The 44,461-nt window shown below is 54.6% G+C and carries 45 protein-coding genes, 1 other RNA gene, 1 pseudogene and 1 riboswitch; of the genes and pseudogenes, 31 read left to right on the forward strand and 16 right to left on the reverse strand.

Annotated elements, in window-relative coordinates; translation table 11 throughout:
* Both PEL01S_RS28925 and PEL01S_RS28930 read right to left on the reverse strand, forming a co-directional pair.
* Positions 1-773 (reverse strand): annotated as a pseudogene (locus PEL01S_RS28925) (DEAD/DEAH box helicase); the annotation flags it as partial.
* A complete protein-coding gene (locus tag PEL01S_RS28930; protein WP_127462703.1) occupies positions 770-2,371 on the reverse strand; it encodes an SWIM zinc finger family protein in 1,602 nt (533 codons plus the stop codon). The pseudogene PEL01S_RS28925 and the gene PEL01S_RS28930, both read right to left, overlap by 4 nt.
* 289 nt (positions 2,372-2,660) lie before the next feature.
* Between PEL01S_RS28930 and PEL01S_RS28935 the strand changes: the two genes are divergently transcribed.
* Positions 2,661-2,954, forward strand: coding sequence for a hypothetical protein (locus tag PEL01S_RS28935; protein WP_063181186.1), 294 nt, complete (start codon positions 2,661-2,663; stop codon positions 2,952-2,954).
* 14 nt (positions 2,955-2,968) lie between these two features.
* Positions 2,969-3,292, forward strand: coding sequence for a 4a-hydroxytetrahydrobiopterin dehydratase (locus PEL01S_RS28940; protein ID WP_127462704.1), 324 nt, complete (start codon positions 2,969-2,971; stop codon positions 3,290-3,292).
* On the opposite strand, the gene PEL01S_RS28945 is transcribed toward PEL01S_RS28940, so the two are convergent.
* From PEL01S_RS28945 to PEL01S_RS28955, 3 genes are read right to left on the reverse strand one after another with little or no spacing between them, the layout of a single operon-like run.
* Positions 3,289-3,846, reverse strand: coding sequence for a nucleotidyltransferase family protein (locus PEL01S_RS28945; protein ID WP_127462705.1), 558 nt, complete (start codon positions 3,844-3,846; stop codon positions 3,289-3,291). The genes PEL01S_RS28940 and PEL01S_RS28945 overlap by 4 nt on opposite strands.
* A gap of 16 nt (positions 3,847-3,862) precedes the next feature.
* A complete protein-coding gene (locus tag PEL01S_RS28950) occupies positions 3,863-4,348 on the reverse strand; it encodes a DinB family protein (RefSeq protein WP_163768707.1) in 486 nt (161 codons plus the stop codon).
* A 4-nt stretch (positions 4,349-4,352) separates the two neighbouring features.
* Positions 4,353-4,856 (reverse strand): GNAT family N-acetyltransferase, encoded by a 504-nt coding sequence (locus tag PEL01S_RS28955; protein WP_127462707.1) that lies wholly within the window; start codon positions 4,854-4,856, stop codon positions 4,353-4,355.
* A 105-nt stretch (positions 4,857-4,961) separates the two neighbouring features.
* Here PEL01S_RS28955 and PEL01S_RS28960 point away from each other — a divergent pair, with 105 nt between their 5' ends.
* The 4 genes from PEL01S_RS28960 (at position 4,962) to PEL01S_RS28975 (ending at position 9,608) form a co-directional block, all read left to right on the forward strand.
* Positions 4,962-5,798 carry a sulfurtransferase gene (locus PEL01S_RS28960; RefSeq protein WP_127462708.1) on the forward strand — a complete coding sequence of 279 codons (837 nt, stop codon included), beginning with the start codon at positions 4,962-4,964 and terminating at the stop codon, positions 5,796-5,798.
* Positions 5,799-6,125: 327 nt separating this feature from the next.
* Positions 6,126-6,698: a helix-turn-helix transcriptional regulator gene (locus PEL01S_RS28965; protein ID WP_127462709.1), complete on the forward strand. Its 573-nt coding sequence runs from the start codon at positions 6,126-6,128 to the stop codon at positions 6,696-6,698.
* Positions 6,682-7,668, forward strand: a complete 987-nt coding sequence (locus tag PEL01S_RS28970) for a BtrH N-terminal domain-containing protein (protein ID WP_127462710.1) — start codon at positions 6,682-6,684, stop codon at positions 7,666-7,668. Before PEL01S_RS28965 ends, PEL01S_RS28970 begins: the two co-directional genes overlap by 17 nt.
* Positions 7,669-8,102: 434 nt before the next feature.
* Positions 8,103-9,608: an alpha/beta hydrolase family protein gene (locus PEL01S_RS28975; RefSeq protein ID WP_127462711.1), complete on the forward strand. Its 1,506-nt coding sequence runs from the start codon at positions 8,103-8,105 to the stop codon at positions 9,606-9,608.
* A gap of 185 nt (positions 9,609-9,793) precedes the next feature.
* Here the strand turns inward: PEL01S_RS28975 and PEL01S_RS28980 are convergent, their stop codons facing one another.
* Entirely contained in the window at positions 9,794-10,279 is a 486-nt protein-coding gene (locus PEL01S_RS28980; protein WP_127462712.1) for a MarR family transcriptional regulator, read from the reverse strand.
* Between the two features lie 156 nt (positions 10,280-10,435).
* Between PEL01S_RS28980 and PEL01S_RS28985 the strand changes: the two genes are divergently transcribed.
* The 3 genes from PEL01S_RS28985 (at position 10,436) to PEL01S_RS28995 (ending at position 13,216) form a co-directional block, all read left to right on the forward strand.
* Positions 10,436-10,864 (forward strand): SgcJ/EcaC family oxidoreductase, encoded by a 429-nt coding sequence (locus PEL01S_RS28985; protein WP_127462713.1) that lies wholly within the window; start codon positions 10,436-10,438, stop codon positions 10,862-10,864.
* A 189-nt stretch (positions 10,865-11,053) separates the two neighbouring features.
* A complete protein-coding gene (locus PEL01S_RS28990) occupies positions 11,054-12,637 on the forward strand; it encodes a sigma-70 family RNA polymerase sigma factor (RefSeq protein WP_127462714.1) in 1,584 nt (527 codons plus the stop codon).
* A 132-nt stretch (positions 12,638-12,769) separates the two neighbouring features.
* On the forward strand, positions 12,770-13,216 hold the full coding sequence (locus tag PEL01S_RS28995; RefSeq protein WP_108533155.1) for an OsmC family protein: 447 nt from the start codon (positions 12,770-12,772) through the stop codon (positions 13,214-13,216).
* Between the two features lie 116 nt (positions 13,217-13,332).
* Here PEL01S_RS28995 and PEL01S_RS29000 read toward each other — a convergent pair whose 3' ends face one another.
* From PEL01S_RS29000 to PEL01S_RS29015, 4 genes are all read right to left on the reverse strand, one after another.
* Positions 13,333-14,214 carry an alpha/beta hydrolase gene (locus PEL01S_RS29000; RefSeq protein ID WP_371860733.1) on the reverse strand — a complete coding sequence of 294 codons (882 nt, stop codon included), beginning with the start codon at positions 14,212-14,214 and terminating at the stop codon, positions 13,333-13,335.
* A gap of 191 nt (positions 14,215-14,405) precedes the next feature.
* Positions 14,406-15,047, reverse strand: coding sequence for a GNAT family N-acetyltransferase (locus PEL01S_RS29005; protein ID WP_127462715.1), 642 nt, complete (start codon positions 15,045-15,047; stop codon positions 14,406-14,408).
* A gap of 3 nt (positions 15,048-15,050) precedes the next feature.
* Positions 15,051-15,605: a hypothetical protein gene (locus tag PEL01S_RS29010; protein WP_127462716.1), complete on the reverse strand. Its 555-nt coding sequence runs from the start codon at positions 15,603-15,605 to the stop codon at positions 15,051-15,053.
* 68 nt (positions 15,606-15,673) lie between these two features.
* Entirely contained in the window at positions 15,674-16,288 is a 615-nt protein-coding gene (locus PEL01S_RS29015; protein WP_127462717.1) for a TetR/AcrR family transcriptional regulator, read from the reverse strand.
* Between the two features lie 264 nt (positions 16,289-16,552).
* Here PEL01S_RS29015 and PEL01S_RS29020 point away from each other — a divergent pair, with 264 nt between their 5' ends.
* Entirely contained in the window at positions 16,553-17,179 is a 627-nt protein-coding gene (locus PEL01S_RS29020) for a DUF975 family protein (protein WP_127462718.1), read from the forward strand.
* A 247-nt stretch (positions 17,180-17,426) separates the two neighbouring features.
* Here PEL01S_RS29020 and PEL01S_RS29025 read toward each other — a convergent pair whose 3' ends face one another.
* The 3 genes from PEL01S_RS29025 to PEL01S_RS29035 form a co-directional block, all read right to left on the reverse strand.
* The gene (locus tag PEL01S_RS29025) at positions 17,427-17,894 is read right to left on the reverse strand and encodes a C40 family peptidase (protein WP_127462719.1); all 468 of its coding nucleotides are present in this window, start codon (positions 17,892-17,894) and stop codon (positions 17,427-17,429) included.
* Positions 17,895-17,897: 3 nt separating this feature from the next.
* A riboswitch (cyclic di-AMP (ydaO/yuaA leader) is annotated at positions 17,898-18,034 on the reverse strand.
* 191 nt (positions 18,035-18,225) lie between these two features.
* A complete protein-coding gene (locus PEL01S_RS29030; protein WP_174807027.1) occupies positions 18,226-19,038 on the reverse strand; it encodes a hypothetical protein in 813 nt (270 codons plus the stop codon).
* Positions 19,039-19,048: 10 nt separating this feature from the next.
* Entirely contained in the window at positions 19,049-21,064 is a 2,016-nt protein-coding gene (locus PEL01S_RS29035) for a M1 family metallopeptidase (protein WP_371860734.1), read from the reverse strand.
* A gap of 423 nt (positions 21,065-21,487) precedes the next feature.
* On the opposite strand from PEL01S_RS29035, the gene PEL01S_RS29040 reads away from it, so the two are divergent.
* Positions 21,488-22,015 (forward strand): YwhD family protein, encoded by a 528-nt coding sequence (locus PEL01S_RS29040; protein WP_063187801.1) that lies wholly within the window; start codon positions 21,488-21,490, stop codon positions 22,013-22,015.
* A 177-nt stretch (positions 22,016-22,192) separates the two neighbouring features.
* Here PEL01S_RS29040 and PEL01S_RS29045 read toward each other — a convergent pair whose 3' ends face one another.
* A complete protein-coding gene (locus PEL01S_RS29045) occupies positions 22,193-24,250 on the reverse strand; it encodes a transglycosylase domain-containing protein (protein WP_127462730.1) in 2,058 nt (685 codons plus the stop codon).
* 292 nt (positions 24,251-24,542) lie between these two features.
* Here PEL01S_RS29045 and speE point away from each other — a divergent pair, with 292 nt between their 5' ends.
* The 3 genes from speE to PEL01S_RS29060 all read left to right on the forward strand — a co-directional run bounded on the left by speE (position 24,543) and on the right by PEL01S_RS29060 (position 27,055).
* Complete coding sequence (gene speE / locus PEL01S_RS29050) at positions 24,543-25,370, forward strand: polyamine aminopropyltransferase (protein WP_010500307.1); 828 nt, start codon at positions 24,543-24,545, stop codon at positions 25,368-25,370.
* Positions 25,371-25,390: 20 nt separating this feature from the next.
* Positions 25,391-26,260, forward strand: a complete 870-nt coding sequence (gene speB, locus PEL01S_RS29055) for an agmatinase (RefSeq protein ID WP_063187799.1) — start codon at positions 25,391-25,393, stop codon at positions 26,258-26,260.
* A gap of 162 nt (positions 26,261-26,422) precedes the next feature.
* Complete coding sequence (locus tag PEL01S_RS29060; protein ID WP_127462722.1) at positions 26,423-27,055, forward strand: DUF2238 domain-containing protein; 633 nt, start codon at positions 26,423-26,425, stop codon at positions 27,053-27,055.
* Here the strand turns inward: PEL01S_RS29060 and PEL01S_RS29065 are convergent.
* Positions 27,036-27,914 (reverse strand): metallophosphoesterase, encoded by an 879-nt coding sequence (locus tag PEL01S_RS29065; RefSeq protein WP_127462723.1) that lies wholly within the window; start codon positions 27,912-27,914, stop codon positions 27,036-27,038. The genes PEL01S_RS29060 and PEL01S_RS29065 overlap by 20 nt on opposite strands.
* Positions 27,915-28,166: 252 nt before the next feature.
* On the opposite strand from PEL01S_RS29065, the gene PEL01S_RS29070 reads away from it, so the two are divergent.
* Positions 28,167-28,613: a YwiB family protein gene (locus PEL01S_RS29070; RefSeq protein ID WP_127462724.1), complete on the forward strand. Its 447-nt coding sequence runs from the start codon at positions 28,167-28,169 to the stop codon at positions 28,611-28,613.
* 4 nt (positions 28,614-28,617) lie between these two features.
* On the opposite strand, the gene PEL01S_RS29075 is transcribed toward PEL01S_RS29070, so the two are convergent.
* Positions 28,618-29,784, reverse strand: coding sequence for a S8 family peptidase (locus tag PEL01S_RS29075; protein ID WP_127462725.1), 1,167 nt, complete (start codon positions 29,782-29,784; stop codon positions 28,618-28,620).
* Positions 29,785-30,189: 405 nt separating this feature from the next.
* Here PEL01S_RS29075 and rpoE point away from each other — a divergent pair, with 405 nt between their 5' ends.
* The 16 genes from rpoE (at position 30,190) to PEL01S_RS29155 (ending at position 44,298) form a co-directional block, all read left to right on the forward strand.
* Positions 30,190-30,777, forward strand: coding sequence for a DNA-directed RNA polymerase subunit delta (rpoE, locus tag PEL01S_RS29080; RefSeq protein WP_127462726.1), 588 nt, complete (start codon positions 30,190-30,192; stop codon positions 30,775-30,777).
* 266 nt (positions 30,778-31,043) lie between these two features.
* Positions 31,044-32,645 (forward strand): CTP synthase, encoded by a 1,602-nt coding sequence (gene pyrG / locus PEL01S_RS29085; RefSeq protein WP_063187789.1) that lies wholly within the window; start codon positions 31,044-31,046, stop codon positions 32,643-32,645.
* A gap of 236 nt (positions 32,646-32,881) precedes the next feature.
* Complete coding sequence (locus PEL01S_RS29090; protein WP_010500317.1) at positions 32,882-33,274, forward strand: response regulator; 393 nt, start codon at positions 32,882-32,884, stop codon at positions 33,272-33,274.
* 170 nt (positions 33,275-33,444) lie between these two features.
* A complete protein-coding gene (gene fba, locus PEL01S_RS29095) occupies positions 33,445-34,299 on the forward strand; it encodes a class II fructose-1,6-bisphosphate aldolase (RefSeq protein WP_063187788.1) in 855 nt (284 codons plus the stop codon).
* Between the two features lie 140 nt (positions 34,300-34,439).
* Positions 34,440-35,693, forward strand: a complete 1,254-nt coding sequence (murA, locus tag PEL01S_RS29100; RefSeq protein WP_063187786.1) for a UDP-N-acetylglucosamine 1-carboxyvinyltransferase — start codon at positions 34,440-34,442, stop codon at positions 35,691-35,693.
* Positions 35,694-35,781: 88 nt separating this feature from the next.
* On the forward strand, positions 35,782-37,089 hold the full coding sequence (gene rho / locus PEL01S_RS29105) for a transcription termination factor Rho (protein ID WP_063187784.1): 1,308 nt from the start codon (positions 35,782-35,784) through the stop codon (positions 37,087-37,089).
* Between the two features lie 12 nt (positions 37,090-37,101).
* Positions 37,102-38,379, forward strand: coding sequence for a radical SAM family protein (locus PEL01S_RS29110; RefSeq protein ID WP_063187782.1), 1,278 nt, complete (start codon positions 37,102-37,104; stop codon positions 38,377-38,379).
* Between the two features lie 83 nt (positions 38,380-38,462).
* Positions 38,463-38,660, forward strand: a complete 198-nt coding sequence (rpmE, locus tag PEL01S_RS29115) for a 50S ribosomal protein L31 (RefSeq protein ID WP_010500323.1) — start codon at positions 38,463-38,465, stop codon at positions 38,658-38,660.
* Between the two features lie 88 nt (positions 38,661-38,748).
* Positions 38,749-39,138: a hypothetical protein gene (locus PEL01S_RS29120; RefSeq protein ID WP_063187781.1), complete on the forward strand. Its 390-nt coding sequence runs from the start codon at positions 38,749-38,751 to the stop codon at positions 39,136-39,138.
* A gap of 47 nt (positions 39,139-39,185) precedes the next feature.
* Positions 39,186-39,449, forward strand: an RNA gene (ffs, locus tag PEL01S_RS29125) — signal recognition particle sRNA large type.
* A 196-nt stretch (positions 39,450-39,645) separates the two neighbouring features.
* Entirely contained in the window at positions 39,646-40,707 is a 1,062-nt protein-coding gene (locus PEL01S_RS29130; protein WP_010500325.1) for an ATP-binding protein, read from the forward strand.
* A 71-nt stretch (positions 40,708-40,778) separates the two neighbouring features.
* Positions 40,779-42,527 (forward strand): DNA polymerase III subunit gamma/tau, encoded by a 1,749-nt coding sequence (gene dnaX / locus PEL01S_RS29135; protein WP_108533172.1) that lies wholly within the window; start codon positions 40,779-40,781, stop codon positions 42,525-42,527.
* Between the two features lie 20 nt (positions 42,528-42,547).
* Entirely contained in the window at positions 42,548-42,859 is a 312-nt protein-coding gene (locus tag PEL01S_RS29140; protein WP_025851926.1) for a YbaB/EbfC family nucleoid-associated protein, read from the forward strand.
* 69 nt (positions 42,860-42,928) lie between these two features.
* Positions 42,929-43,525: a recombination mediator RecR gene (gene recR / locus PEL01S_RS29145; RefSeq protein WP_010500328.1), complete on the forward strand. Its 597-nt coding sequence runs from the start codon at positions 42,929-42,931 to the stop codon at positions 43,523-43,525.
* 216 nt (positions 43,526-43,741) lie between these two features.
* Positions 43,742-44,029, forward strand: a complete 288-nt coding sequence (locus PEL01S_RS29150; RefSeq protein ID WP_127462727.1) for a DUF2508 family protein — start codon at positions 43,742-43,744, stop codon at positions 44,027-44,029.
* Positions 44,026-44,298: a pro-sigmaK processing inhibitor BofA family protein gene (locus tag PEL01S_RS29155; RefSeq protein ID WP_127462728.1), complete on the forward strand. Its 273-nt coding sequence runs from the start codon at positions 44,026-44,028 to the stop codon at positions 44,296-44,298. Before PEL01S_RS29150 ends, PEL01S_RS29155 begins: the two co-directional genes overlap by 4 nt.
* Positions 44,299-44,461: the final 163 nt, after the last annotated feature.

The following is a 44,461-nucleotide window of genomic DNA, read 5'->3' on the forward strand; positions in this document are numbered from 1 at the left end:
GCGGCCGTCCCGCCAGCCTCCGGCTCCGCCGCGGCCCAACCGGCGACGGCGGACGGGGCCACCTCGCGCTGCACATCCTTGTCGCTGCGGTCCTGCAGCACGACGCGCAGCGGCCATGCGCCGCCGGATTCCGCCGGCTCTTCGAGCTTGAGGCACGTGCGGAACGGCGTGCCGTCGGACTGCCAGCCGATGGAGATGAGCCAGTCCTCCTCGTCCATCCACAGTTCGGCCGCCTGCTCGCCCCCGCGTCCCAGCAGCGGAAACGAGCGCTCCAACTGCTCCAGGCTCTGGCGCATGACGCCGTCTTCCTGAATCCACGCCGGGATGAGCAGATCCAGCCAATGCTGAGCAACCGGCGAGGCGGACCAGGCCGCTGCCGCTTCGGGCAGCTGCAGCTTCCAGCCGAGCTCTCCGGCCTTCCACTTGGCGAAATCCGGCATGAAGCGGCCATGCGTCAGCGCTTCTTTGACATGGGGCGCAAGCTGCGTCAGCTCCTTCAGTTCGCGAGCGAAAGCGAGCCGTTGATGCCGGACGACGCCCGGCGCGGCAAAATAGTCAAGCGCTTCCAGCACAGGCAGCAGCAATCCTTCGACGTTCTGCGACTCGACGACTTCGATGAACGTTCCGTAGAAGGAAGGCTCGTGCCAAGCAAACAGCCAGTCCCGCAAATCATAAGCGTCGCAGACGCCGCCGTTATAGCGGGCGCCCCACAGGAAGAAGCCGCCCTGCGGCGCCCAGCGCACATGGACGTGGGTGAGGCCCGTATCGGTCATGGAATCCATTTTCCTTTCCTCAGCTCTTCCTGCAGCGCGCGCAGGCGCGAATATTTCATCGCCAGCCGGTAAATGAAATCTTCCCAGTCGTTCGACCGGTTCAGCTTTTTGTACAGGGTGTGCAGCTTTTTCAGCAAGCGCACGGCGTTTTTGTAGGCCGTCCGGTTTTTCTCCGCGATGCAACGCTCTACCGCCTGATGAAACAGAGGCAGCATCAGCGACGGGTCGTGCTTTTCGACCGTTTGCAAATCCAGGGAGTACAAGTCCAGCGGCGAGACGCGGTTCGAGAGCTGCAAGTCGATCCAAGCCTTGTAGCGCTCCGCCTTCATCAAATAAGCCGTATAGAAATGGTACGTCCGCGGCAGAAGCGCAATCATGACCGACACCCATTCGCCGTCGTCGGTCTGCCGCTGCACCGCCTCCATCCAATATTGGCAAAACTGCCGCAGCTCCTCCTGCTGGGCCCGCTGCACGACCGGCAGCAGCCAGCGTAACCACGCCAGCATCCGGCCCCACGCTTCTTCCTCGTAGCAGCGGTGCAAGTAGAGGAAGTAGTCCCGCGCTTCCCGCTTGGACAGCGCTTCGAGCTTCTGCCGCGCCGCGTCGTCGTCGCCTTCGATCACGTCAAAATGCGCCTCCGCCAGCAGCAGCGCATCCCGCCGTCTCGGCATCAGATCGGGCGATTCCAGCATGAGCCGCAGCCGGGCGCGTTCCTCCGCCATCCATGCGGGATAGCTTGTCATCCGCCACCAGACGCTGCGGTATACGGTAGACCATGACAAAGGCGATTCCTTCCCTGACAGTGCCGCTTCCGCCAGCAAACCGAGCGTCTCCTTCCAGGGAGCCGAAGCTTTTTCCGCTAGCAGGGCAACATCGAGCCGGGGCACAAGCCGCAGCAGCTCCTCCAGACATTGACGGGCGACCGTCCGGCAGCCCGTTTCGATATAATAAGAAAGGTAGGACGTTTTCGTCTCCTGATAAAATTGTTCGATTTTCCGCATCACGAAGAACAGCACATGAAGCGAGTACAGCCCCCGCAGCGGCTGCTCCCAGCCTTCACCGTAGGGCAGCAGCTTTTCCTTGACCGCGCTGTAGAACAGCTCGATCGACTGCTGCTGGTTAAGGGAAAAGCCGTAAAACTGCTGGTCAAAAAACTTCTGCCACTGGGCCGGCATGTGATCCGGGGCCGGAGGTTCGAACCGGTCCTGCCGCTTCTCCGCGGCCTTGGAGACCGCCGTCTGCTTGGCCTGCTGCCGCGAACGCACGGCGATCGCCTGCTTGAGCTGCTGAAGCAGCAGCTCCGGCCGGCCGAACGGCGCGTACAGAGCGAAAGCGACTGCCGCCATATGCTTGCAGTTGTCCCCGTCCGGGCAGCTGCACTCGCTTTTGCCAAGGTGGTCCAGATCGAGAATCACTTCGTAGCGCTTCGTACCACGCACCAAAGCATGCACTTCCACGCCTTGCTTCAGCTCCAGCTCCGCCACTTGTCCCTTGTGGTAATAAGCCCATCCGCGCTCAAGCCTGGCCGGGTCGAAAGTGTCGCGCAGATGCCCGATCAGTTCATTTATTCGATTTTTCGGAATCTGCAGCTTCAGCATGTTTCGCCCACCGCCCTTTTTGTCTATCCTTATAGTGTACCAGATTTTGCATCGAAATGCGTGCCGGATCAAGGCCGAAATACGACTTTTTTTCCTCGTATACGGCTGTATTGCTGCGGTTGCGGGCAGTCCGGTTTCCGAGTACAATGGGTCACAAGGATTGCCAAACATGATTGCAGTTGCCGTCCGCCCGGCCGCGAGTCGCCGTCTCTTCGGAAAGCATGAATATACGGACAAGGGCGAATCAGATACGCGGAAACGTTGGTGGCAACGGGAAAGGCGGAGAACGATGGGCATTAAATTCGGCAGGGAATACCGCGACATTATCGACGATTTCACGAATGCGCTGCAGGAAATCGAAGGGTGCCATGAATTTTTGGAAATGTCAGTCGAGGACTGGGGAGAATTGAACGAAGGCGAGCGGAAGGAGTGCATCAAGACGCTGGCCGACGATTTGTTCTACGGGCTCGGGACGGAAGCGCAGATGAATGTCGGCGATTGTACCGTCACGCACGACCCGAAGCGGCATGTCATCCGCATCGATCAAGGGGAAGCGCTAACAAGGGTCATACACTTGGTATAAGGGGGGCGGCAGGCATGGGGAACAAGCTGACGGCGGAAGAAGTGAAGGCGCGGCTGTCCGGTCTTGAGGGCTGGACGGTGGAAGAGGGGAAGTGGCTGGTGAAAAAATACCGCTTCCCCGCCTTTGCAGGCAGTATCGCGTTTGTGAACCGGATCGCCGACATCGCGGAGGCCATGAACCATCACCCGATGATCGCCATTGATTATCGGATGGTGACGCTCCGCCTGACGTCGTGGAATGCGGGCGGATTGACGGAGCTCGACTTCGCGAGCGTCGCCCGGTATGACGAGGCTTATGCCGGAAACGCAGACCAGCACATGCCGCAGCGCTTGCTTTAGCCCCCCGCCTCTGTCATAGCTGCAAGCACACGTGCGCGTACTTCGGCTGGCAGCGGCTGCTGTAAGGCGGCCTCCAGCCGGTCCCGCCGAATGCCTTGCCGCTTCAGGTGGCCTTCGATGAGATCGGCTTTGCCGCCTCGTCCGGGCATGAGCAGGTACAGCACGAACCAATCTTCCAGCGGTGTCAGCGGGATGGAGACGCCCTCCAGCGGCTCGACCTGCGTGTTTGTGTCCGCGTGCCAGTCCAACCGGTATACGCTTTCCGCATGACGGATACTGAGCAAGCCCATGACATCGACTTCCGTACCGAGTATGGTGTAATGGGCGAAATATTTGGTGCAGAACGGTTCCTTCGGCTGCAGCGCCTCGTACGTTCCAAGCTGGCTTAACAGCTCGTGCGCCCGCAGCGCATCGTGCTCCGCCACGAGCAGATCGATGTCGTTGGGACGGTCGACGAGCCCGTGGAACCAGAGCATGGACGAACCTCCAAGCCCCCAGTCGACGGCATTGCTGTTCAAAATTTCCGCGATCCGGAGCAGCGCTTCTTTTTTCATTCGATGCTCTCCGATCTTAGCTTGATGGATTCAAAAATTCGCGAATTAGCTTCATATGATGCCGGTCATGCCAGACGAAATCCGGGATGTACTTCGAGATGACGAACGGCTTGCCGTCCAAGTCCGGAAACGAACGGCGGAATTCCGTCTCGGGCAACCCTTCCAGCGTATCTGTGATCCGACTGCGCCATAATACGAGCTCCTCCACAAGCTTCTCGCCGGATTGAGCCCGCCCATACTGCGCCGCCCTTGCATTAAATGCATCAAAATCCAGATGCTTCAGCATCAGTGGCTTGCCTTCCGCGATTTTGCCGACCGCCGCTTCGTAGAAATACTGGTCCCACAGCAGCAGATGCCCGACTACTTCCTTCAGCGTCCACTTGCCTGGTGCCATAGGCTTGTCCCACGTCCGCTCGTCCACGCTGCGGATTTCTTCCGCAAAAGCGAGCAGCCCGCGAAAATCGGCAAGCAGCTCGGCCTTCGATCGTACGTCATTTCCCATTGTCTTATCCTCCTTCGTTAATCGTGCCTGTCCATACCATGCAGTGAAACTCGCCGGACCCTTCCGGCGTCGGGCGTTCATACGTATCCGTGATGACAAAACCGGCCCGCTCGTAGGTCCGGATGGCCCGTTGATTCCAAGTCAGCACTTCCAGATCGATTTCGTTGCCCGGTGCGCTGCGCTTGGCCTCGCTGACGATGGCGCGAACAAACGCCGTGCCGCTGCCCTTGCCGCACAAGTCCGGCCGCAGTCCGAGTCCGAGGCGTGTGACGCCGACCATGGGGAAAAACTGCGCAAAGCCGCACAGCTCCCCGGATTCGTCAAGCACGGCACGGAACTGAGCCTCGCGGATGCGTGGATCGCCGAATTCTTCACCGCACGCTACCATCAGCTCCCACGGGTCCCAATGGTATAAATCGTAGGGAGGCGGGTACTTCCACGTACAGATGTCGCTTCCGTGCTCTTCCCGCATCGGAACGAGACGGAAGCTTTTCGTTTTAATTGGCATGGTTCCTCCTGCTTTTTGCGCCGGCGTTTGCGCTTTCGCCGGGCATTTTTCCGTTGTATACTGATAACTATACCGTATTTCATCCCATCTAAGGAAGTGATTGGTTTGAAGCATATTGTAAGTCAACCGTGGCTCTTCGAACATGGTACGGACGATCATATCGTCATCGCAGATTGCCGGTTCACGCTGGGGAAGTCGGAATCGGGGAAGCAAGGCTATGACATCGATCACATTCCCGGCGCGGTGTATTTTGACCTGGAGCAAGACTTGTCGGGCCCGATCACGGAGCATGGCGGCCGCCATCCGCTCCCTGACATGCAGGATCTTGCGGCGAAGCTGGGGCAAGCGGGCATTCATGCCGGTTCCACCGTCGTCGCTTACGACGACCAAGGCGGTGCGATGGCCTCGCGCTTGTGGTGGCTACTTACCTACCTTGGTCATGAGAAGGTATATCTTTTGGACGGAGGCTACAGCAAGTGGAAGGAAGCGGGCTATCCCGTCACCGACGAGCCGCCGCTGCTGCGCGAGGCCGTGTTTACGCCCCGCGTACGTGAAGACTTGGCTGTCAGCGTCGAGCAGGTCAAGGAACGGCTGGGCAAGCCCGGCGTGACGTTGATCGATTCCCGGGAAGCGAAGCGCTATCTCGGCATCGAGGAGCCAATCGACAAGGTAGCCGGACATATTCCCGGCGCGAAGTCGTATTTTTGGAAGGACGCCTTGGATGAGACCGGCGCTTGGAAGAGCGAAGCGGCGCTGGCCGAGCGTTTCGAAGGGCTTCGTCAGGCGGAGGAGATCATCGTCTACTGCGGCTCCGGCGTGACGGCCTGCCCGAATGTGATCGCGCTGAGCGAAGCGGGGCTGAACAATGTGAAGCTGTACCCCGGAAGCTGGAGCGATTGGATTTCGTATGAGGGGAATCCGATTGCGACTGGAGAAGAGTAAGGGCTGAAAGGCCGCGTCGGACGCGGGTTGGAGGGCTGCGACAGGTTGCCGTGAGGCGGACTGTTGCGGCCCTCTTTGGGCTTGTTTGCAAACAGCTTGCAAACAAGAAGCCGGAGAAAGCAGTTGCAGCAGGCCCAGAGCCAGCCACAGTTCAACAATTGAGACAGGTTACTGTCGAAAAGCTCGTCCAGTATATCCATCCACAAACGTGCGCGGTGACTTTGGCTTGGGAGCAAGAGTCCGACCGTCATGCTAGGGTAGCTCTTCTTGATTTTATATTTCACTAGTGTTATATTACACATATGGAATATAAAAAGGAGATAAACAATGAATCGTCTTTCCAACGTGGAATTTATGTTGCTGCAAATTATTGCGGAATCCAAACAAGCGTCGGGGTATCAAATCAATAAGTTGATAGAGCTTAGAGGCTACAGGGAATGGGCGAATATAGGTACGACTTCTATTTACGCCGGATTGCAGAAACTGAAAGACAAACGACTGATCCGATCCGAAGATTCCGTCCATAAGTCTGGCAAAGGACCTTTGCCGTCTACGTATGTCATGATGGAAGCCGGTATAGAAACATTAAGGAATGAAATCATCGTAAGCCTAACTTCTGCGCGGGAACGGGATAACCGTTTCGATCTCGGACTCGCGGCTCTCCCTTTTATAGGGGAAGATGAAGCCGTGGAAGCTTTGCGGAAACGGCAGAACTTTCTAGAGGAGACATTGAGGAACTTAGGTCAGAAATATGAATCGCAAGGCGGCTATCGATTGCCATTGCACGTTAGGGCTCTTTTCCTTCACCCGATGAGTCTCATCGAGACTGAAAAGACATTTGTCGCAAATCTGATCAGTGAACTAACAGGGGAACTGGAGGGACATGCCCATGTTGATTGAAGGTTTTGCTCTTTTTCAGGGAGAACACTGCGAGACGACAGCGATGGGCAATCTCCTTCAACATAAGGGTGTTCGATTATCGGAGCCGATGTTATTCGGTATTGGGCAAGGTTTGGGATTCATTTATTGGGATTCGAAGGGAATGGACTTTCCTTTTATCGGGGGTAGAGTAAAGCCTGATGAACTGTCTGCTTGCATAGCATCCCGGCTCAATTTGAATATCAGGGTGCAAGAAACCTCGTCTGTTACAAAAGCATGGCAGAACGTGCAAAGCTGCATAGACCGTGGAATTCCTGTGGGACTTAAATTAGATTCGTATTATTTAGATTACTTTACGAACAAAGTACACTTTGCAGCCCACTATGCGGTGATATATGGCATGGATGACGAATATGCCTATATGGCAGACACAAGCCAACAAGGCGGACTCGTGACAACGCGATTGTCGAATTTGACTATGGCAAGAAACGCAAAGGGGCCCATGAGCTCCAGGAATCGCTCCTTTACGATCGAGCAAACGGATACCCTTCCGCCGCTTGCACCCGCCATACGATCATCCCTTATCAACAATGCTCATGACTATTTGAATCCGCCTATCCGCAATATGGGCAATAAAGGAATCAAAAAAATGAGCGGTGAAATCCTGAATTGGCCTTCTAGAAGCAAGGATTTAGAGAAAGATCTGTGTTTGACCGCTTTATTGATGGAAAGAGCGGGGACCGGCGGCGCCTTATTTCGAAACCTGTATAGAGATTTTCTTAAAGAATGCGTGGATTTGTTCTGTGATTCTAAATTAGAGCAGGCATACTTTCTGTTTACGGAAATCGCGCCGATGTGGAACGGTGTCTCGGCATCGATTGATAAAGCGGGAAGAACCGGAAATCAACAGGAGCTAAGACTTGCATCCGAGCTTCTAGCCGACATTGCGGAGAAAGAACGATTAGCCATGGAGTTTGTATTGACAATTTAACTTTATAATTGGTTTCACAACTTAACTCATTTTGAATCGACATTAGGGTAGACGCAAACAACCGCCAACCGCGTCGGACGCGGGTCGGAGGGCTGTGACAGGTTATGAGTAAGTGACCTGTTGCAGCCCTCTTTGGCGTTCTCGTTCAACATACGCTCTTGAACGTTGCTTCCATCCTCCCACAAACAGGCTTGCCTCGCCTTTTATTTGGGGGCAAGAGTGACTCTGAGGCGGGAAGATGGCTCGGGTCAATTCCCGCGGAATCGTTCGATGACAATCGCTTTCGCCCCGTCGATTTTAAAGCATACGAGCTTCCCTTCGACGCAACCTTACAAGAGTGTAAGGCAATGTCATCTAGATCAATGGTATCAACCTAATTGCTCCTGTATACTAATCCTATCCATCGATGGGATTAGTTTTTAGGGGGAGTTGGCGTGAGGCTTTTTGAAATGCTGCTACTCTTTTCAAGTGCTTGTTTGTTGGCGCTCCTGTTCACTTTCAATCAACGTATCCGAAGATCAGCTTTGCTCCTGACAAGCGGAGCCGGCTCCATTTTTTTAGTGATACATTTTTTTGTCGAAGGATACAGGGTTCAGCTTTTGTTTTTATACGGATTTACGATCCTGATGCTTATGCTTTCGCTTATAGACGTTTTCATAACGCCGAAAACCGTTCGGACCGCCTCGCGAATCCGTAGGGTGCTGGGCCGCCTTTTTATCATGATTGGGTTAATCGTAACGGCGTGCTTCCTCTATGTGTTTCCCGTATTCGACCTACCGGCGCCAACCGGCGAGTTGAAGGTAGGCACGCAAGTCTTTCATTTCGTCGATCCAAACCGGGAGGAGACATTTGGAAAACCCGCGACAGGCAAGAGGGAATTGATGGTTCAGGTATGGTTTCCGGCTCAAGCTGGCACCGGCAAGTACGCTCCCTTTATCCCCGATACCCGGATTTTACGTTATATGGCGGCGAACTATGGCCTTCCCGGGTTTACTTTTCAACACCTGAAGTACGTATCCAGTCATGCTTATTCGGGGGCCGAAGTCTCTTCGGCACAGACTTCATACCCGCTGATCCTTGCGAATCCCGGCTTCGGTTCCTCCAGGTTCCTCCACACGTCGCAAGCCGAAAATCTCGCGAGTCACGGATATATCGTGGCAGTGATCGACCATACCTACAATACATTTGCAACCGAGTTTCCGGACGGTCAAATCACGACCAGCACAACCAACGACTTATTCTCGCCCGATCATGATTACCGGACGGAAAGCGGAAATCGTGACAAGTTGGGAAAAGTTTTAACCGGCGATGTGGCGTTTGCGCTGGACCAATTCGAGCTCATCCAATCGGGGCAGATTCCAAGCCATCTAAAAGGGAGGATTGATCTCGGTCATGTCGGGGTGTTCGGTCATTCCATCGGCGGAGCGACGGCCTATGACGCTTCTTACGATCCGCGAATCGCGGTTGGAATAGACTTAGATGGAGGGCTTTATCGATTGCGTGACAGAGAGGGTCTGCGAAAGCCGTTTTTGTTCATCAACTCGGAAAGCGAATTCGAAAGGTTAAAAATGGTGATGGATAACCGGGTCTATACGGATGCAGAGCTTAACCGTATGGGCAACACAAGAGAGTGGATGGATCAAGTAACGGAAGACAAAAAGTTAGAGCTTGAACGGATGCGCGAAACGGTTGCCGCAGGGGGACAATTCCTCTATATCGACAATACGGAGCATTTGAATTTTACCGATGTACAGTTCATTTCTCCGATTTTCAAAATGCTGGGCATTACAGGAAAGATTGCGCCCGAAAGAGCGAACTCCGTTATCAATGCCTATATGCTGGATTTCTTCGATATGTATCTGAAAAATCAAGGCGGAATCTTAATGAAAGGACCGGATAGCCGCTTTCCGGAGGTGAAGTTCGTAACCTCGCAATTATAATTACGGAACAGGCTACCGATACTGCGGTAGCCTGTTCTCTATGAGCTATCGTACCCGTTTCCTTAAGCGTGGCTGCCCAATATGCCAGCAACCTTCGTATGTTGAGCTCTCAACACATAGTTGGGGGCTGCGACAGACCAGCATGGGCTGACTGTTGCGGCCCTTTTCTTTTTTCCCCAAGCTAATCAGTCCTGCTTCAGCTTGTCCATCTCTTCCAAAGTCATCGCGTTGCACCGCTTGAAAAAATCAAGGATCACGCGCAGCTCCTGTTCGCTATAACCCATCAAAATGTTGTGCGTTGCCCGAAAGACCGAGTCGAATAGCGGGGGGATCGTTTCGGATTCCCGCCCGGTAGGCTTGACGACGACGCGTCTGCGGTCGTTCGGGTCCTTGTCCCGTGTTACATATCCCGCCTGTTCCAGCCGGTCGATCACGTTCGTGACCGCCCCGGTGGTTAAACCGGTTAACTCGGCCAATCGTCCGGCGGTTACCGGTCCGGCGCTGTTCAGGAAGTCGAGGCATTTGTGATCCGTGGCGTTCAGTCCGAGCTTTTCGGAAATGAGCTGGTGGAGCATGACGGCCCGCGCGCTGTTCTGACGCAGTTCGAGGAGCAGTTCCTGCTGCAAGGGAGTAAGCTGTGGGACAGCATGATTGCGTTGATCGCTTGACATAAAGAGACCTCCGGTATAAGATAAAAATATATCTTAATTAATTAAGATATATAATTTATTAAGAAGATTCATGCATTAAGTATTTATCTGGTCAACAGTATATCACAATCGGAAGGCGCAGCCAAAAATCCAATGATCGAGAGGACGGAATCGGAAATGGAATACCAGCAAAAAGATATTCAAGCGATGCAGGAATTATTTACGGCGTTAAGCGATGCCTGGAATCGGGGCGACGGAGCCGCTTTTGGCGAATGCTTCGCGGACGACGCGGATTACGTGACGTTTATGGGGCAGCATTTAAAAGGGAAGAAGCAGATTGCGGAGGTCCACCAGTGGCTATTTCACGGTCCGCTCAAAGGCTCGACCTTGGAATCCAGTGCCACCTCCGAGTTACGGCCGCGGTTCGTGACCCCGGAAGTAGCCGTTGTCCATAGGATTGGAGAGGCGAAATTGGCTGATCCGGCGCAGGGCCCTTCGGACCGGGGATCCATCAATACGAACGTGGTAATCAAACAAAACGGAGAGTGGAAAATTACAGCGTTCCACAATTGCCGTATTCAACAAATTCCGGGAGGCAGGGGCTAATTGTTACAAAGTAAGGTCGACACTTTATACGAACCGGCGGTGAGGGTGCAGCGGGCTGCTTTCGGGCAGCTTGGCGCAGCCTCTTTTTGGCTTCTTTTCGTTATTATAGAACTTGCGATGCTTTTGTAACCTTGGAGCCCTTCTTCGGCACCTTATACTGGAGCGGCAATGAAAGGGGGCGAAACTTATATGCTGCACTTGGTTGAACGAGCAAAACAGGGAGACCAGGAAGCTTTTGACCTTATCGTCCGGCGTTTCGAAGCGATGGCCTATGCGGTTGCGTTCGAAAGGCTGCATGACTCCCACTCGGCGGAGGATGCCGTGCAGGAGGCGTTTGCGGAAGCTTTTATCCATTTGCGCAGGCTGAAGGAAGCGGAAGCTTTTCCCGGATGGTTCAAAACGATCGTGATTCGTCAATGTCACCGTCTTGTGCGGAGGAAGCGTCATCCAACGGTACCGCTTGATCAACTGGCACAAACGAGCGGGGGACAGCCAAGCGTACCGGAGATTGTCGAAAAAAGAGAATTGCAGCAGCTGCTTCATCATTCCATATCGGCTTTATCGTCCAACTTGCGCATCGCGGTCCAACTGTTTTATTTTCAGGGCTACTCTCTGCAAGAGATTTCTGTGTATTTAGGAACGTCAGTTCCGGTGTTGAAAAAGCGGCTGTTCGACGCCCGTGCGAAGCTGAAAGGAACGCTCCCCGTAGCCGATTTCGTCTCCGTATTTCATCAATTGTACGAAGGAGGAAAGCGAATGCTTCACATTGTCAATGGCGATGTCGTTGCGGAAAAGCTGCGGCAGGGCGTCGTCCAAGGCGACATTCTTGTCTGGAGAGAGGTGTATCCCGAAGGACCCGTATTTACCGAGCCGGCCGAAGAGGCCAATCGATCGGTTCGGGCGGGCTATTTGGAGCGGACGCTGGGAATTCCGAGTGCGGAATTTATACGTATAAGCGAAGCGCAGGAGAAGGTGCGCGCAAACTTTCGCAACTACGAGGAAATCGTGCTGTGGTTCGAGCATGATTTGTTCGATCAGACGATGCTGTGCTGCTTGCTTCATTGGTTTGCGCAGCAGTCGTTAGGCACAACGAAGCTTAGCTTGCTGTCTATTGGGGCCTTCCCGGGAATCGAGCTTTTTCGGGGGTTGGGGCAGCTGTCCGTGAACCAAATGGCGACCTTGTCGGGCACTTGGCAAACGGTTGGCAAGGAACAGCTCGAACTTGGCGCCCTCGTCTGGGAGGCTTACTGCGCCTCGGACCCGGACAAGTTGGTTCAACTGCTTGAAGCGGGGGATATCTCCGCACTGCCCTATGTGAACGACGCCTTTCGGCTTCACTTATCACGGTTTCCCTCCATCCGGAACGGACTTGGCCTTGTCGAACAAATCACTTTGGAGATGGTCCGCGGCGGGATGACTTCTCCGCTGGACTTGTTCGGGCATATAGGACATAAGCTTCATGGGCTGGGCATGGGAGATCTTCAATATTGGCATCGCTTGGCTAAACTTGCGCAAGGTCCGTACCCATTGCTGAAGCTCGAAGGCTTCAATGCTTTTCCCGGCTATAAGGACCCGGCGCAGTCATTTCGTCATAGCACAGTTGCATTAACGGAAGCAGGCAGAAGGGTGCTCGACGGAGAGGCGGATTGGATTGTTTTAAACGGCATCGACGAATGGTACGGCGGCGTACATCTACAGGGCTGGTCGACCCCTTGGCGCTGGGATGCGTCTCACAACACACTCGTTCCATGGGAGGCCGCTGAAGGGGAGTAGGGTATATATACTCTAAATCTCCGATGGTATTGACGAAATACCACAATCAACCTATAATACCCAAAATACCCAATTTATAAATTTGGTTTGAAAAAAGTCGGAACGCACTCGACAATCAAAGGAGAGTATACTATGGCCGCGGTTAAAACCTTCAAAGCGACAGCACATTTGCAAGAGGGCGTGAAAGTGAAGGCTAGTTCCAGACAGTTCGAGCTGACTATCGACGAGCCAAAAAGCTTGGGCGGAACGGATACCGGGATGAATCCGGTGGAAGCGCTGCTGGCTTCGTTAGGTGCCTGCCAATCGATCGTAGCACGAGTCTACGCGCCCAAGTTTGGGGTCAAACTCGATGATTTCCAAGTAGATGTGGAGGGCGATCTGGATCTCGACGGATTTTTCAACCGGTCGGAGGTTCGTCCGGGCTACTCCGAAATCCGTTATACGTTTCGAATTAAAACCGATTCGCCGAAGGACAAGGTGGAGGAATTTATCCGGTTCATCGAGAGCAAATGCCCGGTAGGAGATACGATCGCCAACCCGGTCAGTCTCAAATTAAACAGCATCGTTATCGAGAGCTAAGCGGAACAGGAACGCGGATTGTTAGAGCTACAGCAGACTACCATCGGGCAGCTGCCGCAGCTCTTTTTGCGCTTTATTCCCGCATCTTTTCGGCCCCGGGGCGCTCAATCCGCAGATTACGAACTAACCTCCAACTGCGGACTGCCTTCCGAAGCGAACCGCAGGGCGCGGCTGATCAACACCGGAAGCACCGAGACATGCCCCTCGCCCTCGAACTCGTGGAACCTCACGCGCACACCAAGGCTTGCGAGGACGGACAACCGTTCCGCAAGCTCCTTCGCATTATCGTTCATATGGCTGTGATGATCTTTCTCGCGTTCCCCCACCGCAAGCAGCACGCCGACACTGCAATGCTCTTTCTCCAAGCGGGAGGCGAATTGCCGTTCTTCTTCCAGCAGAATTCTTTTGCCCCAATGAATGGAAGGACTTCCGGCGACATAAGTATGGAATGTCCCCGGCCTTGTAAAAAGCGCATGCAGCACGAAGAGGCCGCCAAGCGAGTGGCCGAAAATCGTTTGCCTGCCACGGTCGATGCTGAACTCGCGTTCGATCTCGGGCTTCAGGTCCTCTTCAATGAAATTCAGGAAAGCATCCGCTCCACCCAGCTCGGGCCACTCCGTTCCGCGCGGGCTTTGAGGCAGTTCCGCTGAGGGTACGGGCATCGTGAAATCGTAATAGCGGGCGTTCGAAAATGGCCCTTCCGTATCGTAACCGATGCCGACGATTACGGCCGGAACGACTCCGGTCTTCTCCGGCCGTCTCGACTGCAAGCGTATCGCCTCGGCCATCGTACCGAACACGGAATTCGCATCAAGCAAATAGATGACCGGATATCCCGAAGGAGGCGGCTCAACGTCCGGCTTGGCGACGAAAATGCGATACTCGCGATTTTCGGCCCGCGAATGCATGATGCGCTGTTCTGTTCGAGGAAGGGTCACTAAGCCCTCGGCAGCAGTCTGTCCCTCCGTTGTGGATGATTCCCTTGTTTGGTCGACCACCGTGTTCCTTCCTCCCTGACTTTTTCATTTTTGATCCAATCAAATTCCTGCAAAGGACGATCATGCCCCAAATTATAAAGCACGCCTCCTCTACAGAGCCATGGACGATATCCGGAAATCCCTTGGGCCTTTTTCGGAAAAAGCTGCTGCCGAACTCTCTCTCGGTTGATCGGCGCCTGCGCTTATGAGCTCTAGGGGCGCGGTCTGAACATACAGTAGATGGTAACGGTGCCCAATTTCCTCTTCTCTACGAGCCGATATCCGAACCGTTCATACAGGAGAACGTTATCCTCGTTTTCCGTGTCCAATCCGATGCCTGCAGATGTCGGGTCCGCATCTGCAAGCGCATGAATTTCGTTCAGCAGCAGCTTACCCAGCCCTGTCCCTTGATGCTCGGGGTCTACACCCACAAATACCAAATAATGATGAGGAACGGAGGGACGGACGGATGTCGTGAGCCGCATATACTCATTGATTAAAGCAAACGAGCGCGGCGGCACTTGACAGAGCAACCCGATTGCCCGGCAGAGGAATCGCGCTTTTGCAAGGAATCCCGCATCCTTATAGCTTATCGGAAGCTCCACGCATGCGGCGCCCCGCAGCGTACCTTGTTCTTGAACACCGATCAGCATTTCCTGCAGCAGCAGGCTCTTATGAAATAAAAAACTAAAAAAATGCCCGATATGAATGGATCGCTTTGCCCCCGGGAACAGATGGCGGAACATCGGATCATCGGAGAAGGCTTTCGGCAAAATGTCCCTAGCTTGAGCGGCGTGTGCAGTTCCCAAACGGATAATTTCCCGGCCGCAGGTTGAATGGTCCCGGTCCGTCATCTTCTAATGCTCCCTCCGTGCATAATGATCCACCGCGAAGCTGAACACGACTTTAAAGATATAGAAAAACAGCATGACGAGAAGAAGCTTGGGGATCGAGGCGAAGAACAGCAGCAGACCGGCAAACCCGGTGCATACGAAAACCGCCGCTATCGTTCGTTGAGCCGGATGACCGAGGAGGGCATTGACGATAAAAGACGATACGATCGTATAGCCCCAGACGAAGAGGCAGGGAATAAAATGTTCCCCCAAGACGGCAGCGAGCAGAATGGGTTGAACATGAATGGCGATAAACACCAGACGTGCCACCGGATGGGCCTGGTAGTGGTTGTTGGTCGATAACGTGAAGTTGGCAATGACGCCGCCATGGATGTCCAACGCCAAGAGCAGAATGGCAAGCAGCTGCCATAGGACAAGCCCGCTCCACTCGGAATACGTCAGAGCAAGGAGCGCCGCGCTCATGCCGACGCCAAAACCTAAGGTTAGCGCCAACTCCAAGACGGTCGATCTTTTGCCGAACACTTCATGAAAAAAGGCCGGGATGTTTACTGGTTTCATGACAAATCCTCCTCAAATTTAATATATGACCGTTCGAACGGTCAGTTTTATGCGAAACGATCTCCGGCTTACGCCAGGGAGTCGTCTTCGGCTAAGTGTCGGCAGAGCATGCTAACTTGCAGCCGCCAAGCTTGTTCGTACAGCTGACCGTTTCCATTCAGCAAATAATGCAGGCCCATGCCGTCCATGAGCGAAAAGAGAAGCGCAGTCACGGATTCCAGCGTTTTTTCGTCGAGGGGACGGAGAGCCAGCCGGTTGAGCTGATGTCCCAAGAGCTCGGTAATTTTATCGGTGCAGCTTAGGAGGGCTTCCCGAAAATCCGCATTGAACATGCCTTCATGATAGAAGGAGAAAAAGGCTTTGAACGCTTTAAGATAAGGTTCAGGCACTCGGAATATGGACTGCCCGAGCTGATGAAGAAACTGTTCCAAGTCCCGATACTCCTGCGCCATCGGCTCAAGGAGATCGTCGAACAAAATGTGGAGCGCGCCGTGAAGAATTTCGTCGATGGATTTGAAATGGTGAAATATATTGCTTTTGCTCACGCCTGTTAGCTGCGCGAGCTTGGCCGCCGATACCTCTTTGATGCCGTGCTCCGAAATGATGGCGATCGCAGCGTGTAAAATTCGTATTCGGGTTTGTTCGCCCTTTTCCATGCGCTTATCTTGTACTTTGGGATTCATGGCGAAGCTCCTTTCCGGATCATTATATAACTGACCAACCGGACAGTCAATATACTGATGATGTACAGATCGATGATTCAAAAGTGATATGGGCTGGCAGGAGAGTGAAAAAATAGGTCTAATTTACCAGAAATATTGACAAATTGTGTCGAAAATCACATTGAAATGCCCTGCTTTTACCAGATATCATATAGTACATGCCGAATGGACGGGTAACCGTTGAATGTGCGTAAAAATTTTTTTAGCGGGAGAGGAATTTTTGGTATGTTAACAAATTCAGAGCTTCGCCGGATGGCGAGGGAAAGCTTGCAAGGGAACTGGGTTAACGCGGTTCTTGGCGTTTTCATTTATGGGGTGATTCTTTCCGCATTGTCCTACATTCCGTTTATCGGATGGATTGGCACGATCGTGCTTACCGGACCTTTGACGTTCGGCCTGTACGGTTATTTTCTTGGCACGGTTCGCGGCGAGTTGACATCGGTCGGCAATTTGTTCGACGGATTCAATAACAACCGGTTCGGGAATGCCTTGGTTCTAAATCTCGTGTCGGGCATTTTCATTTTCTTGTGGTCGCTGCTTCTTGTTGTACCGGGGATTATTGCGGCTTTGAGCTATTCGCAAGCGTATTTCATTATGCGCGACAATCCGGAAATGCCGGCTCTCGATGCTTTGCGTCAAAGCAAGGAAATGATGAACGGACACAAGACCCGGCTGTTCATGCTGTTCTTGAGCTTCATCGGGTGGATTGTGCTCGGGATGATTCCGCTCGGCCTCGGCATGTTCTGGGTACAGCCGTACATTTATGCGGCAATGGCTGCGTTCTATGAAGAGTTGAAAAACCAGAATGTTGCTACGCCCTATGCGGAAGCGCCTCGCAGCTATACTCTCTAATTTGCCATGATTGTGGGGCTTCCGGTAAGCATATAACGAAAAGAGAGCTGTCTCCGTCGAATGACGGCAGGCAGCTCTGTTTTTTGCGCTTATTCAAAGCCATCGCACCAGGGGAGGAGAACTTCATCCGCTAAAGACGGAAAGCCCTGCAGGCTTGTCCGATCGGCTGTTCGTTGGAACGAACGCAGAGCAGACAAACGCTCAGGGCTTTCGAAGGTACGGGAAACTTCCGTTCAGGTCATTAAAGTTACTTGTCAGTCATCACTTGCTTGTACTGCTCGTCCGACAGGACGCGCCGTGCCGTGACGTAACGCTTGGCGTAATAGGATTCACTGAGTTTCGTAACGGTGACGCCTTGATCCGTAGCAGAGTGATAGAACTTGCCTTCGCCTACGTATACGCCGACATGGGAGATCCCTTTACCGTCGGTGTTGAAGAACACCAGGTCGCCGGGACGAAGCTGGTCTTTGGCCACCTCGGTACCAAGCTCGGCTTGGCCTTTGGACGTATGCGGCAGATCGACGCCGAATTTGTCAAATACCCACGAAGTGTAACCCGAGCAATCGAAGCCTTTGGTCGTAGTGCCCGCATACTTGTAGGGCGTACCCATAGCCTCGTTAACCGCTGAGCTTAGTGGGGTTTCTGCAAAAACGCTGCCAACCGAAATGCTGCAAAACAAGGTCAAAGAAAATGCAAAACCTACAAGCTTTTTCAAAGAAGTTTCCCCTTCCGGTGCCTACGAGGTTAGCTTGAGGGTTCGGTTGAAGGTTCCCTATGATCACTCTACTGCGAGATCAATTCACCCAAAAATGGATCCCCCGTTTTCTGCGAACAGAAATTCGGCAAAATTTTCTTTTTTTTATTCCGAGTACATATATTCGAGCCAACATGACGTTTTCCTCCCTTTGTCACATAATTGTCACAGAATCAATGGTTATTTATGAAACTTTTTGTTTATAAGCTAAAAAGAACGTCATCTCCCGGCACTCTCGGAAGACGACGTTCTCGTATTTTGGCATAATTTCACTTTACGAGGCAGGTTAGGGCTATGCCTTCTCCGCCCAAAGGGCATACTGCGTGCCGATCTCCCACACTTTGAAGAACATTTGCACCAGCCGGTACGCCTGCATGAGAACGAGCGCAGCGAAGCCTGCCCACCAGAAAGACGACACCATCACGGCGGCGGCCAGCACTAGCGACAGAGCGGCGACCGCCAGCGCGGCCAGCGCGATGACCGGCAGATGCCGGAAGGCGAACAGCAGCGTGTATAGCGAGGACCTTCCGTCCGTTTTGCCGATCTGCAGGAACAGGAACAGCAGCTGCAGCAGGAACAGGTAAGCGGCGTACAAGGCCAAGGCGGGCAGCAGCGCCTGCCCCAACGAGATGTAGGAGGCATGGACGGCAAATTGCTTCGCGGCGTAAGGCACAAGCCAGTACAGCGGTCCGATCGACAGGACGAGCTGGAGCGCATACAGCCCGAGGAACGGGAAGAATAGTTTGCGGATGCCGGCCACAAACCGGTAACCCGCGTTCAGTTCCCCGTGCCGAAGGGAGTAGAAGACTCCGGCGTTCAGTGCGGGATGCAGCAGCATCCGGAGCCCGATCAGGCCGAGCCCCGTCCATAGGTACGGTACGATCAGGTCGGTCTTCATCAGTTGAAACTGGCCCTCCACCCAGAACAGCCGTACCGACTCGCCGGGAAGCGCCCCGCCGGGATACCGGTGAAGGAGGGGGAGCACGACCGACTGAATGAGTTTATACAAGACGACGCCCCAAAGCAGGTTGTAGAAGAAGAGCGCGAAGACGGCGAACGGCTGATGCCAGGCGATGACCCAGCCTTTTTTGATCCGATTCCACATGTTCATCACCTCACCAGACGACCCAGCCGAATAAGGTCTCCAAAAATTTGACGATCCCCATGTTCCATCGAACGGACAGCTTGGTATCGACCTCCGTTTTCATGAAGCTGTTGATCCGCTTGTTTTCCAGCACGATCGAATGCTGCGGGTCGAGCGATACCCAAGCGAGCGGAGAGGCGTGATTCAGCTTCATGATTACTTCGCTGTCGACACCGTCCCACGTCTTATCCAGCTCCGAGCCGTCGGCGAAGCGAAAGCGGATCGGCACATTGTGGTACGTTCCGCCCAGCTTGCGAAGCTGTACGCTGTTCTCATAGACGGGCTGCCCGTTTTCGGTTGCGTTCCGAACCTTGATTCCGGTGACGGCGTAGTCGACCATCATGCCGTTATAAATGTATTGATGGAAAAATTCCTGCCAGCTTAATTTCGTTACGTCCTCGACCGTCCTTTGAAAATCGGCCGTACCCGGATGCTTGAACTTCCAGCGCTGGAAGTAGGTGCGCAAAATTTTATCCATCGTCTCCGGCCCGGCCTGCCGTTCCATCGCCTTGAGCACAAGCTTGGCGCGGGTGTAGACATTCTCGGCGTATTGATTGTGTCCGCCGTAGCCCCACGAATGCAGCTTGAGCGCCGCCGGATTCGTAATGTAGCTTGATTCGACGAGCAGGTTCGGTCGCACGCCGTATTCCGCCTCCATAATCCGGTCTTCGGCATACGAAGTGAAGCCTTCGTCGAGCCACGCTTCCTCGAATTCATTGTTGGCCACCATCCCGTACCAGAACTGATGGCCGATCTCGTGCACGACGACCCGTTCAAGCTCTAGAGACGGGTTATCTTCTGCGGCTCCCCAGGCGGTAACGAGCGTCGGATACTCCATGCCTCCGGCCCCGTTGCCGTCCGCGGGGGGCACGACGATCGACAAGGTCGAATACGGATAGCTGCCGTACCATTGGGAATAGCGGGCCAGCGCTTTTTTGGCGGCGGTCATGTAGCGGGCCTTGAGGCGTTCATGCTTCGGATCGAGATACAGCTTGATGCGGACGCCGGGCACATGGGGAGTAGCGTAAGGCTCTTCGAAATAAACGAAATGCGGCGAGGCCGACCAGGCAAAATCATGCACGTCGTCGGCATAGAAGGTATAGGTTCTCGTCTTGCCGTCGTCGGCGACGGGTTTGGTGGGAAACCCGGTGGCCGCAACGGTATAAGCGGAGGGAACCTTCAGCTTGACGTCGAAAATGCCGAAGTCCGAATAAAATTCCGAGTTGCCGTGATATTGGTGCAGATTCCAGCCATCGTCCGCCCGACCGCGGACTCCTTTGGGCTCATATACGGCAACTTTCGGAAACCATTGGCCGGCCATGACGAAATCTCCGGCGTACCCCATCCGGGCGAACACCTGGGGCAGCTTGACCGAAAAATCGGTGCGCAGCGTCACCCGCTCGCCGGGTCCGACCGCTTTGGGCAGCGGCACTTTGATCAGCGTCCGGTCATCCTTGTTCCCGTCGTCAGGCTGGACGTATTCGATCCGGTCGCTGAGCTCGATTTCGTTGCCGTCCAGCGTCTTGATCGAGCTGACGGTCATGCCTCCGAAGCTGCCTTCCTTGCTCGCGTCCTGCCGCAGCTTTCCGCCGGATTCCTTCATGAAGGTCGATTTCTTCGATTCGAAGGCGTTCGGATACAAATGAAAATACAATTCCTGAACGGGTGCGCTTCCAGGGTTTTTCCAGGTAAATGCCGACGTGCCGCGGATCGATTTGCCCTGCGCATCCAGCTCCGCGCTCAGATGATATTCCACGATTCGCTCGCTAAGTGGCTTCGGAGCCGGCTTCTCCGCCGGGCGTGCCGGCAGGCTGGGAGGCGCGGGCGGAGGCGCGACCGGTTCGTTCAAGCGCGCGCCGACCGGGAGCGCCCCGCCGGAGGGCAGGAAGATACCCGTAGACGAGCCGTCCGCTTGTCCTCTGGCGGAAGGCCAGCGGGGCGCGGCGACGACGGCGCGCCCCGTCGTCGAAGGGACGGGCTTGAGCATCGTCAGCGGGTTTGCCGGTTCGTCTGCAGGAAAGACGGAAGGCAGGGCGGCATCTGCGGGCAGCGTCCACCCTGCCGCCGACTTGACCGGCTGCGGGCCGGATTCCGGCAGGACGTTCGTCAGCAGCGTGGCCGTGAAGGTAAGAGCAAAGATCGAGCCCCATGTTGCGATTCGGTAGCCGAGTCGTATTTTCATCCAATATTCACCCCGTTGACAAGCATCTACAGCATGTATATGTGGGGGGGACGAGGATTATTTCTACCGTCGCGAAAAAGAATCGGCGGCTGTTCATAAGAGCCGAGCTTGCCGGGGGGACCGCTTTTTAGTACAATTTTGATATCCGCAGCTTCAGGCTGCCGCTTGACTGCAGCGGATTGGGACATTGGGAATCGCTTATTATCACGTGAAACAGGTGGTGCACGGATGGATATAAATGAACAAAACGCGCAGGCGGCGGACACGAAGAAGAAGCTGCCGACCTTGAACATCGTCAGCAGCAAGGAGACGAAGCACCGCGGCTTCGGGCAGGGCTCCATCGATCTGAGCCAGCTCTCCAGCGTTATTATCGACGGAGCGGAGGCGTATCTCGATCTGGGGGCGCTCCACGCGAAGAGCAAGGTGGAGAAAGGCATCAAGTTTACCGTCAACGCCGATGAAGTGCCGAACGGCCGTCCGTGCTGGATCGTATGGGTGGCGGTCGATTTTAAGGAAGAGGGCAAATACTACGCCGGTGTCACCTCCTGCGAGATGCGGATCGATACCGAAGCGCGCAAAGGCTGGAAGCTGCTCGTCGACCATGTGAACCGGATGGATTATGCGCTCAAACGCCGCATCATGCTGGACAATCTCGGGCCGGAGCAGAAGGTGGCGCTGAAGCAATTGCTGGTGGACAACGATCCGGACATGTGGCAACGTTCCGATGCCGCGCTGCATGAAGCGCTGGACAATTAAAAATTTTGTACATTATGTGACGGTCTTGTACCGTTTGCTATAACAATGTATACTAATGGCTAGTATATGCATCATATACTAGGACAGCAAAAAGGCAGACCGTAGGTCTGCCTTTTTGTGTTTCCGCTAACAATACATTTTCTGCCTGCCCTGCGCCATTCTTTTTGTCCCCGGCTTTTAGCTGCTCCACCAGCGCTTCAGATCCTCCCACCAGGAACGGTTCTGCTTTCCTTTGCCGGCTTTGCCAGCATCATTGTTCCCGGGCTGCTGCGTGCAGTATTCCGTCGGCTCCGTCCCTTGAATGAACGTTTCCAACCGCGAGCCCGGGCAGTCGTCGTTCCCCAGCTTGCCGGTCGCCGGGTCGACATAGACGCTCACGACGCCTTCCGGTACCGGGAACAGCTTCGGTGGCACCGATTCCAGTGTCCGCTCGGTAAATTCCGCGAAGAGTGGCGCGGCCAGGTGCGATTCGACGTTGTTGATGTTGCGCCCTTTGTCATAACCCACCCAGACGGCGGTCGACAGCTCGGGTGTGTAGCCGACGAGCCAGGCGTCCGTGTCCGTCGTGCCGGTTTTGCCCGCTACAGGGCGCTTGATCACGCTGGACACGCGGCTGCCCGTGCCGCCCTGGTCGAAGACGCTCTCCATCAGCTGCGTCAGCACATAGGTATATGCGGGCTCGATGACCGTTTCCTGCTTCGGATTCGCCTCGTACAGCACCCGCCCGCGACGGTCCTCGATGCGCACGATAGCCGTCGGCTCGACACGCACGCCCTGGTTGGCGAGGATGCCGAAGGCCGAAGCCATCTCGTAAGGGCTGACAGGGAACGTGCCCAGCGCGAGCGAAGGCATCGGCTTCATCGGGCTCGTGATTCCCATACGGCGGGCCATTTCAATGACGCGATCCGGTCCGGTTTCCAGCACCGTATGCACGGCGTAGATGTTATCCGATTTGGCGATGGCCGTCCGCATGTCGATCCAATCGTAGTAGGCGTTGCCGAAGTTGTTCGGCGTATAGGTTTGCCGTCCCTGATCGTAGGTGAACGTCGTCGGCTCGCTTTTGTAGCGGGTGGCCGGGGTGAAGCCCTTTTCCTTCAGCGCCGTCAAATACACGATCGGCTTGAACGAGGACCCCGGCTGCCGTGTGCTGGACAGCGCCCGGTTATATTGGTTTTGGGCGTAATTGCGTCCGCCGACCATCGCTTTGACGTATCCGCTGCGCGGATCGATGGCAACAAGCGCCGCCTGCAGCTCCGGATAGTTTTCCAGCTGCTTCGCTACGACCTCCTCGGCGACAGCTTGCGCCTTCAAGTCCAGCGTCGTATAAATCCGCAGGCCGCTTTCGACGAATTCCTTGTCTTCGAGGCCGAGCAGATCGGCCGCCTCGCCTCGCACATAGTCGCGGAAGTAGGGGGCCGTCACCGCTTTTTTATGCTCCTCCAGCGGCAGAATGTGCAGCTTTTCCTTCGCTGCCCGGTCCGCCTCAGCTGAAGTGATGTATCCGGCTTCCACCATGGTCTGCAGCACCGTTTTTTGCCGTTCCAGCGCACTGTCCATATCGTAGTAAGGCGAATAATAACGCGGTCCTTTCGGGATGCCGGCGAGCAGCGCGCTTTCGGCCAGCGTCAGATCCTTGGCTTCTTTCCCGAAGAAAAGCTTCGCCGCCGCCCCGATGCCGTACGTCGCATGCCCGTAATAAATTTGATTCAAATATTGCTCCAAAATTTGGTCCTTGCTCATTTGCAGTTCCATCTGCACGGCATAATACGTTTCCTTGATTTTGCGGGTCCACGTCCGCTCGTGCGACAAGTACAGATTGCGCGCGAGCTGCTGCGTGATCGTGCCGGCCCCCTGCACCTTGGACATATGCTGGAGGTTGACCCAGGCCGCCCGGACGATCCCCTTCGGATCGAACCCGTAGTGCTGGTAGAACGTGCGGTCCTCGACCGCCAGCGTCGCATCGAGCAGCTTCGGGGCAATGTCCTTCAGCGATACGCTCTGCCGGTTTTTCGCCGCGCCGTACGCTTCGATCAGCTCGCTGTGCACATCGTACATTTCCGACGCCGTGTCCGTCTTGGACACGGGAAGCGCCTGCGAGCGCATGAACAGCAGCAGCACGATCATAATACCGGCGCCGAGCAGCAGGCACGTCAACGAAAACGACAGCCACGCTTTGAGCCGCCGGGCAAAGCGGAGTGCTCCGCCGTCTTCCGGCGCAGGCTGTTTTTTGGGCATGTCCGACACGTTCCGTCAGCTCCTTCCGTCTTTCCGCCGATGCTTTCCCCCGCTATTCCCAGTATGGAAAAACATAGCAGCGCATATTCACGAGGGACAGGCGGAAACGTTAATTTTTTTTGAAAAACGAACGGAACGACCCTCTTTGTATTTGCAATTTTGGGGAGATACTCTATAATACAATTTGACATGCCAGAGACAAGCTGAATCCTTGGAAAAAAGCAGATGTCCGCCCGTCTTCCGGCCCTTGTCCGGCCGGCCCTAACGAACCGAACGAAAGGTGGAATTACATATGGAATTGTGGTACACGGAGAAACAGACCGATAACTTCGGCATTACGGCAAAAATCAGCAAAACGCACGTCACCGAAAAAACCGACTTCCAGGATCTCGCGATGATCGAAACGGAAGAATGGGGCACGATGCTCGTGCTCGACGGCATGGTCATGACGACCGTGAAGGACGAGTTCGTTTATCATGAGATGGTTGCGCATCCGGCGCTCTATACGCATCCGAATCCGAAGCACGTGCTCGTGGTCGGCGGCGGCGACGGCGGTGTCATCCGCGAAGTGATGAAGCACCCCGAAGTGGAAAAAGCGGTGCTGGTCGATATCGACGGCAAAGTCATCGAGTACTCCAAGCAGTACCTGCCGACCATCGCAGGCGAACTGGACAACCCGCGCGTGGAAGTGATCGTGAACGACGGCTACATGCATATCCACGATCATAAGAACACGTACGACGTGATCATGGTCGATTCCACCGAACCGGTCGGTCCGGCAGTGAACTTGTTCACGCAGGGCTTCTATAAAGGCATCTACGACGCGCTGAAGGAAGACGGCATTTTCGTAGCCCAAACGGACAACCCGTGGTTCAAAGCGGATCTGATCCAAAATGTCAACCGCGACGTGAAGCAAATTTTCCCGATCGTCCGCGTCTACTGTGCGAACATCCCGACGTATCCGAGCGGCCTCTGGACCTTTACCATGGGCAGCAAGAAGCACGATCCGCTCGCCGTCGACGAAACGAAAATCCCGGAGATCGACACGAAGTACTACTCGCCGCGTCTGCATAAGGCGGCTTTCGTACTGCCGAAATTCGTGGAAGATTTGACGAAGTAAGCGGAGGAGACTAGCGACTGATGAAACTTGATCAAAAATATTCCGGCAACGTGTTCATTCTGAGCTCGGACGACTATGCGGCGTCCCGCGCCGTCATTTACGGCATGCCGATGGACTATACCGTCAGCTTCCGTCCCGGCTCCCGGTTCGGCCCTTCGCGTATTCGCGAGGTGTCGATCGGTCTGGAGGAATACAGCCCGTATTTGGATAAAAGCCTGGAAGACATCACCTATTTCGACGCAGGCGACCTGCTGCTGCCGTTCGGCAACCCGGGCCGCAGCCTCGACATCATCGGCGAATACGTGCACGGACTGCTGGCCGACGGCAAGTTCCCGCTTGGCCTTGGCGGCGAGCATCTCGTTTCGTGGCCGGTCATCCAAGAGGTGTACAAGAAATACCCGGATCTTGCGCTCATCCACATCGATGCGCATGCCGATCTGCGCGAGCAGTACGAAGGCGAGCCGCTGTCCCACTCGACGCCGGTTCGCAAAGCGGCGCTGCTCATGGGCGGCAAGAACGTGTACCAGTTCGGCATTCGTTCCGGCTCCCGCGAGGAATTCCAGTTCGGACGCGAGAACATTAACTTCTATCCGTTCGAAGTGTTGGAGCCGCTCAAGAAGGTGCTGCCTGAGCTGGCCGGACGTCCGGTTTATTTGACGATCGACATCGACGTGCTCGATCCGATGTGCGCTCCGGGCACCGGTACCGCCGAAGCGGGCGGTATCACGTCCAAGGAGCTGCTCGCGGCGATTCATGCGATGGCCGCCTCCGAATTGAACTTCGTCGGCGCCGATCTCGTCGAAGTGGCCCCGGCCTACGACCCGACGGAGCAGACCCAGATCGTCGCCAGCAAGCTGATTCGCGAAATGCTGCTCGGTTTGGTGAAATAATCGAATCGCACGGAAGTGCCGCCGCCATGTTTTCCCTTGTGGGAAGCATGGCGGCTTTTTGCGTTTGGCTTCCTGCCCACCCGGTACTAGTCGAAGTTAGTACTTATCCCCTTCATTGGTTGCAGCCTACAATAAAGCCATAAAGAGAGGGGGGGCTCGCGTGTGAATGCGGCAAAATCATTGGTGGCAACAACAAAACCTGCGTTTCCGGTTTTCGTCCTGTTGGCGTATGGGGGATTCTGGGCATGGATGGCGATAGCGCCGTTAAACCGGTTCGACTGGCTGCTGGAAAATTTGCTGATCTTTCTATGCGTGGGGATGCTGATCGGAACCTACCGAAGGTTTCCGCTCAGTCACAGTTCTTATGTGGGGATTGCTTTGTTTTTGGCGCTTCATACGTACGGGTCGCACAACTCCTACGGCGCGACGCCGATCGATCCGCTGCTGCAGCAGCTGTTCGGCGGGGGGCGTCTGCCGTATGACCGGCTGGTGCACCTGGCTTACGGCGTGCTGCTGGCTGGACCGATCCGGGAGGTGCTTAGGAGGCTTGCGGGGGTGAGAGGCTTTGCGGCGGATGCGCTTGCCGTTGCCGTTGTGCTGGCCACCGGCGCATTTTACGAATTGATCGAGATGTGGGTCGCCGGACTGGTGGCCCCGGAGATGGGCGCGCTGTTTCTTGGATCGCAAGGCGATCCGTGGGACGCGCAGCACGATATGGAGCTTGAACTGATCGGGGCTATAGCGATATTGGGGCTGGGGGCTTTGCTGCGCCGCCTCAACCTTTTCGCAAAGTGAACACCGTCAGCTCCGGACGGCATAGAAAGCGGACGGGATGCTCGGAAACGCCGATGCCCCGGTTGACGTACAGCTGTAGCTTGCCGGCGCCTAGAACGTAATGCCCGAGGACATACTTCTTTCCGAATTTCGGCGTAACCACATGTCCGTAGAACGGCAGGCGCACTTGACCTCCGTGGCTATGTCCTGACAGTTGGAAGTCAACCGGATACTGTACGGCGATATCGGCGAAATCGGGGCAATGCGACAGCAAAAGGACGAAATCCTCCGGTTTAACGCGGGCCAGCGCCTTATCGATGTCAGGGTAGCCCTTCCATTGGTCGTCTACGCCTGCCATGACGAAGCTGCTCCCATGGCGTTGAATCCGGACCATCCTGTTGGTCAGCAGCTCGAAAGCAGCGCTTTTCAATAGGGCTTCAACTTTTGGAGCTTCTTTATAATAATCGTGATTGCCCAGCACCGCATATTTTCCCAACGGAGGCTTCAGCTCCGAGAGTATGCGGGCATAGGCGTCGCCGTCCGGTCCGACGGCATAATCCACCAGATCTCCGGTAAAGCATACGATATCCGGTTGAATCCGGTTGATCAGTCCAATCAGTTCCGACAAGTCCTTCGCATCAAAATTGAAGCCGAGGTGCACGTCGCTGAACTGCACTATTTTTATACCGTCCATCTGTTGAGGCAGTCTTGCAAAAGACAGTGTATATTCCGTGACTTCCAGCCATTTCGGCTCGGCGTAACGGGCGTATCCGTAGGTGGCCCCGGGCAGGGCAACGAGTCCGGTGGCGGCTAACGTCATTGTTTTCAGAAAGGATCTTCTTGACAGCTTTTTATTGCGGTTGCTTTCGTTGGAATCCATGTGAATGAGCGATCTCCTCGGGATGGATTGGCCGGCGGCCGAAACTTACTATAACAGACGTAGGAAGCCTTCATTTGGTTTCCATAAATGGAAGCCCGTTATTCCTATACCATCTTAGCAAGAATAAGGGGCCTTGCAAACCGCTGCTTCCCGTCGATTGCGGGCTTGTCCTTGAACGGAGGAAGCCCTGTCCGCGGACTACTTTTTTTTGTACAATAAGAGGATCACAGCAGGACGGGAGAGAAAGCGAAAATGACGGAAAAGCAGCAGACCGGCGCCGGCAAGCGGGCCGTACGCATTACGCTGGAAAGCGACAGCGGCGGGGAACGGATCGTGCGGCAGATGACAGGCGATTGGTTCTCGAAGGGACGGCACGCGTACCTCCGATATGCGGAGCCTCCGGAAGCGGAGATGGGCCGTACGATGACGACCGTCCGGGTGGAGCAGGGGGAAGTGCGGATTGTCCGGCACGGGGACGTATCCTTCGAGCAGACGTTCGTTCCGGGCCGGCGGCATTACGGCTATCTTCAGACCCCTCAAGGGCGGCTTGAGCTGGAGACGTTTACCCAAATGCTTGACGTTGCCGCGGAAGGACCGGACGCTCTGCTTGCCGTCCGCTGGAGCTATGAGCTATCGGTGATGGGGCAAGCGCCCGAGCGCTGCAGCCTATGCCTGACCGCCGTATCCTTACCGGAGTGACCGGTTATTTAGATACGGCGGATACGCTTCGAAAGGCGTGAATTTCCTTCGCGCCGGTTATCGTTTTGCGCGATTTTACGATATAGCGGGCATGCTTGCGCAGCAAATTTTTTATTCGCAGCGGCTTGAGACCGGGCTTTTTCGCTAGCATCAGTGCGATAACCCCTGTGACGTGGGAGGTGGCCATGGACGTGCCGCTGAGTTCGTGATACTTGCCCCGGAGCCAGGTGGAGTATACTTTCTCCCCGGGCGCGTAGATGTTGATCTGTTTGCCGATATTGCTGAAGGGGGCAATCCGGCCTTTGCGGGTCGTCGCTCCGACGGCGATCACTTGCCGCAGCCGGGCCGGATAGTCGACCTCGGCCTGATTGCCTTCGTTGCCGGAGGAGGCTACGACGAGGATGCCGCTCCGGTAGGCGCTGAGCACCGCCGCTTCCAGCGCTTTGCTGTACGTTTTCATACCGAAGCTCATATTGATGATATCGACGCCGCTGGAGACGCACCAGTCGATGCCTCCGATAATATCGGAGACGAATGCGCCGCCGTGCTGATCGAAAGCTTTCACCGGATGAATAATGGCCTGCGGCGCTACGCCGATAATGCCCCGGTGCCGGGTGTACGCCGCGATCGTTCCCGTGATATGCGTGCCGTGGCCGTTGTCGTCAATCGGCGGCAGCTGGCGGTTCAAAATATTGACGCCCCGCGACAAACAATGGCGAAGGTCGGGGTGCGTATAATCCGCGCCTGTGTCGATGACGCCGATGCGGACCCGTTCCCCGCGCGATTTGCTCCAGGCCTGCGGGGCGCGAATGTGGCGGACTCCCCAAGGGATGACGGCCTTGACGGGCGATTTTTTTTCTTCGCCGGACGGCAGAGCGGACGAAGCATGGCCCAGGACATGCAGCTTAATGCGCGTATCCGGCTCGATCGAACCGATAAAAGGGGCTGATACCGCTTCGCTGCCGGTCCGAAGCGTGCAGGAGATGGCGCGGATGAGATGGAGCGGCTGAATCTGGTGCAGCCGGGGCAGCGATTTCCGCTGCCGGCCGATTTGCCGGGCGAAATCGGCATAGTCCCGGTCGTTCAGAAACCGGATAATATGCCGCTTGTCGGCATCCTCGGAGCCTTCCATGGCTTCGTGAAGCCATGACACGAACGTCGACGGATTCATGTCGTTCCCTCCCACAGGCTCGGAAATTCCTTTTTGTATCGTATGAGGGACCGAATGCTTCCGTATGAGCGCATGGCCTTATTCAAAATAATTAGGTGCGTGACCGTGTCAAAGCGAAAGCGGACACATACCATAAGTAGGGGAGGGTCTGGCACTCCTCCGTCTTTCATTCAGCAGGGGCAAAAGACAGCGGGCAGTGGGCTCCTGGTCTTTTGCGGATACAGTCGGAACAAGGATCACGCCTGCAGCGGACGGCGCCGAGCGCGAGCTGCCGGTGCGGTCCTTGTTTCCATTTCGGGAAATGCCGCGCGGCCAGTTGCTTTTTTACATAAAATAAGGTTTACTTATTGGTGATAGTGGATAGTTTAGTGGTAGTTAAAGACGTTGGAAGGGATGTGCCCCGAAATGAGTGCTCAAAACTTACTGCTTAAAATCGGCGCAGAGCAAGCTAAGGAAATGCCTATGGTTGACCTCGCCTTTGAGCTTCTGAAAGCGGCCAATACGCCGTATTACTATCGGGATTTGATGGCGGAGATTGCCAAAATCAAAGGTCTGTCCGATGACGAAGTCATGCAGGTCATTGCGCAATTATATACGGAGATTAATATCGACGGCCGCTTTGCGTGCGTCGGCACCAATCTGTGGGGATTAAAACGCTGGTACCCTGTCGAGAAGTCCGAGGATTCGGTAGGCAGCGGCAAGCGTCCGCGCATCATTAACGACGAGGATGACGATCTCGACGACGAGGATCTGTTCGCTGAGGAAGAAGACGTATTCAGCGAAGAAGAAGAATACGATTCGTTCGATGCGCCTCGCGACGACGATTTTGACGCGGAAGAAGAAGCCGAGGAAGAAACCGAGTTTTTCGAAGACGAAGAGCTCGAAGACGAGGAACTGGACGATACGCTGGAAGAGGAAGCGTCCGAAGAGGATCTGGATGATCTGGGCGAAGACGACGACAGTGCGGACGACGAAGAGGAAGACAATAAATAAAACAGGCTTGTCCTTGACAGCCGGGATCGTTCAGAGTAAACTATTTTCTGGGCTTTAGATGGAACGTTACGAACCTTGATGATGTTCGATAAAAAAGTGCCCCGTATTTACGGGGGGCTTTTTCTTTTTTTGTTGGAAAAATTTTATAACTTTTCGTAACTTATCGCTTCGTATCAACCTTGATAAACGTGCTTATCCTTTTAAGATAAGGGCGTCGAAGCCGTTTATCCTGGATCGGGATGCAAAACTTTTGGGAGGTATTACAGATGACAAAGTACATTTTCGTGACCGGGGGCGTCGTTTCCTCCTTAGGCAAAGGCATCACGGCCGCATCGCTCGGAAGACTGCTCAAAAACCGTGGACTGAAAGTCACGATCCAGAAGTTCGATCCTTACATTAACGTGGACCCGGGAACAATGAGCCCTTACCAGCACGGGGAAGTGTTCGTCACCGACGACGGCGCGGAGACGGATCTTGACCTCGGACACTACGAACGTTTTATCGACATCAATCTGTCGAAAAACAGCAATGTCACAACGGGGAAAGTGTATTCCTCCGTCATTGCCAAAGAGCGCCGCGGCGAATATTTGGGCGGAACCGTTCAGGTCATCCCGCACATTACGAACGAAATCAAGGAGCGGGTATTCCGCGCCGGACGCGAAGCGCATTCGGACGTCGTCATCACCGAGATCGGCGGTACGGTGGGCGATATCGAGAGCTTGCCGTTCCTTGAAGCGATTCGTCAGATCAAGAGCGACATCGGCCGTGAGAACGTCATGTACATTCATGTCACGCTCATTCCTTATTTGAAAGCGGCCGGCGAAGTGAAAACGAAGCCGACCCAACACAGCGTCAAGGAGCTGCGCAGCATCGGCATCCAGCCGCATGTGATCGTCTGCCGGACGGAGCATCCGTTGACCGAGGACATGAAGCGCAAGCTGGGGCAGTTCTGCGATGTCGATCCAGGCGCCGTGATCGAGTGCATCGATGCCGAGACGTTATACGAAGTGCCGTTGATGCTGCGCGAGCAAGGGCTTGACGACATCGTCGTCAACCACCTGAAGCTGTCCACAAACGAGCCGGACATGACCGAATGGGAAAGCCTTGTGAACCGGGTCAAGTCGCTTAAGACGACGACGGAAATTGCCATTGTCGGCAAATACGTGGCTCTGCACGACGCCTATCTCAGCATTGTCGAATCGCTCGGTCACGCCGGAATCGACTGCAATACCGAAGTCAAAATCCGTTGGATCAATGCGGAGGAAGTAAACAACGATAACGTAGACCAGCTGCTCTCCGGCGTTCAAGGCATTCTGGTGCCGGGCGGCTTCGGCGATCGCGGCATCGAAGGCAAAGTGACGGCGATCCGTTACGCGCGCGAGAACAAAATCCCGTTCTTCGGCATTTGTCTCGGCATGCAGGTAGCCGTTGTCGAATACGCCCGTTCGGTGGTAGGGCTCGAAGGCGCAAACAGCTCGGAGATTCATCCGACGACGCCTTATCCGGTTATCGACCTGCTTCCGGAGCAGAAGGATATCGAAGATCTCGGCGGAACGATGCGCCTTGGCCTGTATCCTTGCAAGCTCAAGGAAGGATCACTCGCGATGCGCTGCTACGACGACGAGCTCGTTTACGAGCGCCATCGTCACCGGTACGAGTTCAACAACGAGTACCGCGACCGCATCGAAGCAGCCGGATTGCAGATTTCCGGCACAAGCCCGGACGGCCGTTTGGTCGAGATTATCGAATGCCCGGACCATCCGTGGTTCCTGGCCGTGCAATTCCATCCGGAATTCACTTCGAGACCGAACCGTCCGCAGCCGCTGTTCAAGCATTTCGTGCAAGCGGCCTACAATCATTCCAAATAAATCGCTGTGCGCAGCAATCCAAGCAGGAGACGTATCCCGGCATGAACCGGACGCGTCTCCTGTTTTTTTATATCCCAAGAAGCGAACGGTTTGTGCATGTCTGCTTGATTTGTAAAAGTTTTCAACTTTTTTTGGAGATACGGCAGGAATCGCGGGAGCGGCAGCGAATACTGTTATTGCGGGCATAACAGAACGGAATTCTCAGCCTCAGGAAAACGGAATAGGAGGATACCTCGATGAAAAAGAAGCTGCTCATAGTTGACGATCAAAACGGCATCCGCATCCTGTTGATGGAGGTTTTCAGCAGCGAAGGCTACGAAACCTATCAGGCTTCCAACGGTAAACTCGCACTCGAGATTGTAAGAAATGTATCGCCCGATCTGGTTTTGCTCGATATGAAGATACCGGGCATGGACGGTCTCGATATCCTCAAGCACATCAAAAGCATTGATGCATCGATCAAAGTCATCATGATGACGGCATACGGCGAGCTGGACATGATCAAGGAAGCGACCGATCTCGGCGCGATCATGCACTTCACGAAGCCGTTCGACATCGACGAGCTGCGCCAAGCCGTCAACCAGCAGTTGCGAACTCCTAACAATAACTCTTACGCCGTAGGATCCTGATGAGGGTCCTCTTTTTTCTTGAGCGGTTCCCGGAGTCTATCGTCTTGGGCAGGGTGTGCGATAGATTATTAACGTTTGTCGCGATCTATGATATAATGGGCCAGTATGACAAAAGAGTACAGATAAGCACTCTGGCACGGTCATTAACGACATAGGAGGAGAGAACCACCATGCCACTCGTTTCAATGAACGAATTTTTGCCTAAAGCAAAAGCGAACAAGTACGCAGTAGGTCAGTTCAATATGAATAACTTGGAATTTGCCCAAGCTATTACGGAAGCGGCGGAAGAATTGAAATCCCCGTTTATTTTCGGCGTATCCGAAGGCGCGCTGAAGTATATGGGCATCGAATTTACGGTAGCGATCGCAGAAGCTGCCGCTAAGAAATCCGGTCTTCCGATCGCCCTGCATCTTGACCATGGCAGCAGCTTCGAAGTCGCGATGAAATGTATCCGCGCAGGCTTCAGCTCCGTCATGTTCGACGGTTCCCATTATTCCTTTGAAGAAAATATCCGTCTGACCAAAGAAGTCGTGAAAGCTGCGCACGCGATGGGCGTATCCGTCGAAGGCGAGCTTGGAACGATCGGCGGCGTGGAAGACGACATTAGCGTAGATGAGTCCGCTGCCAACCTGGCGAAACCGGAAGAAGCGATCCGCTTCTATGAAGAGACAGGCGTCGACTGTCTGGCGATTGCAGTAGGTACGGCACACGGTATGTATGCCGGCGAACCAAACATCCATTTCGATATTATCGAGAAGGTATCCAAAGCGATTCCGGTTCCGGTTGTATTGCACGGCGGCTCCGGCGTACCGGACGAAATGATCCGCAAGTCCATCGAAGCCGGCGTAGGCAAAATCAACGTGAACACCGAGAATCAAGTGGCTTGTACGCAAACGATCCGCGAAGTTCTTAACAAAGACGCGAAAGTGTACGATCCTCGCAAATACCTCACTCCTGCCCGCAAAGCCATGGTTGAAGTGGTGAAATCCAAAATCCAGCTGTTCGGAAGCGCCAACCAAGCTTAATCGACCACAGCGGGAAATACACCGGGATTCGGTGTATTTCCCTCTCTTCTTTTGTAAACGTAGGCACGGAACCCAACTTAGACGAGTTTGCACCTGACTGGTAATGCGTTAAAGCAGTGAAGTGGGAGGAAGAACAACGAATGGAGAAATTGATGATCGCCGGTGGGCGCCCGCTGCGGGGAACGGTTCAAATCAGCGGGGCCAAGAATAGCGCGATTGCGCTTATTCCGGCCGCCATTTTATCGGAAACGGCTGTTACGCTCGATAATTTGCCTATCCTTAGCGACGTGGCGATTTATACCGAGCTGCTTCAGGAACTCGGCGCATCGGTAGAATGGAGCGAGGATCAGATGATGATCGATCCGAGCCGGCTGTTATCCCGGCCGATGCCTAACGGGAACGTGAAGAAGCTTAGAGCTTCCTATTATTTGATGGGGGCCTTGCTCGGGCGTTTCGGCGAGGCGACGATAGGTTTGCCTGGCGGCTGCAATTTCGAACCGCGGCCGATCGATCAGCATATCAAAGGTTTTGAGGCACTGGGGGCACGAATTACGAACGAAAACGGCGCCCTGCACATCCAAGCGAAGGAATTGCGCGGAGCCAAAATCTATCTGGACGTTGTCAGCGTAGGGGCGACGATTAACATCATGCTGGCGGCCTCGCGGGCCAAAGGCGTCACGACTATTGAAAATGCGGCAAAAGAGCCTGAAATTATAGATGTAGCTACACTTTTGAACTCCATGGGCGCCAAAATCAAAGGCGCAGGAACCGAAACGATCCGGATTGAGGGCGTTGATGCGCTGCACGGCTGCCGTCATTCGATCATTCCGGACCGCATTCAAGCAGGTACTTACATGATTGCCGCAGCGGCGACGCGCGGCGACGTCATTGTCGATAATGTCATCCCGAAGCATATGGAAGCTCTAACCGCCAAATTGCAGGAAATGGGCGTACATATTTACGAAATGGATGAATCGATCCGTGTAGTCGGACAGCCGGAATACGAAGCCGTGGACGTGAAAGCGCTCGTATACCCCGGATTTGCGACCGACTTGCAGTCTCCGATGAGCAGTCTGCTTACGCAGACGCGCGGAGTCAGCATTTTGAGCGACTACGTGTACAGCAACCGGTTCAAACATGTCCCGGAGCTCATGCGTATGGGGGCCAAAATCAAAGTGGAAGGCCGTTCCGCCGTTATTGAAGGCAGTCAGCTTAGCGCGGCCAAGGTCAAAGCGACCGATCTTCGCGCAGGCGCATCGCTGGTTATCGCCGGACTGACGGTTGCCGAGGGCGTTACGGAAATTACCGGTGTTGAATACATCGACAGAGGCTACGATCATCTGGTAACCAATCTATCGAATTTAGGGGCGGAAGTTTGGCGGCAGAATGACTAAGAACGGTATAGATTTCTCCGAAATTGGGTAAGGCTAGAGTATATTTTGTGCTGGCTTGAAAAATTAATAGTTTGGTGGTTGAAAATTTATGGATATGCATCTCGCTCAGCTTGAAGCGCTTAAGCTCACAGAGCTTTACAAGCTGGCTAAAAAACATCAAATCCCGTACTACGGCCAAATGAAGAAGAAGGAACTTATTTTTGCCATTCTACGCGCACAGGCCGAGCAAAGCGGCTTGATGTTCATGGAGGGCGTGCTCGACGTCCTGCCGGAGGGCTTCGGTTTTCTGCGGCCGATCAACTATTTGCCGAGCTCGGAGGACATCTACATCTCCGCTTCGCAAATTCGCAGATTCGACCTGCGGTCCGGCGACGTCGTATCCGGCAAGTGCCGGCCTCCCAAGGAGAACGAACGTTACTTCGGGCTGCTGCACGTGGAAGCCGTCAACGGCGAAGACCCGGATACGGCCTCGGAACGGCTGCACTTCGCAGCGCTCACTCCTCTTTATCCGCAAAGGAAACTGGGTCTGGAAACCTCTCCTACGAAACTGTCCACCCGCTTGATGGATCTTCTGGCTCCTGTAGGCTTTGGCCAACGCGGCTTGATCGTAGCCCCGCCGAAAGCGGGAAAAACGCTGCTGCTCAAGGAAATCGCCAACAGCATCTCGACCAATCACCCGGATGTCAAGCTGTTCGTTCTCTTGATCGACGAACGTCCGGAGGAGGTTACCGACATGCAGCGCTCCGTCAACGGGGAAGTGATCGCTTCCACCTTCGACGAGGTGCCGGAGAATCATATCAAGGTCGCGGAGCTAGTGCTGGAACGCGCACAGCGGCTTGTGGAGCATAAGAAGGACGTCGTGATTTTGCTGGATAGCATTACGCGTCTGGCGCGGGCTTACAACCTTGTCGTACCGCCGACGGGCCGGACGCTGTCCGGGGGGATCGATCCCGGGGCCTTCCACCGGCCGAAACGTTTCTTCGGCGCCGCGCGCAATATCGAAGAAGGCGGAAGCCTGACGATTCTCGCGACAGCCTTGATCGAAACCGGCTCGCGGATGGACGACGTCATCTATGAAGAATTTAAAGGAACCGGGAACCTGGAGCTGCATCTGGACCGCAAGCTGGCGGAACGCCGCATTTTTCCGGCTATCGATATCCGCCGCTCGGGTACGCGCCGCGAAGAAATGCTCCTGACGAAAGAAGAGCTCGACAAGGTATGGGCGATCCGCAAAGGAATGAACGATTCGCACGATTATATCGATGCGTTCCTCAAAAAATTCGCCGAGACGAAAACGAACCAAGAGTTTCTGGACACCCTCGATCCGAACGGCGGCAGCCCGCAATCGGGTGGAAGCGGCGGCGCATCCCGTCGGGTCAAGCACTCCGTCTCGTAGAAGGAGGACCTTATGAATCTGGTTTATGCGGACCGTGACGGCAACCTGTTCGACCATCCGGAATACACGGGCCTTGGCCGCAGCGGCGAGCTGGTGACGGAAATGATGGAAGACGAGCTGATTCCGCTGCCCGAAGGAGCCACTCTCGTCAGCTTGCCGGATACGCGGCCGATCGGCGTGCATAAGCAGACGGGCGAAATGCAGGTGATGCCGGGGGACTTCACCGCGGTCGGAGCCTTGCTGCCGCAGAGCTTTACCCGCCTGCTGCTGCCGGGTTATGTGAAGGCCGATAAGTCCAAAGTGCTGCCTTTGTTCGGCTATACGGCGGTTGTTTGGAAAGACGGCGGCTTCTACGTCGCAGCCGAGGCTTGCGACGATCCGGAGCGCTGGAACCCGCGCAACTGCGATCCCGACGAATTGGAGCTCGGAGTCAAGCGGATTCTTGGAGAGTACAAGGACAACCGGCTGTTTCAGCATTTGTCCAATTGTGCCCTCGGATACGAGTGCCTGACGGCTTCCAATACGTTTTTGAACCGCTGGGAAGGGGCCGTTCCGGTCTCGTTCTCCTGCAATGCAGGCTGCTTCGGCTGCATCTCCGAGCAGCCGGATGATAGCGGGTTTCCAGCGCCGCAGACGCGGATGAACTTCAAGCCCTCGACGGAAGAAGTCGTGCAGGTCATGCTGGAGCATTTGAAGACGCCGGAGAGCATCATCAGCTTCGGGCAAGGCTGCGAAGGCGAACCGTCCACCCAAGCAAAAACGATCATCGAAGCGATCCGCGAAGTGCGGAGCCGCACGGATCTCGGCTACATTAACATCAACACGAACGCCGGCTTGACCGATCATATCCGCGGCATCGTGGACGCCGGTCTCGACCTGATGCGCGTCAGTACGATCAGCGCGCTGGACGACCATTACAACGCCTATTACAAGCCGCGCGGCTATACGCTGCGCAATGTCGAGAAATCGCTGCGCTACGCCGCCGACAAAGGGGTTGTCACGTCGATCAACTATCTTATTTTCCCCGGAGTTACCGACCGGGAGGAAGAGATCGAAGCGATGATCGAATTCGCCCGCCGGACCGATCTGAAGCTGATCCAGCTGCGCAACCTGAACATCGACCCGGAGAGCTATTTGAGCCTCATTCCCCCAGCCCGGGGCGAACGGTACGGCATGAAGCAGATGCTGGAGATTTTCCGGGAGGAGCTGCCGGATGTCGTGCTCGGGTCGTATACGCACATTCCCGGCGAGCTGGCGGAACGGCGCAAGAAACAGTTGCAGCAAGGCTGACGGACGTGTTATAATCGCTCATGTGTGTTTAATTGATAACTCTGATTCACATGGTGTTTCAGGGCAAAAGAGGTGAAAGGGCAATGAAAACAGCGATTCATCCGACTTATCATCAAACGACGGTTACTTGCGCATGCGGTAACACGTTTGAAACGGGATCCATTAAGCAAAATCTTCGTGTAGAGATTTGCTCCGCTTGCCACCCGTTCTTTACCGGGAAGCAAAAATTTGTGGATGCCGGCGGTCGCGTCGATAAATTCAAAAAGAAATACGGCATGTAATTTGTTGCCAGCAGCATAACGGCATAAGCGCGCCTCCTGTGGCTATCCTAAGATCATCCGATCTTAGAGCTGCAGGAGGTGTTTTCATTTGTTAAGATCGCTTGCCGTTCTGTTGAGCGCAGCTTTGGCATTGTCCGGGCTTGCGGCGTGTCAGCAGCAGAAGTTTTCCAAAAACTCCGCGACGCATACCCGGGACGGCATACTTGGGATTACCGAGACGAACCCGAATATGCCGCTCAGTGCCAGTTTCCGAACATACCCTGATGATGTGCGCGTCATGCAGAATGCGATTGGCCAACGATTTCCGAACGTCAGCATCACGAGCATCAGCTTGAATGGGCCGACCGCTTACGTTCGTTTGAATGCTCCCGCCCATACCCCGCCGGAAGAAATCGAACGGATTCGGCAGGGGGCTTCCGAAGTTTTGGCCTTCGCCGCGCCGAGATATAATGCTAACGTTACCGTTACTGCTAAATAACCCCTTGAGGTTGCTATTTGGACATGAATCGACTATACTTATCTATGCCGTGCTAGACGGGGAGGTAGCGGTGCCCTGTAACCCGCAATCCGCTGTAGCGGGGTCGAACGCCTATTCGCGGTATTGCGATGTAAGGTTTGGGTTTTAAAGTTGGTGTTGAGAGTCGGGTCCTCCGCAATGGATGCCTGTGAATCTGGTCAGGTCCGGAAGGAAGCAGCCATAAGCAGGAAGTTTCATGTGCCGGAGGGTGGCCTAACTTGAGCTGACGATAAAAATTCCACTTGGATCGTAATATCAAGGTAGGTGCGCGGTTTCCTAATATTAAAAAACAATAACACCAAGATCATGAGCTGTAAAAGCTTGTCGAACTTGGTGTTTTTTTGTATTTGGCAGAAGGAAAATGAAAAAATTAGGAGAATTGTATACTAAAGTTAACCAGGCTAAGTAAACCATAATCATACACCCATTGCGCTCGGCTATCCGCTGATTAATGGGGGGAGGAAGACGATGCGGCACGAACTGACCTTGCTTCAACGCTTTGCCGGCATATTCCTTAGGGACGTGAATCTGGGAGTGATGCTGATTAATACCGAATTTGAGCTCATCGATATCAGCGACATGGCTTGCCGCGTGCTGGGGTTAGAAAGAGAAAAGGTACTCCACCAAGCGCTGGACTCCATTTTTGCCGATCTGCCTGCCGAGCACTGGCTGGTACAGCGGAGTATATTGGACGGGATGGTCGTGCGCAACCATGCCTTGTCCTGGACCAATAACCAGGAGCGATACGAGCTGCTGGTCGATTCCAGTGTGCTTCGGGATGAGGACGAGCGGATCGTCGGCGCTTATCTTATTTTCAAGGACGTCACCAACCTGCGTTCTCTTGAGGAACAGGTTCAGCGAAGCGACCGTCTGGCGATGATCGGCCAAATCGCTGCGGGCACGGCCCATGAAATCCGCAACCCGCTCACGTCGATCAAGGGCTTTTTGCAAGTACTTCGCAAAACCTTTCAAGAACAGGGCATGGAGCGCGAAGACGGGTATACCGTAGTGATGCTGAAAGAAATCAATCGGATCAACGAGCTGGTCAACGAATTTTTGCTGCTCGGCAAGCCGAAGAACGTTACATACGATGAAGTGGATATCTCCGAAGTGCTCCGTGACATTTTGCCTATTATCAATAACGAAGCGATCCTGCACCGGGTCGTCGTTCAATATGAGTCGCACTACGGCTTGCCGCATGTGGTCGCGGACCGTGAGATGCTGAAGCAGGTGTTTCTCAATATCAGCAAAAATGGAATCGAAGCGATGGGAGAAGGGGGTATTTTGACGGTAAGCGAGAAAGTCGATTTGGAGCAACGCTTGGTCAATATCGAGATTCATGATACCGGTCCGGGCATCCCTGCCTATGTGATTGATAAAATTTTCGATCCGTTCTTTACGACCAAAGCGGAAGGAACGGGACTGGGCTTGTCGGTCTGCCAGCGGATCATTCACGATATTGGAGGGCATATCCGGGTATCGTCCAAGGGGTACGGCACGACGTTCACCGTCAGCATTCCGTTTCCTTAAAAGCGACGCGGCTTCAATCCTTCCTCCAAGTGTAGTATAATAGACGACAAACAATCATTGGAGAGGGCAAGATGGCACATATCGCCTTATATCGAACGTGGCGGCCGCAGTCGTTCCACGATATGGTCGGCCAAAAGCATATTGTCCAAACCTTACAAAACTCGCTTCGCGAAGGGCGGTTCAGCCACGCCTATTTATTCAGCGGTCCCCGTGGGACCGGGAAAACGACCACGGCCAAAATATTGGCCAAAGCCGTCAACTGCTTGAACGGGCCGGGCGTCGAGCCTTGCAACGAATGCGATGCGTGCGTGCGTATTACCGAAGGCACGGTCATGGATGTCGTCGAGATCGATGCTGCCTCCAACCGCGGCGTGGACGAAATCCGAGACATCCGGGATAAAGTGAAATATGCGCCGACCGAAGTGCGCCAGAAGGTGTATATCATCGACGAGGTGCATATGCTGACGACGGAGGCGTTCAACGCGCTGCTCAAGACGCTGGAGGAGCCGCCGGCCCATGTCATGTTTATTTTGGCTACGACGGAGCCTCACAAGCTGCCTGCGACGATTATTTCACGCTGTCAGCGGTTCGATTTTCGCCGTGTGTCGCTTGAGGAGCAGGTCGAGCGGCTGCGTCAAGTGTGCGCCGACGAACGGATCGAGTGCGACGATGACGCTCTGGCGTTCATTGCACGGCTGTCCGATGGCGGAATGCGCGATGCGCTCAGCTTACTCGATCAGATCATTGCATTTTCAGGCGAGCGGGTGACGTATGACGACGTACTGTCGATCACAGGCGGGATGGCTTCGGATCAATTCGAGCGCCTGGTGATGGCGATACAGGATCGGGACGTAGGCGCCGCTTTGCGGTTGATCGATACGTTCATGCAGGAAGGCAAGAGCGCCGACAAGTGCATGGAGAGCCTGATCTATTATTTCCGCGACCTGTTGATGGTCAAAATGGTTCCCGGCTCGCAGGCGCTCACCGAGCGCATTCTCGACGTGAAACGGTTTGCCGAGGTGGCGCAGCGGTTTTCCGCCGATGCGTTGATTGCCATGATCGATACGTTGAACTACTATCAGACGGAGATGAAATATTCCGTTCAGCCGCAGACGCTGCTGGAAGTCGCGCTCATGAAGCTTTGCAGTCAGGCGGGTGCATCGTCCGCTTCGGCAGGCGGATCGAGCACAGGCGAGGCACCGGCTTCGGAACGTCAGGACGGGGTAGTCGGACAGCTGATGAACCGCATTCAGCGGCTGGAAGAGCAGTTGTCTCAGCTGTTGAAGCAGGGAGTCGCTCCCGCAGCCTCGAGTCCCGTATCCGGCCCAAGCTCGCGTCCGGCACCTGCGCCTGCCGTCACCAAGAAGATCGAGAAGCTGGACGCTTACCTGCAGGGTAGGGATGATCCGGCTTTCCGCAACGTCGTTCAGCAGTGGAGCCAGGTGCTTGGGCGGGTGAAAGAGCTCAAAATCACCGTTCATGCGTGGCTTGTGGACGGGGAGCCTGTCTCCGTTCATGAAAGCAACGTGCTCGTAGCTTTCAAGAGCGCGATGCACCGGGAGACGACCGAGAAGCCGGCCAACAAGCAGCTGATCGAACAGGCGCTGGCCGAAGTGTACGGTCAGCCGTACCGTCTCGTAACCATGATGCTGAGGGATTGGAAGGCTGCCGCCGACCAAGCGAAGCCGGCCGACGGACCGAAGGAGGAGCTGCAGCTCATTCCGGAGGACGAAGGAGCATCCGGCGGCGCGAAGGAAGAGTGGATCAGCGAGGCCATTCAATTGTTTGGGGAAGATTTGGTTAAAATTAAAGAAGATTAGCGACGAGGAGCGTGTCTTACATGAACAACATGAATCAGATGATGAAGCAAGTGAAAAAAATGCAGGAGCAAATGCTCAAAGCTCAGGAGGATCTCGCGAACCGCACCGTAGAAGGAACGTCCGGTGGCGGCGTCGTCAGCGTAACGGTAAACGGACAAAAGAAAGTTACGGCCGTTGTTATCAAGCCGGAAGCCGTCGATCCGGACGACGTGGAAATGCTGCAGGATCTGGTGCTTAGCGCCATCAACGACGCGATGACCAAAGCCGAAGAAATGGCCGGCAAAGAAATGTCCAAATTAACCGGTGGTATGAATATCCCGGGATTGTTCTAATCGAAGCCGGATCAAGCCCCAGAACCTACTCTGGGGTTTTCAACTTTAATGCGTGAAGGAGCCAATCGCTTGTTTTATCCGGAACCGCTAGCCAAACTGATCGATTCCTTCTCCCGTCTGCCGGGGATCGGACCCAAAACGGCGGGGCGTCTTGCTTTTCATGTGCTGCGCATGAAGGAAGACGATGTCATCGACTTTGCCAAAGCTCTGGTCAATGTCAAACGCAATCTGCACTATTGCTCGGTATGCTGCAATATCACCGATACCGATCCCTGCCGTATCTGTCAGGATAAAAGCCGGGACGCTTCTGTCATTTGTGTTGTGCAGGAGCCCAAAGACCTGGTTGCCATGGAGCGGACCAAGGAGTTTAACGGCTACTATCATGTTCTCCACGGGGCGATTTCTCCAATGGAAGGCATCGGACCGGACGAAATCCGGATCGCCGATCTTCTGAAGCGGCTGAGCGACGAACAGGTGCAGGAGCTGATTCTGGCAACGAATCCGAATATCGAAGGCGAAGCGACTGCGATGTACCTATCCAGGCTCGTTCGCCCGTTCGGCCTCAAGGTGACCCGAATTGCGCACGGATTGCCTGTCGGAGGAGATCTGGAGTATGCCGACGAGGTTACCTTGACCAAGGCGCTGGAAGGCAGAAGAGAGCTATAATGAAACATTGATTTGATACCAAAAGAAGCCGGCTTGCAGTCGCCCATTTGCGGTTACGCACAGGGGGATGCTGCAAGCACTTGAAGCATGATTTGCGCGGTTCGCCGCGGAGATGCTTTGAGAAGGCTTCTTTTTGGTTCTAACCCGGCTAAGCTCCCTATACATATTTAAGTAACAGGACAAACCTGGAGACTTAAAATTGGGAGGTTGACGGGAATGAAGCTTTGGAAATGGGAGATCGGAAGCAAAAAAGACCGTTTGCAGCGCGAAGCCGTTGAGCAGGACCGTCTGCTGCTGGTGGAAGAAATCCGCAAAGCCCATATAGAATGGGAAGTCGCGCAGAGGCGCTTTGAATACGTCGTCGAAAAAGAACAGATCGATTATGCCATTTTTGCCCTCGAAGCGGCGGAGAAACGATTCGAAATGCTGCTGAAGCAAGCCAAAAACCTGAATATCTCGGCTAGAGAAGCATGTGCCGCTCGTTCGATGGAGGTGTCTTCGTGAAATCGTATTTGCTGTGGACCGTCCTCGTTGGGTCCGGTTTATTGTTAGGATTGGTTATGCTGCGCAATCGGTATGCGTTCCAATGGCTAGGTATGTTTTGCCTGCATATTGCATTTGCTTCGATTTTGTTGTATATTCTAAATCTGTTCAGTTCATACACGCATTTGGAGCTGCCTTTGAACGCAGTGACGGTTGGGACCGTAAGCGTTCTGGGCTTACCCGGACTTGCCGCTTTGGCGGCGCTGAAATGGTGGGTCGTTGGGGTTTAACCTCGACTCCAAAAAAAGTCTAAAAAAAATGCTTGCAATCTACTGGGCGAATGTGATATATTATAAAAGTCGCCGCTAAACGAGACGACAACAACCGACAAAGTTGAATAGCCTAACGACGCGGCTTTTGTCGAACGAAATTGCCCTTTGAAAACTGAACATT

Source organism: Paenibacillus elgii NBRC 100335 (genome assembly GCF_004000865.1).
In the GTDB taxonomy this organism is placed as follows: domain Bacteria; phylum Bacillota; class Bacilli; order Paenibacillales; family NBRC-103111; genus Paenibacillus_G; species Paenibacillus_G elgii.

What these genes read in the sequence shown, in the direction of transcription:
- pyrG (WP_063187789.1), top strand. Translation starts at nt 31,044, where the DNA reads ATGACAAAGTACATTTTCGTGACCGGGGGCGTCGTTTCCTCCTTAGGC.
- PEL01S_RS28995 (WP_108533155.1), top strand. Translation starts at nt 12,770, where the DNA reads ATGGCCGCGGTTAAAACCTTCAAAGCGACAGCACATTTGCAAGAGGGC.
- PEL01S_RS29020 (WP_127462718.1), top strand. Translation starts at nt 16,553, where the DNA reads ATGTTAACAAATTCAGAGCTTCGCCGGATGGCGAGGGAAAGCTTGCAA.
- PEL01S_RS29040 (WP_063187801.1), top strand. Translation starts at nt 21,488, where the DNA reads ATGGATATAAATGAACAAAACGCGCAGGCGGCGGACACGAAGAAGAAG.
- PEL01S_RS28950 (WP_163768707.1), bottom strand. Translation starts at nt 4,348, where the DNA reads ATGGGAAATGACGTACGATCGAAGGCCGAGCTGCTTGCCGATTTTCGC.
- PEL01S_RS29075 (WP_127462725.1), bottom strand. Translation starts at nt 29,784, where the DNA reads ATGAATCCGTCGACGTTCGTGTCATGGCTTCACGAAGCCATGGAAGGC.
- PEL01S_RS29010 (WP_127462716.1), bottom strand. Translation starts at nt 15,605, where the DNA reads ATGAAACCAGTAAACATCCCGGCCTTTTTTCATGAAGTGTTCGGCAAA.
- PEL01S_RS29140 (WP_025851926.1), top strand. Translation starts at nt 42,548, where the DNA reads ATGAACAACATGAATCAGATGATGAAGCAAGTGAAAAAAATGCAGGAG.
- PEL01S_RS29030 (WP_174807027.1), bottom strand. Translation starts at nt 19,038, where the DNA reads ATGTGGAATCGGATCAAAAAAGGCTGGGTCATCGCCTGGCATCAGCCG.
- dnaX (WP_108533172.1), top strand. Translation starts at nt 40,779, where the DNA reads ATGGCACATATCGCCTTATATCGAACGTGGCGGCCGCAGTCGTTCCAC.
- rho (WP_063187784.1), top strand. Translation starts at nt 35,782, where the DNA reads ATGGATATGCATCTCGCTCAGCTTGAAGCGCTTAAGCTCACAGAGCTT.
- PEL01S_RS28935 (WP_063181186.1), top strand. Translation starts at nt 2,661, where the DNA reads ATGGGCATTAAATTCGGCAGGGAATACCGCGACATTATCGACGATTTC.
- PEL01S_RS29130 (WP_010500325.1), top strand. Translation starts at nt 39,646, where the DNA reads ATGCGGCACGAACTGACCTTGCTTCAACGCTTTGCCGGCATATTCCTT.
- PEL01S_RS28940 (WP_127462704.1), top strand. Translation starts at nt 2,969, where the DNA reads ATGGGGAACAAGCTGACGGCGGAAGAAGTGAAGGCGCGGCTGTCCGGT.
- fba (WP_063187788.1), top strand. Translation starts at nt 33,445, where the DNA reads ATGCCACTCGTTTCAATGAACGAATTTTTGCCTAAAGCAAAAGCGAAC.
- PEL01S_RS29035 (WP_371860734.1), bottom strand. Translation starts at nt 21,064, where the DNA reads ATGCTCAAGCCCGTCCCTTCGACGACGGGGCGCGCCGTCGTCGCCGCG.
- PEL01S_RS28930 (WP_127462703.1), bottom strand. Translation starts at nt 2,371, where the DNA reads ATGCTGAAGCTGCAGATTCCGAAAAATCGAATAAATGAACTGATCGGG.
- PEL01S_RS29150 (WP_127462727.1), top strand. Translation starts at nt 43,742, where the DNA reads ATGAAGCTTTGGAAATGGGAGATCGGAAGCAAAAAAGACCGTTTGCAG.
- PEL01S_RS28955 (WP_127462707.1), bottom strand. Translation starts at nt 4,856, where the DNA reads ATGCCAATTAAAACGAAAAGCTTCCGTCTCGTTCCGATGCGGGAAGAG.
- speB (WP_063187799.1), top strand. Translation starts at nt 25,391, where the DNA reads ATGAAACTTGATCAAAAATATTCCGGCAACGTGTTCATTCTGAGCTCG.
- rpmE (WP_010500323.1), top strand. Translation starts at nt 38,463, where the DNA reads ATGAAAACAGCGATTCATCCGACTTATCATCAAACGACGGTTACTTGC.
- PEL01S_RS28990 (WP_127462714.1), top strand. Translation starts at nt 11,054, where the DNA reads ATGCTGCACTTGGTTGAACGAGCAAAACAGGGAGACCAGGAAGCTTTT.
- PEL01S_RS29110 (WP_063187782.1), top strand. Translation starts at nt 37,102, where the DNA reads ATGAATCTGGTTTATGCGGACCGTGACGGCAACCTGTTCGACCATCCG.
- PEL01S_RS28970 (WP_127462710.1), top strand. Translation starts at nt 6,682, where the DNA reads ATGCCCATGTTGATTGAAGGTTTTGCTCTTTTTCAGGGAGAACACTGC.
- speE (WP_010500307.1), top strand. Translation starts at nt 24,543, where the DNA reads ATGGAATTGTGGTACACGGAGAAACAGACCGATAACTTCGGCATTACG.
- PEL01S_RS29045 (WP_127462730.1), bottom strand. Translation starts at nt 24,250, where the DNA reads ATGCCCAAAAAACAGCCTGCGCCGGAAGACGGCGGAGCACTCCGCTTT.
- PEL01S_RS29065 (WP_127462723.1), bottom strand. Translation starts at nt 27,914, where the DNA reads ATGGATTCCAACGAAAGCAACCGCAATAAAAAGCTGTCAAGAAGATCC.
- PEL01S_RS29015 (WP_127462717.1), bottom strand. Translation starts at nt 16,288, where the DNA reads ATGAATCCCAAAGTACAAGATAAGCGCATGGAAAAGGGCGAACAAACC.
- PEL01S_RS29005 (WP_127462715.1), bottom strand. Translation starts at nt 15,047, where the DNA reads ATGACGGACCGGGACCATTCAACCTGCGGCCGGGAAATTATCCGTTTG.
- rpoE (WP_127462726.1), top strand. Translation starts at nt 30,190, where the DNA reads ATGAGTGCTCAAAACTTACTGCTTAAAATCGGCGCAGAGCAAGCTAAG.
- PEL01S_RS28980 (WP_127462712.1), bottom strand. Translation starts at nt 10,279, where the DNA reads ATGTCAAGCGATCAACGCAATCATGCTGTCCCACAGCTTACTCCCTTG.
- PEL01S_RS28985 (WP_127462713.1), top strand. Translation starts at nt 10,436, where the DNA reads ATGGAATACCAGCAAAAAGATATTCAAGCGATGCAGGAATTATTTACG.
- PEL01S_RS28945 (WP_127462705.1), bottom strand. Translation starts at nt 3,846, where the DNA reads ATGAAAAAAGAAGCGCTGCTCCGGATCGCGGAAATTTTGAACAGCAAT.
- murA (WP_063187786.1), top strand. Translation starts at nt 34,440, where the DNA reads ATGGAGAAATTGATGATCGCCGGTGGGCGCCCGCTGCGGGGAACGGTT.
- PEL01S_RS29090 (WP_010500317.1), top strand. Translation starts at nt 32,882, where the DNA reads ATGAAAAAGAAGCTGCTCATAGTTGACGATCAAAACGGCATCCGCATC.
- PEL01S_RS29070 (WP_127462724.1), top strand. Translation starts at nt 28,167, where the DNA reads ATGACGGAAAAGCAGCAGACCGGCGCCGGCAAGCGGGCCGTACGCATT.
- PEL01S_RS28965 (WP_127462709.1), top strand. Translation starts at nt 6,126, where the DNA reads ATGAATCGTCTTTCCAACGTGGAATTTATGTTGCTGCAAATTATTGCG.